Origin of the sequence: Chrysosporum bergii ANA360D (assembly GCF_029891735.1) — a bacterium.
Lineage (GTDB): Bacteria > Cyanobacteriota > Cyanobacteriia > Cyanobacteriales > Nostocaceae > Umezakia > Umezakia bergii.
Genome location: NZ_JANQDH010000076.1, coordinates 57,672 through 115,342 on the forward strand (window position 1 = coordinate 57,672; position 57,671 = coordinate 115,342).

Consider the following 57,671-nt stretch of genomic DNA (forward strand, 5'->3'; position numbering starts at 1 on the left):
TGATTTTGGTGCTGCTCATTCGCCCCAAAGGTTTATTTAAAGGCACGATTTGAACAGCACCACTCCACTTTTAATTATTCAATGATGTGGAAGTAATAAGCTGCGACCAAAAAGTTAACAGCTAATAACAGCAATGCCCAAGCAGTACGAAAAGTGTACGGGGGTTTAGCTCCTGTAGCTGGAACTGGGGAATTTTGAACTCTAGCCATGAGTGTTTCTCCTTCTTTCTCGACTTTTTAAGCAATACCAAACAGGTGTACCAAAAACCCAAATTCTTTAAAAATATTTGTGTCTTCAGGACTGGGGACTGGAAAGTGTTGCTGGGCTTTCACCCCATTTTCTCATTCTTCCTCACCTGCATGGTAGGAACTACGCACCAAAGGTCCAGAACGGACGTGGTTGAATCCCATTTCCCATGCTACGCGGGAGAGTGCATTAAATTCTTCTGGTGTCCAGTATTTTTTCACCGGCAAATGTTCTAAGGAAGGACGCATATACTGGCCGATCGTCAGGCGATCGCATCCCACCCCCCTTAAATCCGCCATAGCTTCTATCACTTCCTCCCTTGTTTCCCCGTGTCCTAGCATTAAGCCAGATTTGGTAGGAATAGCCGCATCAATTTCTTTTACCATAGCCAGCACTTTTAGGGAGCGATCGTACTTTGCCCCCCGTCTGACCGGGCCAGTTAACCGGCGCACCGTCTCTATATTGTGATTAAAACAAGCCGGCTTGGCTTTGATAATTGTAGCTATCCTTTGTCGTTGACCTGATTCCCCAGCACCGACACCACCCCAAAAATCTGGTGTCAGCACTTCAATTTGACTGTCTGGATTTAAGCGGCGAATAGTATCCATAGTTTCAACAAAATGTCCCGCTCCCTGGTCTGGTAAGTCATCACGGGCGACAGAAGTTAGCACTACATAACGCAGTCCTAAAAGCTGCACAGCCTCTGCTACTTTTCGCGGCTCTTCTGAGTCAATTGGCATTGGTGCATGACCTTTATCTACTTGACAAAAAGCACAAGAGCGTGTACACACTGGACCTAATAGTAAAAAAGTTGCGGTTTTTTGTGCATAACACTCCCCTCGGTTGGGGCATCGTCCTTCTTCACAAATTGTGTGAATTTGACGTTGCTTAATAATGCGTTGTACAGTAGAAAGCTCACTAGCTTTGCCAATGGAACGACGTAACCAGCTAGGCATGGCCGTAATTTCCGACTTGATTGGGGCTGGTTGTGGCGAAGTCATAGACATCCAAGCAATATCCAAAAGTACTTTGGGATGAATTTCCACTTGCAGTGAAGCAAGGTTTAATCCCTAAGTATCACCATGACATAAATTTGAATAAATATAAGCACTAGTTTTGTAAACTACTGCCATTTTTGGCATTTATAGCAAAATATACTATCCCCAAACTAACAATAAACTTGTATATAGTGATAACATTATCAAAAAAGTCGCTATTTACACTGAAAATTTCTGTTAGAGCAATCAGTCGTGGCAAGCAACAAAATTCTAGTTATCGATGACACTACCGTTGTCAGGCTAAAAGTACGACAAATGTTGCCTCCCGGCAACTTCGAGGTATTAGAAGCAAAAGACGGTCTGGAAGGATTAAATTTCATCCGCCAGGAAAAACTAAGTTTGATCATGTTGGATTTTCTGCTACCCAAAATGAGTGGCTGGGAAGTTTTTCAGCAACTTCAAGCACAGCCTGAGTTGAGGAAGATTCCCTTGGTGATCATGTCCGGTCGTAAGGAAGAGGTGACGGAAAAACTAACAGAACCTTTTGAATATTTTGAATTTTTGAACAAGCCTTTTGACCAAAAGCAGCTAATAACTGCGATTAAAACAGCCATGGCTAAGGCTAAAAAGCCCCGTCCGGAAACAATTCCATCTGCTGTGGCTCCTAAAACTAAGAGTACTCCGGTAGTGGCTACTAATACCCCTAATAAAACCGTAGTGGCTTCTGCTCATCAGTCAGGTAACTCAGCAGACATAAATGTCCTGAATGAAAAAATTACCAAAATGCAAGCAGAAATTGAGGGCTTAAAGAAACAGTTAGCTCAAGTAGTGACTTTTATTAAACAAAGAGTCAAGTAGTAACACTTATAGCCATCGTGGTCTTTAACAACGAAATGCCCTTGAATCGAAACTAATCATAGGTTAGTCGGCTCAAGGGTGATTGGGTTTTTGTCAAATACCAATATTAGAAAATTTATTAAACCTCAGCCATAAAAATGTCTAATATCCCAAAAACAGATTTAATCTTAATCGTAGATGATACAAATACAAATCTAGAAATTGTCTCCCAGACACTGATTCATTCAGGCTTTGAAGTTGCCACCGCCATTGATGGAGAAATAGCGCTCAAACAGGTTAAAAATAGACTACCTGACTTGATTTTATTAGATATAATGATGCCTAAAATAGACGGTATTGAAACCTGTAAAAAGTTGAAAGAAAATTTACAAACCCGTGATATACCTATAATTTTTATGACAGCTATTTCCGATATATACACTAAAGTTCAATGTTTTAGTTTAGGAGCAGTAGACTATATCACGAAACCTTTTGATCAGGCAGAAATATTAGCTAGAGTTAACACTCATCTACAATTACGGCATCTTACCAAAACCTTAGAACAAAAAGTAGCACAAAGAACAGCAGCACTTTCCCAAGCCCTCAAAGACCTACAAAAATCTCAATTACAACTGGTACAGCAAGAAAAAATGTCTGCTCTGGGTCAATTAGTAGCAGGGATTGCCCACGAAATTAATAATCCAGTGGGCTGCATTTACGGTAATCTGGGTCATACTTCCGCTTATTTCCAAGATATAATCAGGCTGATTAACCTATATCAGCAGTACTATCCTCAACCAGTGACAGAAATTGAAGAGGAAATTGCAGCCATAAACTTAGATTACCTGTGTACTGATTTACCAAAGCTGATTTCCTCCATGAAAGAGAGTGTTCAACGCATTCGCAATATTAGTAATAGTTTACGCACCTTTTCTCGCCAAGATAGCGATGGCAAAGTTTCTTGTAACATTCATGATGGTATTGATAGTACAATCATGATTCTCCAACACCGCTTAAAAGGATCTAATGATCGTCCCGGTATTGAAATAATTAGAGATTACGGTAATTTACCGGAAGTAAAATGTTTTAGCGGGCAGATGAATCAAGTTTTTATGAACTTATTAGCTAATGCAATTGATGCCTTAGAGGAGTCTAATATAGGGCGGAGTTATGAAGAAATTGCTGCTAATCCCAATCAAATAACAATTAAGACTCGGCTAAGTGAAGATTTAAATCATGTCTTGATAGGGATTAAAGACAATGGTGTGGGAATGTCGGCTGATGTCCAAGAGAAAATATTTGAATATTTATTCACCACTAAACCTGTAGGTAAGGGGACTGGTTTAGGATTATCAATTGCTCATCAAATCATTGTCGAAAAACATGGGGGAACTTTAGAAGTCAATTCATTACCTGGTCAAGGTTCTGAGTTGCTCATTACTATTCCCATTGATTAGACGTAATTAGGGCATCAGCAGGGGCGCATTGCGACACGCCCCTACAAGATCAGCAATGAATTAACAAAACTACAATCTACAATTCTTCTGGTTGCTGTGTAGAAACTGCACTTATTTGAGTTGTCCGAACTGTTGCTTGTAGCATTGGGGTATGAGAGATGGAATTATTAGCCAGTGTAAATAGGGGATTGGACAAAATCCCAGCGATGGAAGTGGCAATTAAAGTTACTATTAATCCCACTTGCAAAGGTCTAAATCCAGGCAAATCCCACCGTACCTCTGGATAATTCCGCACCACATCAGACATTTCCTGGGGTTCTTTGACTACCATCATTTTAACTACGCGAATGTAGTAGTAGATGGAAACTACACTGGTAACTAAGCCCAGCAAAACTAACCAGTAAAGTCCAGCTTGCCAACCAGCCCAGAACAAGTAAATCTTCCCAAAAAACCCAGCTAATGGGGGAATACCACCCAAAGAAAGCAGAGACACACTCAAGCCTAATGTTAGGAGTGGGTCTTTTTGATATAAACCAGAGTATTCAGCAATTTGGTCAGTTCCTGTGCGTAAAGAGAACAAAATAATGCAGGTAAACCCACACAGGTTCATAAATAGGTAGACCAAGAGGTAAAATACCATACTGGCATATCCCGCCTCAGTGCCCGCAATCATGCCAATCATCACGAATCCAGCTTGACCAATGGATGAATAAGCTAACATCCGTTTCATGCTGGTTTGTGCCAAGGCGACTACATTACCCAACACCATACTGAGAACGGCAAGGGCAGTAAAAACAAATCTCCATTCGTCAGCAACGAAGGGGAAAACTGTTGTTAGTAAGCGAATGGCTAAAGCAAACCCAGCTGCTTTAGACCCCACGGATAAAAAAGCAATTACCGGGGTGGGAGCGCCCTCATAAACGTCTGGTGTCCACTGGTGAAATGGTACGGCAGAAATTTTAAAGCCGATACCTGCAATCACGAAAATTAGAGCAATTACCAAACCTAAAGATTGACCAACATCAGCTGCGGTAATACCCTTAGCGATGGCAGTTAACTCCGTCTGTCCACCTGAGAGACCATACAGCAGGGAAACGCCATATAAAAATATGGCAGTACTGGAAGCTCCAATCAACAGGTATTTCAGCGCAGCTTCGTTAGATCGGGGGTCACGCTTAGTATAACCTGTGAGTAAGTAAGAGGAAATACTGAGAGTTTCTAGTGATATAAAAATCATTACTAACTCACTAGCACCGGATACAAACATTCCTCCTAGAGTTGCGGTTAGCAAAATAGCAATAAATTCTGCTAAAGCAGTACCACTCTGCTCAATGTAGCGAATTGACATCAAGATAGTTACAGCAGCAGACAAGGCCACAATACCGCGAAAGACAATACTGAGGTCATCACCAACAAAGCTACCACTAAAGGAGATGGGATTAGTCGCGTCCCATTGAAGATAGAGGGCGACAACCGCAGTCAATAAACCGGCGCTGGCCAGATATCCAATCCAGCGTGAAGATGTACGTCCCAAAATCAAATCAACAATCAAAACCCCTAAGAGGGTAACAATTACAATCCCCTCTGGCAAAATCGTTCCCGCATTCAACTGGGATGTAAGATTAGCAAAATCCATGAGATATATAGGTTTTGACGATTAGACATTACGGCTAGCTGAGTTTATTCTATCTATTGTTATTCACCAAAGTGGCATTTACTTGTTCAGGATTGGTAATTGGCGACTAGGCTGATGACCAATCAGCAAAATGTAAGCAGTTTAGTGAATGACCAAACTGCTGATTTTGATATATTTGATATGTTTATTATCTGGACTGGAATAAACTCAAGGCTCAATAGCGCTGTGAGTACCCGCCACCAGATCGGCCACCTTTATTCTCCTTTGGTCTAGCTTTATTAACTTTCAGGGAACGCCCCATCCATTCGGCACCGTCTAGAGCCTCAATGGCTGCTTGTTCTGAGGTTTCTGATTCCATTTCTACGAAACCAAAACCCCGTAGCTTTCCTGTGTCCTTATCTGTTGGCAATTGAACTCGCTTGACACTACCGTAATCCGAAAATACTGCTTTGAGATCATCTTCTGTGACCTGGTAGGATAGGTTACCTACGTAAATTGACATGAAACTCTCCAGAACCCATTGATGCAGAGATGTTTATCCGGAGAGCCGCTTGTAATTATGACTAAAAACAAGAGCCTTACCGCCGAATTTAACTACTCTGGAGATATTTTAACATATCTTTGATCTAGAAACAGATGGAATTGGATCATAAAACCAGAAATCATCTAGTTTTACATCTCCCATCTCGCCTTAACTGAACTTGAATAGCAAATGGAAAAATTACATTAGCTATTAGACAGGGAATTTACTCCCTGGCTCAATGATATAAGGACGCGAAGGAGGAGCCGAAATACAGATATCAACCTACTGTATTCGCCAATTGTACCTTAGATAAGTTAAAGATGGAAATAACTCGCCCTTAACTCTCACAGCGTTACTTCTTCTGTCCTCAAAAACAGCACAGCACTGGAAGTTAAGAGAATTTTAACCATTTTAGGGAGTTTGTGTCAGGATAAAATCACAAGCTATCAGCGTGACGTTATATCTTGACAATACAGCGAAATTAACTCAACTCAACTTTTTAGCTTCCAAGCTACTCTTTTTCTAGAAATTTCCATGTCAACTCTCGTCATCGTCGAATCTCCGACAAAAGCTCGTACCATTCGCGAATACCTGCCAAAAGACTATCGGGTAGAAGCGTCTATGGGTCATGTCCGTGACCTACCCCAATCCTCTAGTGAAATTCCCGCCTCTGTGAAAGGGGAACGGTGGGCGCAGCTGGGGGTAAATGTAGATGCAGACTTTGAACCGGTGTATGTTGTCCCCAAAGACAAAAAGAAAGTTGTTACCCAACTCAAAGATGCCCTCAAAGAAGCAGATGAGTTGATTCTGGCAACTGACGAAGACCGGGAAGGTGAAAGTATTAGTTGGCACTTGCACCAGTTGCTGAAGCCAAAAGTTCCCACTAAGCGGATGGTATTTCACGAAATTACCCAAGAGGCTATCAAAAAAGCTTTAAAAAATTGCCGTAACATTGATGAGCAGTTAGTCCGCGCTCAAGAAACACGGCGAATTTTAGATCGATTAGTTGGCTATACATTGTCACCCCTGCTGTGGAAAAAAATCGCCTGGGGATTATCTGCTGGGCGAGTGCAATCTGTCGCAGTGCGACTTTTGGTCCAAAAGGAACGCCAGCGCCGCGCCTTCCATCAAGGCAGTTACTGGGACTTAAAAGCCAGCCTGGTGCAGGAAAAAACTCCTTTTACAGCCCAATTGACCACAGTGGGAGGAAGCAAAGTAGCCACTGGCAGCGATTTTGATCCAGCCACCGGGCAAATTACCGCTCGTCGCAACGTTTTGTTGCTTAACGAAGAGCAAGCTTTAGCCCTCCAGGAACGCTTAACCGGGAAAACTTGGAATGTCAATAGTATTGATGAACGCTCAGTAACCCGTAAACCCGCACCACCATTTACTACTTCCACACTACAACAAGAATCTAACCGTAAACTGCGTCTCTCAGCCAGAGACACCATGCGGATTGCCCAGAATTTGTATGAGCAAGGGTATATTACCTATATGCGAACAGATTCAGTGCATTTATCTGATCAAGCCGTCACAGCTGCTCGTAGCTGTGTAGAACACCTGTATGGTAAAAACTACCTCAGCCCCCAACCTCGGCAATACACCACCAAATCAAAAGGCGCACAAGAAGCCCACGAAGCCATTCGCCCTGCGGGTAGCACCTTCCGTACTCCCCAAGAAACTGGTTTAAGCGGTCGGGAGCTTGCTGTTTATGATTTGATTTGGAAACGGACGGTTGCTAGTCAAATGGCTGACTGTCGTCAAACCCAAATTACCGTTCAGTTGCAGGTTGAAGATGCGGGCTTTCGTGCTTCTGGTAAGCGCATTGATTTTCCAGGATTCTTGCGGGCTTATGTTGAGGGATCAGACGATCCAGATGCTGCTTTAGAAGATCAGGAAGTAATTTTACCCAGTTTGAAAGTTGGGGATCATCCCAATTGTACTGACTTAGAAGCTGTGGGTCATGAAACCCAGCCACCAGCCAGATACACTGAAGCTACTTTAGTGAAAACCTTAGAAAGTGAAGGTATTGGTCGCCCTAGTACCTACGCTAGTATTATCGGCACAATCATTGACAAGGGTTATGCTCAATTGGTGAGTAATGCCTTGATTCCTACTTTCACCGCTTTCGCGGTCACCAACCTGTTAGAAAATCATTTCCCGGACATCGTAGACCCCAGTTTCACTTCCAAGATGGAACAAACCTTAGATGATATTGCCGCAGGAACAGCTAATTGGTTACCTTATTTGCGGGAATTTTATCTGGGAAACAGTGGTTTAGAAACCTTAGTTAAAGAACAAGAAGGTGAAATTGATGCCAGTCAAGCTAAAACAGTATTACTGGAAAATTTAGAGGCCAAAGTCCGCATTGGCAAGTATGGCCCGTACATTGAAGTGGATAATGATGGCACTGTGGTTACTGCCTCCATTCCTAAAGACCTTACACCATCTGACCTAGACCCGAAACAGGTAGAAGTCCTGCTGCGGCAAAAAACAGTGGGACCAGACCAGGTAGGTCGCCATCCTGAAACTGGTGAACCAATTTATCTCAAAATTGGTACTTACGGACCCTACTTGCAGTTAGGTGACAAAACTGAAGAAAACCCCAAACCCAAACAAACCTCTCTACCCAAAGGTGTTACCCCAGAAAATGTCACCTTAGACATGGCTGTGGGTCTTTTGTCTTTACCCCGCACATTGGGAGCGCATCCGGTGACAGGTAAGAAAATTCAAGCCAGTTTGGGGCGTTTTGGTCCTTACGTGGTTCATGACCAAGGTAAAGAAGGAAAAGACTATCGCTCTCTCAAGGCTGGTGATAATGTACTCACGGTTTCTTTAGAACGAGCATTAGAGTTGTTATCAGAACCGAAAAAAGGACGCGGATCCAGGAGTAGCAATTCCAAGTCGGCGTTGCGGGAATTGGGTATGCACCCGGAAGCAGGTACGCCGGTGAACATTTATGATGGACCCCATGGACCGTATATTAAGCACGGCAAAATTAATGTCAGCATCCCAGAAGGTCAAGCGGTGGAAGATGTCACCCTATCCACGGCGCTAGAATTGTTAGCAAGTAAAGCATCTGCCAAAAAGTCTTCTCGCCAGACCAGGGCGAAAAAAAAATGACCCTACAAGGTTAGTTAAAGTTAAGAATCAAAATTCCTTGACATCTCCCCTGGTTGAAACACAGGGGATTCTAAACTACGGATTTTGCCCAAGTGAGGTACATCATTAGCAAGCAGGATGCTCGCGCTACAAGACGATCATTTACATTTGTATCCCACGTGTTTAATAAATGCTATATCATTAAGCCAAGTCCCATTTTCTAGGTTGGAAATGTGATACTCTAAAAGGTAGGGAGAATTACAATACAAAATTCTAGAAGTAGCTCACTCCCAGAATGGGTTAGCTTATATCAGCCCGTTCTCAAGCTAGCAGTGCAAAAAAAGGGCGATTTTGCGTAGCTGCTATTAAAAATGTTGAGGTAGTATCTCAGGAGCAGTCAGTTCAATGGACTATATAGGTAAAGTGCTAGAAAAGCTGAAGGCGTTGGCACGGAGGCTGATTGAGGGCTTGTTAGGGCCAGAATGCGAGCCGGAAGCGGAACTAATTCCGATTCCTGTAAATGAACGAACACGTCGTCGTTAACCAGACTAAGGAAATTGAACTCGTCTTTACCACTTGTTAGCATTTTAGTGCTGCACGGACCAAACTTAAATTTACTAGGACAGCGAGAACCAGGAATTTATGGTCAGCTGGGTTTGCCTGAAATTAATCGCTTCTTAGAAGAAGAAGGTTTAAAGTTTCAGGCGAAGGTAACTCCCGTGCAGTCAAATCATGAAGGGGTTTTGGTAGATACTATTCACGCCGCTTTAGGAAAACATCAGGGAATTTTGATAAATGCCGGGGCTTACACCCATACGAGTGTAGCTCTGCGGGATGCCATCGCTGGTGTTAACCTCCCTACAGTAGAAGTACATTTGAGCAACATTTACCGCCGGGAAGACTTCCGCCACCATTCTTACATCGCCCCCGTAGCCATCGGACAAATAAGTGGTTTTGGTGTGGAAAGTTATTTACTGGGTTTACAAGCTCTAGTGCATCATTTAAGAAATAAATAGAAATAAATAACTTAATATTTATTTTCTGAAGAATATGCACTATCCACTGATTAATCGGTATAAAGCTACTTTATTAGGGGCGTTGCTGGGTGAGGTTTTAGCCAAGGATGCTGAACAGCAGTATCATGTTTGCTCTGATATCAGCAGTATAGGAGTTCTAGGTACTAAAAGCTTAATCGAACTGGGCAAATTAGATATAAATAATTGGCTAGAGCGTCATCAAAAAAAATATCTTAAAAAATCTCTTCATTTAGATACAACTGATGGTGTGTTGCCAAAAGCTATTATTGCCACATTACCAGTGGCACTTTTTTTTCATGAAAATACAACTAAGCTGCGACAAAACTTGCTGGATGTCTGGCAAATATGGAACTATGACCCAATTATTAGAGATACTACACTCGCAGTAGGATATGCGATCGCCAAATCTTTCACTGAAACACTTACCCCCCAAACACTCATCCCGGAAATTATCACCTTTATCGGCGACACAAACACACTCATACCGCAAAAATTACTACAGGTTAATGATTTGTTAGCTCAAGGATTGGGGTTAGAAACTGCACAAACAGTATTCAGTCCAGAAGACCAGCCTAAGTCAGCTGTTGCTTTGGCGTTTTACTGCTTTCTCAGCACCTTAGAAGATTTTTCCCTGGCGGTTTTGCGGGCTACTCAGTTAAACTGTCCAACTAGCAGTATCATTACTGGTGCTTTATCAGGAGCTTACAACAGCACTGTGGGTATTCCTATCAAATGGCAAGTTTTGTTACGTTTAGACAATTTAGCCGAGTGGGAATCAACAAGTTTGTTCCAGATGCTAGAATTAGCTGATGCACTTGTTGCTGTATGGTCAGGAGTGTATGATCCCACCCTGCATTGCCAGGAAGACCAACAGCCTCAGCTTTGTGTGTTTGCATCTCCTCGGGTTATCCAGTGGCGTTAACTTTATGTTTACAGTTGCATTTGATAGATAAAATACCAATTAATACAGTATTTTTTCATGTGTTTATACTTCTTCCTTTGCCTCCTTGATGTTCTCATCACCTTCACCACCACTGGGGCTTTTTTGAGGATAGTCTTGTTTTGAGTTATCAGAGTAAGCAGCCAAATATCATGAAAAACCAGAGATTTTTTCCTTCTTTTGACAACAGCGAACCGCAAAAACCAAAAAAAGCACTCGGAACAATGGCAAAAACAGCCCGAATTAGACGAGGGATAGATGGGATCTGTCTAGGTTTAGTGCTTGAAAAACGTTCCTCAGTTGTCTTAGCCATAGCTGTGGTATCTCTTACGGGAGTCATGGGACATAAATTATATAATCAACCCCAGTTAGCAGTAGGTACTCCAGCACCAGAAACCATAAAAGCACCCTACACCGCCAGCATAGAAGATAAACAAGAAACAGAAGCTCAACGCCAAGCGGCTAGTAGAAGTTCCGTACCTGTGTTAATGATCGATGTGCAAAAGACGGAAAAAATCAATAAAAATTTACAGCAACTTTTGCAGCGAGGAAATCAAATTCGCACCACTGCTGGAGTTTTTCCTTTTTTTGATCCAACAGTTGTGTCAATGAATACTCAATATTACATCCGCTCCTGTTCTGAGACGGAATGGAAAACACTATTTATCACCTTAGAAAATAATAACCAACAGCCCCCCTTGTTTCCATCATCCACGGGTTCGGCGATTTTAGAATACCCAAATCTGTCTAGTCTCCTCAATCATGGTAATCTAGCCCCTGTTGTTTCTCCTTTAGATGAAAAACCTGTAAATATTTCCCAAAACACTGAATTTACTCAAGCTGTAGCAGAACTAAAAGCTTATCGCGCCACCACCTCAAAACAAAACTTAGATTCACTCCTAGTCCAAATTCCCCAAGTACGCCAAGCATACAGCCAAGCAAAAAGTGAACTAGTACGACAAGATTTGACCAGTGGAAAAAAAGTTTATAGCGAGACTGCCCTGCTGAAATTATCAGATAACGAATGGAAGCAAGCACAACAAGGAATTTCCCAGAGTGCCCAGAGAATATTGTCTCAAGGAATTCCCCCAGGATTACCCGCAAATATTTTAGAAAATGCCGTCAAGCTCACCATACCGGAATTAGTGCCAAAAAATGCTGAACCTTTGGCAACTAAATTGTTGCTAGCAGTGCTGCAACCAAATCTTAAGAAAGATGAAGAACAAACAAAACAAAAAATACAACAAGCATCAGATCAAGTATTACCAGTGATGCAGAAGGTACAGCAAGGAGAGTTGATTGTCACTAAGGGAGAGATAATTACTAGATGGCAGTTTGATGTACTTGAACATTATCAATTAATTCGCCGGGAGAATGATTGGCTAGAATTAACAAAATTAGCAGGTATGGTGACAGTGGCAATTGGCATTTTTGTCTTTGTCGGCAGACACATCAAGTACAAATTGCGCCAGCGCGATTACCTGTTAATTCTGCTGCTGACCTTCAGCACGCCAGGAATACTCGCTCTTGGTGTGCCATATACGACTTGGAGCGCTGTTGGTTTATTGTTGGGTAGTTTCTATGCACCTATTTTAGGGGTGACTGTTGTGGGACTGCTGTTGCTCATTTTACCAATGACTTGGGAAATCAGTATAATTTCTCTTTTGGCTGGTGGATCGGCGGGAATATTAGGCAGTAGTATGGCGCAAAGATTGCGATCGCGGGAAGAATTGGCATTATTGGGTGTGGCTATTGCCGTAACTCAGGGTGGTGTATACCTGCTGATTAAGCTGTTCATCGGTGCTGCATTTGGAGGGGGTTGGTATGCCGTACTGCAAGGAGCCGGCTTATTTGCTGTATCTGGTTTAGCCTGGAGTATTGTGGCTTTGGGCTTAAGTCCTTATTTGGAAAAGGTATTTGATTTAGTTACTCCCATTCGATTAGCTGAACTAGCTAATCCTAATCGCCCTTTATTAAAACGACTGGCCACTGAAACCCCCGGTACATTTCAGCATACTTTGTTAGTGGCCACCCTAGCTGAAGCGGCAGCCAAAAAACTGGGATGTAATGTAGAACTAGTCAGGGCGGGAACCTTATATCACGATATTGGTAAAATGCACGACCCCCAGAGTTTTATTGAAAATCAAATGGGGGGTCCGAATAAGCATGAAACAGAGATTAAAGATCCTTGGAAAAGTGCCGCAATTATTAAAAAGCACGTCACCGAGGGATTAGTCATGGCCCAAAGACACCTGTTACCCACAGCCATTCAAGCTTTTATTCCTGAGCATCAAGGAACTATGTTGATTGCCTATTTTTATCACCAAGCACTGCAAATGGCCCAGGAAGATCCCAGCTTAATAGTAGATGAAGCAGATTTTCGTTATGATGGACCCATTCCCCAATCACGGGAAACCGGAATAGTCATGTTAGCAGACTCTTGTGAAGCAGCGCTGCGATCGCTCAAAGATGCCACCCCGGAACAAGCCTTAACTATGCTTAATAACATTCTCCGCGCTAAATGGCAAGACAATCAAATGGTAGATTCAGGATTGACGCGGAAAGAAATGTCACAAATCAGCCAAATCTTTGTGGAAGTTTGGCAACAATTTCACCACAAGCGCATTGCTTATCCTAAGTTAAAGGTAGGTAGTTGAGTGTCTGGTTTTCCCCTGACTCGTCGTTCTTTCGCACACCAGCCAAAATTAAATTAACCGCCTCTTGAGTGTACTGTTCAATCATTTCTGGACTGAGTAGTTGTAAATCTGGTTGAATATGCTTCAGGTTTTCGTAAGCGTGGAAATAGAAATTACAAATTCCCCCAATTTGCAGAGTCACCAGAAACGGATCGATGGGGCGAAAACAACCCTCCCTCATCCCCCGTTCTAAAATTTTAATAGCGTAGCCAAAATTTTCTTGCCAATTCTCCAACTTAAAATATTTGCCTTGATTTTGGTTCGCTTCTTGAAAGCACAGCATCCCTCCTTGTCGGTGGGCTGCTTCGTAGGCGATTAGCTCCCGAATGACTACCCTCAAAGCTGCATCTGCCGGTAAGTGATCCAGATTTAGCTGTTGAAACCCTTGTGAAATTTCCACTACCAGACGTTGCAGAACAGCTTTGTATAATCCTTCCTTTTTTTGGAAGTAGTAGTAAATCATCGCTGTAGTCACTCCCGCACCTTTAGCAATGGCCTCTGTCCGCGCTCCGTTTAGCCCTTTTTTGGCGAACTCTGCTTCTGCTGCATCGAGAATCTGCTTTTTTGTTGTCTCTGCATCCCGCCCATGCCGAGATTTTCTAGAGGAAGGTTTTGACTGTGTTGAACGACTCACGGCTCACCATCATACTAACGAATGATATCTTAGCTAAAAGTCTTGTTAATTTCTAACACACATGAGCCAGTTTTGGTATTTACACTCAGGCATCACCGAACAACTAAGATTGAGTCAATATCAAAAATACCACCTGGAATAATCCCACAATCAACCCCAACACACCACCTAAAGTTACAATTGCCTGTAATTCATTTTTGACAATTCCCTCAATTGCAGCTTCTAAATCAGCAGGTGAAGTTGATTTCACACGGTCAATAATCACTTGGTCTATTGATAATATGGGAATTACCTGGGCAACAATTTTTTCTAAGTCTTTTTCTAAATATTTTTCTAAAATTTTAGCTAACTCTTCACTGACCACTTCTAGGGAAGAACTGACCACGGGTGAACTGCTGAGACGATTAAGTAGTAATGTGGCCAGATTTTCCCAGTCAATAGAATCGGTTAATCCTTGGAGCAGGTCACCACCACTCACCTGGATGTAATGACGCACACTTTCCCGTATAGTCTTTCGCAACTGGCGCACTGTGCCAATGGGCAAGTTTTGTAATGATAAATCTAGGAAAACTTTTTTCAAGCGGGCGCGCATTTCCAAAACCTGAACTAGTTCATTTAAACGCGCATTAGTAGCATCCTTCTCATCTAAGCAAAAAGTTCTCAACCTGGTGAGAGTATTACGTAAGCCAAATAAATTTGCTACTACCCAATAAGTACCACTAGTTTTTTCTCGAAAGTTCTCATCAATAGTTTGAATAGTGCGATCGGTCAAAAAGTCAATAATTATCTGGCGCAGTACATCTGGGGGTATAACTACATCTAACAACCAATCTGCCAGCCTGGTGGATTGTTCTTCACTCAGTTGTAATTCCAATAATACCTGGTCAAAAACTTGATTGATTTGCGCCTCTAAAAAATCTTCTCGCCTAGCCAAGACTTTCAGCAAACGAGGTAATGATTCTCCCAGCAAGTCGCGCAAAATTCCCGCCACAATCTTGGCGCTTTTTTGGTTTTCATCGACTTTGATTTGTTCAAGCGCCAATTGCAATAACCATAATATCGCCGACTCTACACGTTCTGTTTGTAACAAACGCCGCGCTAGATTTTGCAATTCTCCTGGAGTCAGCAATGACCCCATAATTGTATTAGAAATATTCTCAGCCAGACGTTCCTGGTTGCGAGGAATCAATCCAGGAGTAAAGGGTACTTTTCGCCCAACTATGTAAATTGCTCGGTAGGGACGAAACAACATTTTTATGGCTATATCGTTGGTGAAATAGCCAATAATGCCACCCAGTACCGGGGGTAATAAATAAAACCAGAATTGAGACCAATCCAAAGTAAAAATTAACCAAATTAGTTAAAACTTTTATAGCGTTTTTCGCTGCTTAGTGAGGTACATCATTAACAAGCAGGATGCTTGTGCTACAAGACGATCATTTACATTTGTATCTCACCTGTTTCATAAATGCTATATGAGGAATTAGGGATGAGTTTAATGCAAAACTCTTAACTCATAACTCATTTACTGACTACCAGCACTCCCATCATATCGTTGGCAATGGGGTAGTGTGTAACCCATGTAAAACCAACTTGACGGGCTAACCCCACTTGCTCTTCCCCGGTGGGGAAACGGTCTAAGCTGGGACTGATATAAGCATATTCTTTTTTTAGACCCAACTGCTGGGCTAATGGTACTACTATACTACTCAAATACCATTGTTGAAAAGCGCGCATCTGCTGATTTCTGGGACGGTGAAAATCTAAAATTGCCGCTTTTGCGCCGGGTTTGAGAACACGGTGTAATTCAGCTAGACTGCGGGGAATATCCATAACATTTCTTAAACCATAGCCCATAGTAGCGGCATCGAAGTAGTTAGCATCAAAGGGCAAATCGAGTGCATCAGCTTCTAGCCAAGAAATTGCTGGTTGGGGGTAGTGACTTTGGGCGCGTGCTTGAGCCACTGCTAGTAGCTTGGGGGAGAAATCCACACCATAGACCCTTCCCCTGGTTCCCACACGTCTTGCCAAACGAAAGGCTAAATCACCACTTCCACAACATAAATCCAGGCAAGTATTCCCCGGTTGAGCAGCACTCCATTTGACAGTCATTTCCTTCCATATACTGTGTTGTCCCAGACTCAACCAATTGTTCAACTGGTCATAAACTGGGGCAACACGGTCAAAAATATCGCGAATTTCCTGGTTCATCATAAAGGAGATATAAGCCGGTATCGGCAGGACTTTTGATGATCACCTACAGGGCTGCTGCAAAGCAGATAGCCACCAGTTTTGCTGATAAATGAATTAAGTTCAATTCATCTTCTCGCAAAGAGCAAGGTTGATGCCATTGCAGTGACAAAATCCCTAACATATCATTGCGGTAGATAATGGGAATAACTAAATGTCCTTGCACGCCACTCTCTTGGTAGTGAGTTAAATTAGCTAGTTCCGCATCCCTGGCTATATCTAACGCAAATTGCATTTTGCCACTGGTCATGGCTGCTTTTGTCAGTGGATCTTGTTCTAACCAATTTTCTAGATTACCACTACCATAACAACCTTGAGTAGCCACTAGCTGATTATCCTTAACTAGCTGCAAAATACAGTTATCTGCTGTAAAATTCTCACTAAACGCCTGAGCAATTGGTGTTAAGGTTTCCTCTAAGCTATTAGCCCCTTGAGTTACTTGTACTAAAACAGTCAGCAATGACATTTGGGCATGAGCGCGCCGTAATTCTTCCGTGCGTTGCTTGAGTAAGTCATAAGTTGCTGCTGCTTTTTGTACTACTGCCTTCAGTTCTCCAGGGTCCCAGGGCTTGGTAATATATTTGTAAACTTGCCCGGTGTTAATGGCCTCTACCAAATCTTCGATATCAGTAAACCCTGTGAGGATTATCCTGACGGTATCTGGAAACTGAGGCAAAGTTTTGCTCAAAAACTCAGTTCCCTTCATTTCTGGCATCCGTTGGTCTGAAATGATCACCGCTACTTCGCCTTCTTCTGCCAATACTTTGAGAGCATTTACACCACTCTCGGCTTTGAGAACATGAAATTCCCGGCGAAAGGTGCGATATAGCAAATCCAGATTATCTGGTTCATCGTCAACCACCAGGATTTTCGGTTTTTTCCGTGGGTCTGCTCCTGATGGCTGACGGCCAGTTGTCAAGTTTTCAGCAAGGGGAGTATCCATGAGGTAATTACTATTAGCCATTTGTTATATTCCAGAAATGTAGCGCATCATTCCAGACAACTCTTACACAACCATACAACCGAGCTAAACTCTGTTGCTGTTGGTCTGTGGGGTAAAATCTGTACTGATATCTAGCTTTCATGCTTTGTGCTAACATTCTACCACAACATTTGTAGCGCTATTTTAGGGACACCCGCAATTGTACCACAATCACTGCATTTTTGTGATGTGTAATGTGGGTTAACAGCAACAACAATAATGTGTTCAAGGGTTTTATGGTGACTGATTAAAGACCCATTTTAACTATTGAGTAAAATAATTTACAATATTTAAAGGATGAATACTGGGGGTGCGGGAGTGCAGAATACTGCAAACCCAGGAAACTATATTTCTGGTATTTCAAAATTATTGGCTACAACCAAGCGATGTAAATGATTCAAGGGCAATTTGTAATGTTTGACTAAAATCATGCTGTTATCTGGCTGGAATTTCCCACAATGAAAGAAGCCGGAAATATAAGGAAAGTGATTGTAATTAATCTTGCATAATGGGCTGTTCCGAAAATGTAATTACTAACTATGTATCTAAATATTTACATTCATTGCCAAATTTTTGTATTTTGTGAGACAATCTCGGTAGTTAGTGTCTGAATACTGAACCACTATATCAATTCATTGACGGAGAGGAATATGCGTAACACTAGCAGCAATTTTGACCATAATTTCAAGTATGGATTTTATCTTGCCGGAGGAATAGTTTTTTTAATTGTGGCTATGATGATCCGTCCATTTACGGTTGTTAATGCTGGTGAACGGGGCGTAGTTATGCAATTTGGCAAAGTGCAGGATAAGGTTTTAGGCGAGGGTCTACACTTTATTACGCCAATAGTTACATCAGTTAAAACACTCAATGTTCGCGTTCAGAAAAATACTTTTGAATCTGATGCTGCGTCTAAAGACCTGCAAAAAATAACTACAGAACTAGCAGTTAACTGGCATCTAGATCCAGTACAGGTAAATAAAATTTATCAACAAGTTGGCGATGACGAACTAATTATTAATGGTATTATTACCCCAGCAGTCTCAGAAGTTCTCAAAGCAGCCACGGCTAAAAAAACAGCAGAAGAAGTCATTACCAAAAGGACGGAATTAAAACAAGAAATTGATAGTAATCTCAGAAACCGTTTATCTTCTTATGGCATTATTATAGATGATGTTTCTTTAGTGAATTTTGCTTTTTCTCCAGAGTTTAGTAAATCAATAGAGGCTAAACAAATAGCGGAACAGGAAGCTAAACAAGCAGAATTTATTGCTAAAAAAGCAACTCAAGAGGCTCAAGCAGATATCAACCGCGCTAAAGGTCAGGCGGAAGCGCAAAGATTACAACGGCTAACCTTAACACCAGATTTATTACAAAAACAAGCCATAGAAAAATGGGATGGTCGTTTTCCCGCAGTTATGGGTGGTAATGGCACTTTGCCTTTAATTAACATTAACCCTAGTAGTTTATCTAGTAGCAATCAATCACAATAAGATTATATATTGCACTTAGGAGCCTATTGGCAAGTTTGGCAATTTTTTGTAGCTTTGCGTCTTTGGGCTTTTAGGTGAGCATTTTATTACTTATGCCATCATACGCTCAGATAAAATAAGTAATGAGATGGAAGTGGTCTTCTATATCGAAAAGAATACAGAATATTGCCAAGATTTTTAGGAGGTTGAATACCTAATTGACTAGCTATTTTTGGAAGCTCTTCACGGTTAAACTGAAAATTATCTAAACCTGGCTTGTAATATCGATTAAAAATTACTCCAATTATAGAGTTGTATATTCCTTCTTTGCTCTTTATAACTTCTCTTTTAGGACTTATTTCGATGTTAAATTTGATTTTCTGGCTCTCGGCTCTATAATGTGCGGACTCACCTGAAAGTATTTAGCGGCTTGTTTCATATCAAAAGTTAGTAAACTATCATCTCCTAAAGGTTTGATGTTTGTGGGTTTATTGAATTTTATATTTAAAGATTTCATAATTTCCCCAGCTACTGCTTTAGCCAACAAAGGAGGAACAGAATTACCTATTTGTCTAAATCCATGCCATTTTGTCACATGGAATCGAAACCAGTCAGGATAAGAGTGTAAACGGGCTGCTTCACGTACAGTAATACACCTGGGTATGAAAGGATGTATAGGTCTAGGGGAAGTAAAAGCTCCTCGATTACTGGGAGTTCCTGCTCTCAACGTATTACAAATTCCTTGAGGATCAAGTTTATGAAAGCGGCTAATTTTTTCTATCTTACCATGAGGTGTAGCTGTAAATCTAGTCATAGATGCTAAATTATGCTTTGTTCTTAAACTCGATGTCAGGATTCTGGAATCATACTGACGTTGATATGAATAGTCATTATCTGTAGAACTAAGCCCACGCAGTAAGCGACCATAAATACTAGGCTTACCAAAATCTGCAACCACCCAATCACGTTGATATAATTCGTCATATTTTTCTATTTCCGGTAAGTCTTGCAGTGCATCCCAAACGGTGGGAGTTAAGCTCAGTTGTGTAGTTAAGTTGTGTTGATTTTGTGTGTCTGGGTAGTTGGGTAATTCTAAATCATGACGACAACCGACAATAAATAACCTTTCCCGATGTTGTGGTACTCCAAAATGAGCAGAATTTAAAACTTGATATTTTTCTCTGACTTTGTAACCATTGGTGACAAATTCACTAATAATTTTACCAATAAATTCTTGGTGTTTTCCAGCCGTCATTCCTTTAACATTTTCCATCACAAAAAATTTGGGCTGTAGTTCTAATACTAATCTAATATAATGAAATACCAGAGAGTTCCTCGGATCTGCCAAAGAACGTTTACCTATTAATGAAAATCCTTGACATGGTGGACCACCAAACACCACATCAATTTCCCCCTGGCCAATAGATGAATTTTGTCTGATGTCTTTACCGGTTATTTCTTCAACTGGCTGACATAAAACACTCCAAAAGGGAAAATTAAACTTGTGTGTTGCACAGTGGATGGGGTCTAGTTCCACAGATGCAAGTACATCAAAGCCAGCTTGTTCAAAACCGAGGGTCATTCCACCAGCACCGGCGAATAAATCCACTGCTATGGGTCTGTTGTGATGATGGTTCTCTAGATTAGCCATGAGACCTCTGGCCTGGGAATTAAACTTTTAAACTTTATTCTCAACTGTCCCCAGCAACATTTGCAAAATTTCTTCAGCCACGCGATCGCACACACCCACATCTCCCAAAAGTTGCCGCATTACAGTATAATCTGCTAGAGTTTCCTGGCGACGTTGAGGATTAAGCAATAATTCTAAAGATGCTTGGACAATATTCTCGGTTGTGGCTTGTTCTTGTAATAATTCTGGTACAATCTGCCTCATCACCATTAAATTAACTGGTGAAGCAAAAGGTATGGAACCTTTGAGAATTCTCCGAGCAATCCAAACAGTAACCGGGTTAAGGCGATAAACCACAACCTGGGGTACATTTAACAAAGCCAGTTCCAAATTTACCGTACCAGATTTAGTGATAGCAAAATCAGCAGCTGCAAACACCTCTTTTTGTTGACCAGATACAACAGTGGCCTGTAGGTTATAACTGGCAATTGCATCTAAAATCTTTTGTCTGTAAGCTTCTAGAGATAGGGGAATCCAAAAATGCACTTCTGGTAATTGAGCTTGAATAATTTGAGCAGCTGCAAAAATCACTGGTAAAAGATACTTTAACTCTTGACGACGAGAAGCAGGGAGCAGAGCGATCGCCTTTTGTTCTGGTAAAATTTGCAATTTAGCCCGGGCTTCAGCGCGACTAGGTGCATTTTGCATCCGGTCAACCAAGGGATGACCCACCCAGCTAACATCTGCCCCATGCTGGCGAAAATAACGAGCTTCTTCCGGGAAAATAGCTAAAAGCTTATCAGTAAAATCCACAATCCTCGATGTATTACGCATACTGATTGACCAGACCCACTCTTGGGGAGCGATGTAATAAACCACAGGTACTTGTGGTAAGTGCTTTTTCATATAAGTACCAATGCCTAAATTTGGTCCCATATAATCAATCAGCACCACCAAATCAGGGGGATTTTTTTGCAAAAAAGCGATCGCCCGGCGTTGCACTTGCAGAGTAGGGAGAATGTAGGGTATAGATTCTATCAGCCCCATAGAGCCAATACCACTAGTTTTACCCAAAATAGTAGCTCCAGCAGCCGCCATTTTTTCCCCACCCAGCGCCACAATTTCTAATTGCAAACCCGCAGCCGCAGCCCGCTGGTTAATTGCCTTAATCACCAATGAGCCTTGTAAATCCCCAGATACCTCACCCGTGCTGATAAATATCCGCATTTCCTCATTCGTAAAAATTGAATTTAAAAACCCAGAAAATTTTAACCACCATTGTAGTGCGGGCATCTTACCCGCTACATAATTACATATGTGAAATTGTCTATATACTTAACATTCCACCCAAAAGTTAAGTTTAACACTCATCACCCGTGCTGGCTTTTCCTTTTCCTGGAATTAAGCCACGTCTACCCGGCATTTGAGAAAGGATCAGAAAACGGCGCAGGTATTGCAAGTGTTCAGTATCTCCCAGATTTTCCAGTTCTTGCATAGCCTCCTGAAAGGTAAAACCAGACCGATAGAGAATCCGGAAAGCCTTTTTGAGAACTTGCAAGTCGCTTGGACTCATTCCAGAACGTTTGAGTCCCACTAGGTTAAGAGTTCTGACCCGGGCTGGATTTCCTTCTACTAACATATAAGGAGGGACATCCCGGTCAATACGTGCCATTCCCCCGACCATTGCGTGCTGACCAATGCGTACAAATTGATGTACTCCCAACACTCCGCCTAACCTAGCCCGTGACTCGATATGCACATGACCCGCCAAAGCGACTGAGTTAGGAATAATTACATGGTCTTCAATCACGCAGTTATGAGCCACGTGTACATAAGCCATCAATAAATTATTGTTACCAATCACGGTAGCTTTACCAGCACCAGTAGCCCGGTTGATAGTGACATACTCACGAATTAAGTTATTATCACCAATTTTCACCCAGGATGGTTCTCCCACAAACTTGAGATCCTGGGGTTCCATACCTACGGCGGCCCCAGGGAAAATTTGATTTCGCGCCCCAATTTCACAAGGACCTTCTAGCACCACGTGAGCGCCAATAATTGTTTCTATGCCGACTTTGACATTAGCTCCAATTACAGCATAAGCACCCACTTGTACTGTGGGGTGGAGTTCCGATTGTGGATGAATTACAGCAGTTGGATGAATAAGCGTCTTCAAGGGTAAATCTCCAGAACTTTGTTTAAGTACTGAGTATGTAAATATTCAGTTGCCGAAGGTTTCGAGCAAAGCAATTTATGTGTGAGGGCGAATAAAATTGAGATTTCTGTGGGTATAAGTTAAGAGTAAATCACGGCTTTACCCAACAGCACCACAGCAAATAGTTAGTTAATCAGAGAAAACATCAATTCGCCTTCAGCTGCCAGTTGACTCTCAACCTCAGCCCGGGCTTGTACTTTAACAAAACGACGTTGTTTAATCCGCAACAGTTCCACAGTTATAACTAGCTGATCTCCTGGTACAACTTGGCGACGGAAGCGCACTTTATCAATACCAGCAAAAACAAAAAGTCCATTTTCAAACCCTGGTTGTTGTTTAATCACAATACCCCCCACCTGTGCCATAGCTTCAACAATTAGCACTCCTGGCATCAGTGGCTGTTCTGGGAAATGTCCTTGAAACTGGGGTTCATTTACCGTGATATTTTTAATTCCTACAGCCAGTTTTCCTGGTACATAGTCAATTATTTTATCTACAAGTAAAAATGGGTAACGGTGAGGGAGTAATTTCAGAATTTCCGCGGCAGAAAATGTAGTTTTAACTTCATTAGTCTGTTCTGGCGTAGGTGCATTGACATTAATATCGGTACTATTCACTTCACTGACGATCGCCATTAGCTGTATATTGTTCTAAAAGTTTCCTAGCCAGTTTAATGTGTAAATTATGGCTGGCTTTATATGCTAAGAAATGAGCTTGGGGAAAAGTCCCCAATAAACTCAAATCTCCCACTAAGTCTAATATTTTATGACGAACTGGTTCATTTTCAAATCTTAGTGGTGGATTTAGCCAACCTTCAGACCCACAAACCAGGGCATTATCTAAGCTACCACCTTTAATTAACCCTGTTTTTTGTAAGTGTTCAATTTGATGTAATAACCCAAAAGTACGAGCAGGAGCGATTTCTTCAGCAAAGTTGCCGGATAATGACCAACTATGCCATTGGTTACCGATGGCTGACAGTGCAAAATCAATCTCGTAACTAAAACGGGTTGTTGAGGAGGGAACGGCGCAAACAAAAGCATCATTGTCATAGATCGAGATTGGCTCTTTGACTACTAAAGCAACTGGCTTGCTGATTGGTTGTGATACTAAGCCAACTTCAGCAATGCTATCTGTCCACACCTTTGCTGAACCATCTAATAGTGGTATTTCTGAGCCATCAATTTCAATGCGGGCATTATCGACACCCATACCCGCAAGGGCTGCCAGTAAATGCTCAACTGTGCGAATAAACACTTCACCATTGCCCAATTGAGTGGACAGAACAGTTTGATTAACTGCGGCAAGTTGGGCGGGAATGATTGGTAAATCTGGCAAATCCACCCGCACAAAGTAACGCCCACTACCGACATCAGTAGGTAATATTCGTACATTGGTAATTACACCACTATGTAGTCCCACTCCCGCTTGGGTAATTTCTGCTGCTATAGTGTGTTGTTCCATAGGGGAAAAATTATCTTTTCACAAGAGTATATTTTTAGTTTTGTATGACCACTTAAAACCTTTCACCAATGCCGAAATTGATGCGACTATCGCCGTTGTCGTTAATGCCGTAGTCAATACGAATGGGTCCCAAAGGGGATTGTACACGTATACCCAGCCCATAGCCATAGCCACTACCGTTTTTGTTCAGCACTTCCGCAGCCGTGGTTGTGGTTCCTAGGTCACTACCCACATCAAAGAACAGTGCCCCACTGACTACCGAGAAAACCGGGAAACGATACTCAACAGATGCTTGTAGGTAACTGCGTCCAGTGGTTAAAGCCCCTTCTTCGTAACCCCGAACAGAGTTGCTACCCCCAAGGGTAAAGGCTTCATAAGGAGGTAAGTCCCCAAGAACTGTACCACCTTGGATATTTAAGGCTAGAGTCTGCGACCCTGGGGCGAAGTTAGTCAACTTCACGGGTAAGTATTGGCTGTAGCTACCGCGCAACCTAGTCAAGAAAACATTACCAAGTCCTAATGGTAAAGATTGATCCACGCCCAACCGCAAGAAAGAACCACGGGTTGGCTGCAAGGGGTTGTTACGGAGGTCGCGCTGCAACCCCAGTTGTAATAGCATTAAGTCATCCTCGCCTTCCTCTGATAAACTTAGTTTCACCGGTGGTCCTGCTATTCCATTTTGGAATACAGCCCCTTGTGGTCTGACATTACCATCAGCATCACGGGTGGAAACTCTTTGATACTGTAGTCCTGCTGAAGCAGTCCATTCTGATCTTTTATAGGGGTTGGCAGACAATGGGCGGGTAAAACTCACACCACCACCAAGGCGGAGAACACGGGGGCGATCGCCATCGGTTGCCCCTGGTTTAAATGTCCTAATATCATTATCTTCCCCATCAAATATCAATGAAATGGAACTGCGACGCAGTAAATTCGCTGTATAAGAAGTTCTGTATAGATCACCTGCAATCCAGGGATCTGTAAACCGCAGATCAAACAGCAGTTCCCGTTGTCCTAGCTGTATTTCTGCCCCCAGGTTTTGGTTTCTTCCCCCTAGATTTTGCTGCTGATAACTCACAGTGCCGAATAATCCACTGGCAGAGCTAAACCCAGCCCCGGCAGCAATAGAACCCGTGCTACGTTCGGTGACATTTACCACCACATCCACCTTAGTGGGATCTGTACCAGGGTCAAGGGCTACATTAACATCTTCAAATATTCCTAGTCCAAATACCCTCTGTAAGTCTCTTTGTACTATCTCGCGGTTAAATATATCCCCAGGGCTTAATTCTAATTCCCGCTTAATGATGTATTCCTGTGTCCGCCCTTTTATTGGTTCTCCTGTCTCGTCTGTTTCCCGACCTTCGCGATCGCGGAACCTCACCTTAATATTTTCTACCACCCCTTCGGACACTTGCAGGGTAACAACCCCAGTTTCCGAAATTTGCGGCGAGCCAATCACATTTGCTAGTACATAACCTTTTTGTTGATATTTTTCAATTAACTGCTTGATACTCCCTTGCAATTCCCGCAGGTTGAGTATTTGACCATATTGCTCACCAAACACTTCATCCACAGCACCGGGAGGAAGTACAGAGGGAATATCGCTTCCCGGATTAGCTTGCACTTCTACTTTAGTGAGTACGGGGTTAGGTTGGACAACAAAGTTCACCCGCACCCCCAAGGGTGTATCTTCTGGCACTGCCTGAACATTAGCAAAAAAGCCAGTAGCAAAGATAGCACTAATATCTGCTTGCAGTTGAGAGCGGGTTGTTGTCCGACCTGGTTGAGTGCGAATGACTCTGTAAACCTGGTTTTCCAGTTCCGGTGTTAGTTGTCCTTTTTCTGGTTTTACAACTACTTCTGATACCAGTACCCGACGTTCTTGAGCATCTGGTGTGGGGGTGGGGGGGCTGGAATTTTCCTGACTGACAATAGTTTCAGGTGTTGGTGACGGGGGTGTTTGTGCTACCGCGTTCGGACTTTGAGTCAGTAAATTGGCAAGTTTAATGTTTTTATTTTCTGCCTGCTGATTAATCTCAGGTGTGACAACTTCTGCTGTTTGTTCTGAAATATTAACTGTTTGAGCATTTGCACTGAGCGATCCGCCCACTGGCGCTGCAATTGCTACAGCCGCTACCCATACGGGAGTTAAACGCATTTTATTTAAATTCCTCTTCACATCCACACACCATTCTGACAATGATACTCCTATGGCTATTTACTTTCATAGTCACAAAGCATCAGTCACAATCAATTGAGTTGAGACCAATTTAAGTTTTACCATTAACTGCTTGTAGCACTCGTTGTAAAACTTCCTGGTAAGCATTTTCTACATTCCCCAGATCCCGGCGGAAACGGTCTTTATCCATTACCCGTCGGTCAGGATCTGCTTCTGCTGTATCCCACAACCGACAAGTATCCGGGCTGATTTCATCTGCCAAGATGATCTGCTGTTGCGAGTCCAAGCCAAACTCTAGTTTGAAGTCTACCAGGGTAATGCCGCATTGTTGCCAAAAGCCACGCAGAAACTCATTGACTTGTAATGCCAGATGATTAATTGTATCTACTTGTTCCGGTGTTGCTAGTTCTAACAGAAATAAGCGATCGCGTGTTAACAATGGGTCTCCCAATTGGTCATTTTTGTAATAAAGTTCCACTAAAGGTTGTTTCAGCACAGTACCCAGGGGTAAGCCTGTTTGCTGACACAAACTACCAGCAGCAATATTTCTCACCACTACTTCCACTGGCACAATCTTGACAGCCTTGATTCGCATTTGATGGGGCTGGGGAGTATCAATATAGTGTGTTTTGATACCGATTTTTTCTAACTGCTGAAATAAATGGCTAGAAATGCTACAGTTAATTTTACCTTTGTTGATAATACTGCCCCGTTTCTGGGCATTAAAAGCAGTGGCATCGTCTTTAAAATCAGCTAATAAGACTTGTGGGTTGTCCGTTCTATAGATAATTTTAGCTTTGCCTTCGTAAACTTGGGAATAAACAGACATAATATGAGCTAAGTTTTGAGGCGGTGGACAGTTTTCGCCCTTTCAGGCTTAACTATTTTATCTTTAGTTGTTCGATATCCGCTATTGGGGCGGTGAGTTGGCTATGGTTTGTTGGCTGATATCAAGTATCTATGCCCTCAAAGGATGAGGGCACGGAGGGGTTAGGGAGCAATGATTTCACAAAATCCCGTTGCTCCCCAGTTAGGTTAGCTAAATTTTCTGAGTTGCCATTTGTTCAGAGGAAACCCAGCCACAATGGAAACCAAAGGGTACACGTTGAGGGAGCATAATCCGGTCCACAGGTTCGGATGTGATGCTTTGGGCATTTAAAACCGCTAGTTCTGATTTATTAGTAAATGTATCGTGAATATAAGTCAGAACCCAACCATCATCCTCAACGGTCGCCCCTGGACGGGGAACAAATACCGCTTCACCGCCAAAACGACCCCGTCCCAAGAAATAGCTTTCACTCGTGCCTGTTTTTAAGTCATATTTTTTCACGCCATCAAGCAGAGGTTTGGGACTGGCGTAAAGTGCGCCCTGTCCAGCGTAGATGTAACGCATTTTGCGCCCAACCAACTGATCATTAATTCGCGGAAATTCTGTAACTTGATCGTCAAGCAACTCTTCGGTGATAGCTCCTGTTTTGAGATGAATGCGCCAACGACACATTTTGGCGATTTCATTTTCAGAACTGTTACCTTTGTCACTATCGTCGGGAATTAAGAGATTAGTTGAAGGCATCCGCAAGCCCAGGAGAACTATCTCTTCTCCTTCTTCGTAGGCATTGACCGTATGATAAACCATGCAAGTTGGCACTTCAAACCAGCGTAGAGTGTTGTTATCTCCATGGCGTAGCATAATGCCAATACGACTTTTACGTGTGCGGTCAAAAGCTAGGGGAATTCCACCTTTGATCATTTGTCCTGGCTTGAAGGTTAGGGGCATATCTAAGAAAATTGAGTAATTTTCCGTGATTGCAAAATCATGCATCATTACAGGAGCAGGTAAATCAATTGGGACAATGCGGGTAATTTCCCCTGCTGCTGTGACTACGCCATAGGATAGGTAAGGTGGAGCAATGGGAGAAAAGCCGAAAAACATCATTTCTCCGGTGACAGCATCTATTTTGGGATGAGCCGTAAAAGCACAGGTGAGTTGATTGTTAAAGGTGTGAGCTCCAACGGTTTCTAAGTCGGGGACCCGAATATGATGGGGTACTCCTGCTTCACACAAGACTAAAAGTTTCCCAGCGTGCCAAATCACAGATGTGTTGGCAGGATTTTTAATCATGATGTCGTAAGGAGAGTCAAATCGAGGTAGGTTGAGTAAACCCGGCCAAATTGCTTTGCCCTGTTGTTTTTCAACTTTTAGGGTTTCGGTCTCAACGTAGCGGTTAAGGTAGCTCGCTTTACCATTTTTGATGTTGACCCCATGTAACATACCATCACCATCAAACCAGTGATATAGTCCAATGGGCGGGAAAAGGGGATTAGGGGAAATGCGTAAAAACATCCCCGATAATTCTTGGGGAAGTTGACCAATTACGGGTAAATCATCGGCGGTAATTTCTTCTTTGACAGGGGCAAAGTTGTCTTGTAAAAACAATCTGCTTAAGGTTTTTTGAATTTCTTTGATTTCTGGAGGTTCAATGTTATCAATCAGCTGGCTTATGACACGGTAGGGTGTATCTGAGTAAGTACCTTTTTTTTGCACTCCGTCGCTACTTGGGGTTTTCACTGTGGTCAATTTGGCGATGAATTGCGGATCGAGGAAAGTGCTTGCTAGTCTTTGTTTGAGAGTGAGTTGGCGAGCTTCTCTTTTGGGTATACTGGTTAAAATTTCTGTTTCGACACCTTCTACTACTGAATCAAGGGTAATTAGTGTTTCCAGTGATTTACATAGTTCCTCATAATCTTCATCACTGGGATTTGTCCCCAAATATGCTTGTAAGTCATCGTACGCTTCCTGAGAGTGGACTGGTTCACCTGCTAATAAAGGTTTGATGTCTGGATCCTCTGCTAGTCCTTTTTGATTGGCTACTTGCTGCAAATACAGTTTTTCTCCTGGTTCTAGCACTCCATCTAACCAAGCAACACCATAGAGAACTTTTAACAATTGTTTATCATCTTTGATTTGAGCAACAAAAGCTGATTTGGGAATCCCTATATCAAAGTTTTCATGACGCTTGGCTCGATGACGGATGTTTTTCTGTCCGTTATATAAGGTATTGATGCGATCGCCTGTTTTGATAACAATATATAAATCAGGTTAGCCTTCAAATATTCCTTTGAAGTCTTTTTCGGTGTAATTTATTTCAAATTTGCCTTCGCCATCTGTGATTGTTTCCCCTAAATTATCATCCTTAAGTACATCCTTATCAAAGGCTTGAACAACCAGATTAGGGATTCCCAAACCAGTTTCACACTCATAAACCTTGCCAGTAATTTTATATTGCATTGAAACTCTCCTTAGTCAACTGATGAAACGTTGCTTTGAACCACGTTAGAAGGCTAATAGTTCAGAGGGTGAAGTTAAAAGCCTAATTAGAACGAAAACGTGGCTGTGATAACACAGGTTTACAGTATATGCCTTATGTGGATCAGTGTAAAGTGTGCTGTTACAATAATGACATAAATACTAAAATACTGATTGGAAAAAATACGCAAAGTATGACTGTTAATTTTAGCGGCAACATGGACACAGATAGCATCAACTTTGTTCCTGAGTAAACGCTCCAAATTATGTCCGGTTTTGTACGTCATTAAATTTAGTAAACCCTCAAACGCTTTTGGCTGTGTTGAACAGGTGATACAGCAAGGAGAAATGACGCAGAGTGCTGCTTGGCAGCGATCGCGTACTGGAAAAAGGTTATAGTTTTGTATAAGCTCTGGTAGACTTTGATCCAAGAAGCCGCGAAAAGGGAAACATAGGTTAAAAAGTCTTTCCTATGTACCTTTGAGCTTATTTACCTTTTCCGGTGTAACTAACAATAAGACAGGAAAAGGCAATTTATCTTGCATCTGGAACTGGGAAAATTGATTTTGGGGAAATGCTTCAAAGAGTAAAAATATTTAGTAAAGAAAAGGAGAAAATTAATGAATAAAGATGATTTTTTCTATCCTCGCGGACGCTACTATGGTCATGTCAAGCCTGAAAACTTGGTTTTTAATGCCAACTTGCAGGAATTTGCTCAACGTATCAGTTACATCTGTAATTTAGAAACAGGTGGAAAGTTAAGCCCAGAAGAAGCTTATGAACAAATCAAAGTTTTGTGGAAACAATTGAAAAAAACGAAAAAACAACTGGGAATTGGTGAGAGTCCCTTTAAAAATGATGATGAGGACAGTAATTCTTGAGAAATCACCAGTAGCAGGTTTGCTTGACATTATCACCTACATACCACCCCAAAACTGCGGGGTGGTATCTTTTAGGTAAGAGTTTGGTCATCTAGCTATAATATAGCCGCATTAACTACTTAGATACCATGGGCTGTAACACCTTTTGATAATAATCTTGTAACTGAGAAGTTGCCGCAGACCATCCCCACTTTTCTGCTTCTCTGCGGGCATTTTGACGGATAACTTCTCGTTCTTGCTTTTGTTCCAACAACCGGACAGTAGCATCTATAGCATCTTGAATATCTGCCCTCGGTTCAAAAAGATAACCATTAACACCATCGGTGACAATATCAGGAATTCCCCCAGAACGGGCTGCCACCACTGGACAGCCAGCGGCCATTGCTTCTAATAAAACTAAGCCCAGTGTTTCTGTTCGAGAAGGAAAAATAAAAGCATCAGCACTGGCGAAGGCGGAACCTAACTCTTTTCCTGTGAGGTAGCCCACAAAATGAGTGTGAGTGTCTGCAAAATATTTTTCTAGTTCTTGGCGGTGGGGTCCATCACCCACCAGTGCTAATCGGGCATCAGGAATTGCTTTTAGGATCGGCTTAATGCGCTCAATTTCTTTTTCCGCCGAAAGACGACCAACATACAACAGCAAAGGACTTTCTGGGTGATTTTGGGATAGACGCGATCGCATCTCCACACTAGCCAAATCAGGATGAAATAATTCTGTATCTACACCCCTTTGCCATACACTCACCCGTTCAATACCATGTCCTGTTAGTTCTTCCATCATCACTGTAGAAGTGCAAAGATTTAAAGCCGCTTGATTATGAGCGCTTTTGAGCAATTCCCACAGAAACCCTTCTAGCATTCCCAAACCGTAATGCTGGAGATACTGAGGTAAGTGGGTATGATAAGACGCTACCAGTGGTATTTTTAGCATCTTACTATAAAAAATTCCCCCTAATCCCAACACTGCTGGATTCACCACATGAATAATATCTGGCTGAAATTCCTCTAAAGCATAACCAATGGCAGGACGGGGTAAAGCCATTTTCAACTCTGGATACAATGGCAAAGGAAAGCCACTAACTCCGTAAACTTTAGCTCCTTTATGTTCAGTAATACCGCCGTCAGGGGCAAACACTAGCACTTTGTCACCATTGCGCTGTAAATGGTCAACAGTGTGACGCAATCGCGTTACTATGCCATCAATTTTCGGGAGAAAGGTTTCAGTGAATAGGGCTATTCTCATAAAAAAATATACAACCAGATATAGATGTGGGCAAGATGCCCACGAAACAAAATCATGTGTTTTTAGCACATGATATAACAGTTGCTACCAGGCTAAAGCCTAACCTCTGTGCCAAGAAACTTTGGGCATAATTTGCTGGTTATCAACTCGTTTCTTATACTTGACAGCAAAGTTTAACAAAGAATCAAGTAAGGAATCAGAGAGATAATGGGGCTGTAGCCCTAAATCCAGCAGTTTAGTATTTTTGGCGTTGAAGTAATGTTCTTCTTTTTCCACCCTGGGGTTATCCAGATGATTGATTTCCACATTTAGTCCTAGAGCATTACCGGCTTTTTTCACCATTAATGCCAGATCACCAATGCTGAATAACTCAGTGAATTGGTTGAACACCCGGAATTCCCCCGGCTGGGCTGGGTTGGCGATCGCTAATTCTATACATCGCACTGTGTCCCGAATATCCAAAAAGCCACGAGTTTGTCCACCCTTACCATAAACTGTGAGAGGGTGAGCGATGGCCGCTTGAATACAGAAACGATTCAACGCTGTACCAAACACCCCATCATAATCAAGGCGATTAATTAACATTTCGTCCATCCCCGTTTCTTCGGTGAGAACGCCATAAACTATCCCTTGATTTAAGTCTGTAGCCCGCAGTCCCCAAATCCGGCAAGCAAAGTGGATGTTGTGACTATCATGTACTTTGCTCAGATGGTACATTGAACCAGGCTGCTTGGGATAGGGTAGAGTATCTTTCCGCCCGTTGTGTTCAATTGTGATGTACCCCTCTTCTATATCTATGTTGGGTGTTCCATACTCGCCCATAGTTCCCAGTTTCACCATGTGGCAATCTGGGAAATCTTCTCGCATAGCGTAGAGCAAATTTAATGTGCCCACTACGTTATTCACCTGGGTGAGGACTGCGTGTTCTCTGTCGATCATGGAAAAAGGCGCAGATCGTTGTTCACCAAAATGCACTAGGGCGTTTGGCTCAAATTGGTGTAGAACTTGCTTGAGGAACTCGTAATTAGTGATATCGCCAATAAATAGGTCGATAGATTTACCCGTCAAATCTTTCCATCGCTGGAGGCGTTGGTGAATTGGCGCGATGGGGGTCAGAGTTGCGATACCCAATTCATTATCCCAGTGCCGTCTCACCAAACTATCTAAAATTCCTACTTCATAACCTCGGTTGGAAAGGTAAAGTGCAGTTGCCCAACCGCAGTAACCATCACCACCAATAACCAGGACTTTCATCTTAACCAGTTTTTACTCGCTGATAGCTAAATCTACCAGGTTTTAGTACCTGTTAACCATGATTCTTTGTAAAAAGCAATAACTCTTAGCTGCGAAATCGGCAATATAACTATGCTTAAGGCGGATCAACACCCTTAAACCTCTCTGGCATATTTGATTAATGTAAATAAATGTAACAAAATTGCCGTTAAAACGCTTTAACGTCTTGACAAGTGAGAAAGTAACCGATAGAGTAATATACATACCCGGGTACAGCCGTTAAAGAGTTATATGCAAACTAAGCAAAAGGTTACTTTATATCTGTCGCCAGAACTTCACAAGAAACTCAAGATTCGTTCAGTGATTGATTCTGAACCAATGTCAGATCTAGCGGAACGGGCCCTGGGCTTCTACCTAGCTAACTCAGAACTAGTTGAAGAAGTTGAAGCTTCCGCCTATGGACGAACCCACAGGATTTACTCCTGTCCAAACTGTGAAAGTTCATTAGTGTTACGAGATGGAGAATTGATTGCCATGAGCAGTCAACCAGGAGTGATCCCAGAGCATCTAACCATTGATGAGATGGAAAAAGATCAAACTCATCCCCAGGGTGAGGAAGAATTGGTTCCTTGCTAGGTAAGAATAGTGAATGAAGAGTTCATAATTCCATTGCCGCAACCAACAAACGATGTCTTTACTGTATAAGGTCTCAAGCAGGTCGATTGTATGAAAGAAGAGCTCAATATCCTAATTCAAGCTCAATATCCTCTAATCTACCTGGTGACCTCCGAGGAAGAACGGGCGGAGCAGGCAATTTCCACAATCGCCCAATTAATCAAGCCCCAACGCCGCGTATACGTCTGGACAGTAACTCACGGCATCGTGGAATATGGGCAACCCCGGAACGTCACCCAACACAATACTGTATCTCCGGAAGCCGCCATTGAGTGGATTATCCGACAGAGAGAACCTGGTATATTTATTCTTAAAGATTTACATCCCTTTATTGATGCGCCTGCAACAACAAGGTCGCTGCGTGATGCGATCGCTAGTTTCAAAGGAATGCAGAAAAACATTATATTGATGTCACCCCTGCAACAAGTTCCCATTGAATTAGAAAAAGAAGTTGTAGTTATTGACTTTAAATTGCCAGATATGGTAGAGCTAAACAAAGTTTTAACTCACCACTTAGAGCAAAATAGAGGCAGACGGATCACAACCGAGGCGCGAGAAAAGCTTCTCAGAGCAGCGTTAGGTTTAACCAAGGACGAATCTGAGAAAGTATACCGTAAGGCACAAGTAACTAGGGGCCGCCTCACGGAAGAAGAAGTAGAGATAGTTCTATCTGAGAAAAAGCAACTCATTCGCCGCAATGGTATTTTAGAATACATCGAAGAAGATGAAACCATTGATGCTGTGGGTGGCTTAGAAGAACTAAAAAGGTGGCTAAAACAGCGCTCTAACGCCTTTACAGAAAGGGCGAGAGAGTATGGTTTGCCCCAGCCCAAAGGAATGTTAATTTTAGGTGTTCCTGGTTGCGGTAAGTCATTAATTGCCAAAACCACCTCCAGATTATGGAGCTTGCCATTATTGCGCCTAGACATGGGGCGAGTATATGACGGCTCCATGGTAGGACGAAGTGAAGCCAATCTACGTAACGCCCTCAAAACAGCAGAATCTATCTCTCCAGCCATTCTGTTCATAGACGAATTAGATAAATCCTTTGCCGGTAGCTCTGGTTCATCTGATTCTGATGGTGGTACTTCAAGTAGAATCTTTGGTTCTTTTCTCACATGGATGCAAGAGAAAAAATCTCCAGTATTTGTCATGGCAACTGCTAACCGAGTAGAACGGTTACCTGGAGAATTCTTGAGGAAAGGACGTTTTGACGAAATTTTCTTTGTGGATCTGCCCACAACCGAAGAACGCCAGGATATATACAAAATTCACCTCACTAAGCGTCGTGAAGATATTTCCCGATTCGATCTAGAGCAATTAGCCAAAATGTCCGACGGCTTCTCTGGGGCAGAAATTGAACAAGCGCTCGTGGCGGCTATGTATGAAGCCTTCGCCCAAGACCGCGAGTTCACACAATTAGATATTATTGCTGCGCTAAAAGCAACACTGCCGTTGTCTCGAACGATGCAAGAACAAGTAACAGCCCTAAGAGATTGGGCTAGACAACGCGCCAGACCCGCCGCAGCCTCTGTCGCTGAATATCAGCGCATGGAGTTCTAAAAGCTTTCCCCTGCTCACACCAGGGGCAAAGGCTAGCCCAAAAAGCTAGCAGTTACCGTAAAAAAACCGTTGTCTTTTTTCTCAATCTTCTCACTGGAGGAAACCCAAATGTCTCATTTTAGCACCCTGCGTACCAAAATCACCGATGCTGAAATCCTCAAGTCTTCTTTGCGCGACCTCGGTATTACCGTGAAGACTGAAGCTGATGTTCGTGGTTACAATGGCCAGCGCGTTCGTTCCGACATCGTAGCTGTTTTGGAAGGTGAATATGATTTAGGTTGGTCTCGCAATAGCGACGGTTCCTTCGACCTCATCGCTGACCTGTGGGGCGTTGCTAAAAAGCACAACCAAACCGAGTTGATCAACTCCATCAACCAAAAATACGCTGTTAACAAAACCTTGTCCGAAGTAAAACAGCGCGGTCTGCAAAACGCCAATGTCAAGTTGGTACTGCAATAAGAATTTCTCAGCGCGTTCCCAAAACTGAACGGGTTAACCACATCATTAGCGGTTAGCCCGCTTTTTTATGGGCTGTTTTGCCCCAGGCATGACACCCAAAAAGTTTATTATAATTACGGGACTGTCTATATCAAAATCATGACCACTTATGAAAATATTTACCATTGGCTTTACCCAGAAAAAAATTGAATATATCCATCTTCTAGATTTAGCCCCCACTAAAGATATTCTCGAAGAATATAAAAAAAAGCAAATCGACTGGGCAACATATGAAAAGAGGTTCAATCAACTCATTACAGAGAGAATGTAGCAGAGGTGGAGCAGAATTTAGGATGGAGATAATTTACATTCTCAAATCAACATAAATTTTGATAAATTAGACTAATATAGCTAAATAATAGTTAATACCTGCCGATGAATCCCTACACCATATTTAATCAGACCAAACGTCAGCGCGTTAGTGATGGTATGACGCGATCGCTGCTAGAAAACTGCGAGACTGTCTCCCATATCCTCATATTAGTCTGGCCACAACTAGGGGATTTTGATAGCCTTGAATATGCGTGGTGGTTACGGCGAGAAGCTGACAAATTAGCAGCGCAAAAACTCGCTATTCGTGCGGTGGGAATTGGTAACTTAGCCGCTGGGAAAAAATTCTGTGCATATACAGGATTTCCCCCTCAAAACTTATTTGTTGAACCTCATGCAGAACTACATCGCCAACTCAATCTTTATCCTGGTTTAAAGTTTTCTCTACCTGGACTTTCTCAGTCTCAAAAAGCCTGGCTAAATCTACTATTAATGTGTGCCGGTATTGGTAGTCCCGGAACTCTTGCAGAAGTTTTGCGGGGATACACAGGCGATCGCCAAGCCCCCCAACTAATTGGGGATGATGAAATGATTGAGAATACTCCTCTACCTACTTTTAAAGGCTCATTTTTTCGACTAGCCGGCGGTAATGGCTTTCAACGTCCCTTTGAGTTAGCCACTCTAAGGCTAGGTAATATGGTAGAAGTTCTCAAAAATTGGCATACCTATGTACCATTGTCTGCTTACTTAACCCAGCGTGGTGGAACTTTTCTCTTTGATACAACAGGACAACTACTTTATCAACATCTAGATCCAGGAATTCTCGGCTTTGCTGCTAACATGAGCCAACCACTATCATTTTTATCTCTAATTGAAAAAGATGTATCTACCCCAACACATAATTATTAATTTTTAGTTTCCAATTTTGCATCTGGCATTGACTCAAGCTGGTGTGTAAATTTAATATTTTCCATTGCTCCAGGACCATTATAGTAATGTGTTCTTCTCTCTCTACAAAAGCTATCAAGTGAATCACAATTTTAAGGGTGGTTTTGTAACCACCCTATTTTCCCCTCATATTTAGAATTTACTTGCAACACCCTTACTGGGTATTATATTACTCTGAGATATTAGCTAAAGTATCAACTTGAGATGAAGCCAAAGTTGGTGCTGTGAAAATACGTGAGTACACACTTACTGGTTGCTGACGAGCCACAACTGGTAAAACTTGACGTGCATGGGCAGCTAGTTGGACTGTCTTGACATCATAGGTCTGGGTAATCAACTTGGGATATAAACCAATACCAATGATAGGAACTATTAAACAAGCGGTGATAAACAATTCCCGGGGTTTAATATCAGAAATTACAGCATCTAGATGTAATTCTTTGCTTTGCTGACCGTAGAACACTTGGCGCAGCATTGACAGTAAGTAAATGGGAGTTAAAATTACCCCAACAGCTGACAACAGGACAACTACAACTTTGAAACTCGAACTGTAAACATCACTGGAAGCGATACCGAGAAATACCATCAACTCACCCACAAAGCCACTCATTCCAGGTAAAGCCAGAGAAGCCATGGAACCAATAGTGAATACTGCAAAGGTTCTGGGCATTACTTTAGCCATACCGCCCATTTTGTCCATCATCAAGGTGTGGGTACGTTCATAAGTAACACCAGATAAGAAGAACAAGCTAGCAGCAATTAAACCGTGAGAAACCATTTGTAGTACAGCACCGCTAATACCAATTTCTGTATAAGAGGCAATACCGATTAATACAAAACCCATGTGGGCAATTGAAGAGTAAGCCAAGCGGCGTTTCAGATTTGTTTGGGCAAAGGCACAGCAAGCACCGTAAACAATGTTCACTACACCTAAAACTGCTAACACTGGGGCAAAGTAAACATGGGCATTAGGTAACATTTCCACGTTCATGCGGATGAGTGCATAACCACCCATTTTTAACAACACACCAGCCAAAATCATTGAACCAGGTGCAGACGCTTCACCGTGGGCATCAGGTAACCAAGTATGTAGGGGGAATATGGGCAACTTGACACCGAAGGCTATCAAGAAACCTGCATAAGTTAACAATTCAAAGGCTTTGGGGTATTGCTTCATTCCCAGAGTTGCTATGTCAAAGGTGACAGTATCTCCTGAAAATGCCATTGCCAACCCAGCTACTAAGATAAATATTGATGCTGCTGCTGTGTAGAGAATAAATTTAGTAGCTGCATAACGACGCTTGGGTCCTCCCCAAATGGAAATAAGCAGGTACACAGGTACTAACTCGATTTCCCACATTAAGAAGAACAACAGCAAATCTTGGGCCACAAATACCCCAATTTGGGCGCTGTACATCGCCAACATCAAACCATAAAACAATCGCGGCTTGTTTGTGACCTTCCAAGCCGCGAAGATTGCTAGGGTATTGATTATGCCTGTTAACAAGACTAGGGGCATGGATAAACCATCAACACCCACGGACCAATTTAAAGCTAACTGGGGAATCCAAGTATATTTCTCTACGAGTTGCAGTGTGGAGTTTTGCCAGTCGTAGCTATACCAAAAGGCGGAAATCATCAATGCGAAATCGGCGATCGCAACTCCCAGAGCATACCAGCGAACGGTTTTGCCTTCTTTATCTGGGATTAAGGGTATGGCTATGGCAGCCACCAGGGGCAATGAAATTATAGCCGATAACCAAGGAAACTCAATAGCATTCATTATTTCTGGTAGGTTAATCAGTTGACCTTTTTGCGTTTGATTTCATTATATTAAGGATTTTATAGTTTTGTAAACGTTATTTATCCCTAATATATCTGCTTTTTGAGTCAGTGACTAAGCACAAATACTCACTGACTCCTTTGCCAACAATTGTAATTGTAAATTTTTGCAACGTCAACCAAAAATAAAAAAGTGGCTCAAGCCACCCATTTAAGTCTTTGTATAGCGAATTTTGCCCAAATATAGAATCCCTTTGCATTTACGCCGGGGATTGTCAAACAATCCGATTTACAATCGTCCAAACCTCGCCATCTGAGCGAACGTGGGGAACTGAGATAGTCTTAAACCCAGTAATAAAAGGTTTGTAGTACACTTGCCAATACATGGGACTCAAATAATCAGCACAAGATTTGAGTTGGCGGATTTCTGTAGCTAGTTCCTTTGCCAGTTGATTAATGCGTTGGGCATGAACTTGAGCCACTTGTCTGGCTGCTTCTAACTCCTGCTCTGGGGTGAGTTGTGGTGATTGATTTTGCCAATGTTCTAACTCTGCTTGTTTTTGTTGTAGCTGTGCTTCCAAAGCTGCGATCGCATCGTCTATACCTTTGATTTCTACCGATAATTGGGGATTTTCTCGGGCTTGGCGGCGAAAAGCTTCCACCATTGCTGAAGGTGAATCACCTTGGTGAGACAAGACATTCTTTATTACTGCTTGGAGGCTAACCCGTTCTTGCTGGAGATCGTGAATTTGTGCTTTCAGGTTGGTGATTTCTGTATGAATTTGGTTGCTCATTGCAGTTTATCTTTGGTAGGTTACACCTTGGTTATCCAGAGACAGCGATCGCACAACTGCCATAATACCTGCTGACTGCCAAGCTGATAACATTGCCTCTTGTACAGCTTGGGATTGCAATTGATTTACTAAAGCTAACAGTGTTGGGCCAGCACCACTAATTACCATGCCATAAGCACCAGCACCAAGGGCCGCTGCATTGACAGCATCATAACCAGGAATTAAAGCCTGACGATATGGCTGATGTAACTTATCTTGTAAAGCGGTTCTTAACCACTGTTCCTGCCCAGTTTGCAAACCCCGCAACAATAACCCCAGATGTGCTGTATTAAAAATTGCATCACTACGAGTCACTTGGGGGGGTAGAACTTGCCGGGCTTCACTCGTGGATAGCTCAAAATCAGGAATAGCCACCACAGGTATAATATCCCCATACCAAGGAACATCGCAAATTTCCCAGCTATCGCCACTACTAGCAGCTAGACGACATCCCCCCAAGAGGGCAGGTACTACATTATCAGGATGTCCCTCCATTGCGATCGCTAATTTCATCACCTCCAACACACTCAAGGGCGCATCGGCTAATTGATTAGCGCCCACTAACCCCCCGACAATGGCTGTAGCTGAACTACCCAAACCCCTGGCCAAGGGTACACCAAGGTCAATTTCCATTTTTACTGATGGGGGTTTTTGTCCTATATATTGATAGAACTTAACAAACGCCTGATAAAGCAGATTATTCTCATCGGTCTGCACCCCTTCAGCTTCTTTACCCGTGACAGAAATAATTAATCCACCTTCTGCTAAAGGAGTGAATTTGAACTTGTTGTACAGCGTTAAAGCCGCACCGATGCAGTCAAAACCCGGACCTAAGTTAGCAGTTGTGGCGGGAACGGTAACAGTGATACTAGAAATAACAGACATCCGCAAATACTCACCAATCAATCCACTAGCATCTCATGAATAGGGATTGATTCGCTCAAAATTATGCTTTACATAACTTAATATATGAGTAAGGGTTCACTAGCCAGTTCACATACTTAACGCCCGTGGTTAACAAAATACTCAGGTTAACCATTACAGTGATTTTTTTATAGGGTGAGCCATACTCACCCTATTGTCGGTTAGAAGTTCTCGAAGTTAGCGATCGCATTCTTCATTTTATTCACCACTTCATCAACAGGTATCGCTCCCAACTCTCCCGCCGCACGGGTACGGATACTCAAGCTATTAGATTCAACCTCTTGCGCTCCCACAACCGCCATTACAGGTACTTTTTGTTTTTCTGCATTGCGGATAAGTTTACCCAAGCGATCGCCACTAGTATCCACTTCTGCACGGATACCCGCAGCCAGCATTTTCGCTGCAACTTGTTTACTAAAATCTAGTTGTGCTTCACCTACTGGTAACAATCGAGCTTGCACCGGTGCTAACCATAGAGGAAAATCCCCAGCATACTGTTCAATTAAAATACCAATCAACCGTTCTAGAGAACCAAAGGGCGCACGGTGAATCATCACAGGACGTTTACGGGAACCATCTTCAGCCACATATTCCAAATCAAAACGTTCTGGTAAATTGTAATCTACCTGAACTGTTCCCAATTGCCATTCTCGTTCCAAAGCATCACTAAAGATAAAATCTAGTTTTGGTCCATAAAACGCTGCTTCCCCAATTCCCTCAAAGTATTCCATTCCCAAATGTTCCACCGCCCGGCGAATTGCGCCTTCTGCCTTATCCCAAACTTCATTGGAACCAATATATTTATCACTAGTGGGGTCGCGGAAACTAAGTCTAGCTTTAAAATTCTTCAGTTGTAAACTGTTAAACACCGACAAAATCAAATCTACCACATTGATAAATTCACTGTCTAACTGTTCAGGAGTAACAAACAAGTGGGAATCATCCACAGTAAAACCGCGCACTCTGGTTAAACCGCCTAACTCTCCTGACTGTTCATAGCGGTAAACAGTACCAAACTCTGCCAACCTGATAGGTAATTCCCGGTATGACCGTAATTCACTCTTGTATATTTGGATATGGAAGGGGCAATTCATCGGCTTGAGGACAAAACCCTGTTCCTGCGCCACTGCTTCTGCATCTTCCCCCATCAGGGGAAACATATCTTCCTTATATTTTTGCCAGTGTCCAGAAGTTTTAAATAAATCCACTCTAGCAATATGCGGTGTCACCACAGGTAAATAACCGCGTTTGAGTTGTTCACCCTTGAGGAAATCTTCTAACGTACTCCGTAATAAAGTACCTTTGGGTGTCCACAGAGGTAAACCCGGCCCCACCTGTTCAGAAAATATAAATAATCCCAGTTCCTTACCTAGTTTGCGATGGTCTCTTCGCAGCGCCTCTTCTTTGCGCCGCTTATATTCAGCCAAGTGTTCTGGGCTTTCCCAAGCAGTAGCATAGATGCGTTGTAACTGGGCTTTAGTTTCATCCCCACGCCAATAAGCCCCAGCCACACTTTCTAATTCAATGGCTTTGGGGTTTAATTCGCTGGTGTTTTCCACATGGGGACCCGCGCATAAATCCCACCATTCATCGCCGAGATGGTAAATTGTAATTGGTTCTTCCTTGATATCTGCCAGGATTTCTAACTTGTAAGATTCCCGAATTGCTAAAATGCGTTTTTCGGCTTCCTCCCGGCTGACTTCTTCCCGACTTACGGGTAATTTGCGATTAATAATTTTTACCATCTCTTTCTTGATGGACTTCAAATCATTTTCGCTAAATGGTTCCGGACTATCGAAGTCGTAGTAAAAACCGTTTTCAATCCAAGGACCAATGGTAACTTGCGCTTTGGGAAACAGCTTTTGTACAGCCATAGCCATTACATGAGAAGCTGTGTGGCGAATCCTCTTTAGTTTCTCTGATTCGCTGGTACGGGGTAAATAAATTTTTTCAGGTTGTTCTGATTGACTAACAGATGATTTTGGCGACATTGGTTGCTGAACCATGAGCAAAGTGATTGCAAAATGATAATTTTAGTAGTTGAAGCTCTCAAAAATCTACCCAAGGAATAGTCGAAACTCAAAAAGTTGATTTTATTGGCTTTTCACCGATTTTACATCTTTATTTTATCTAGTAAGCTATTAAGCAGCTAAATCCGATAATCTGCATTTCATCAGTAAAGGTAGTTCAGGCATACTATGGGTACGCCACGCAAGCTATCCACTAGGCTCACTACAAGTCTTCTCGGCTACAATTATACAAATTAAAGCTGGTTTAAATACAACAAGTTTGCTGACGTTGATTACTGCCAGTTTGACTTTAAATAATCTTTTATCATCAAGCCCAGCCCATCAAGACTAAATAATCACCACAGGCTGTTATCACATTTTTTTTGTTTTGTCAACCTTAGATAGACTTTTGGTTATTATTACTATAACTTATTTTATCGCCACTACTACAGATTTTTCCACAATCCATCTGAGGACAGACTAGCAGAAAATGTTAATTTTTGTAAAAAACGTTAATATTAATAGGGAAGCTAGAAATATACTTTTTACTTATGCGAGACTCAAATTTACCAGGGGCTGAGATGCTGAAAACAGTGTTAGAACCTCTACTGGAGGATTTTAATTACTGGTTTGGGCGATCGCGTGAATTGTTAGAAACCGAGCAACTCTCATTCATGAGTCAAGAAGAGCAATCTGACCTACTGTTACGACTCAAGCAAGCACAAGAGGAGCTAAACGCGGCTAAGATGCTGTTTAGCGCTACCGATGGACAAGTGGGAATTGACATGAACACCCTCATACCTTGGCATCGACTAGTAACAGAATGCTGGAGTGTATCAATGCGATCGCGTCAAGCACGAGAAATGTAAAGAGTCGGCTGGTGGCTCTCACCAGGCTGATCAGCAGAACAGAAAAACAATATACAAGTTGCATTGAAGATACAAGAAACTTAATATTATTTTTATTAAAAAATAATGTATCCCATGCTACTTTAGATTCAATAAGGATTAACAAATTTTTCCATAAAAACATGATGCACCCAGCGTGCGTTGTTTATAACCCCTCGTCCCATTTGACAACATGGGCGAAACAAAACCTTACCCAAAAAAGTTTTAAAATTTGCCGTTCTTGGAGGAAAACCCAATGTTACACCTGCTTTACATTTTCGCCTTTACAATTCTTGCTTTCATAGCCGTTGCTAACTTAATCCGCAACTTGATTATGTTTAGTGTTGATCGAGAGCGGGTTTATCCACCTAAAAACTCATCAACCGCTAATCAAGGCTATCTTTCTCCCAGAAAACAATTTATTCCCCATCCAGAGTTATTAGATAACGCCGGTAATCTAATTAAAGAACCTCTGTTGGTCATGCGTTCAGTGAATGTAGAAGATGCTCGTCAACAGTTAGATGCTTTGTATGAATCTTCTCCAGGACAAAAAACCGACCGTCAAGAAGAAAGTTAAGTTTTTCTGGTTTACCAGAAAAACTGTAGCGTTGGGGGTTGAGCATTGCTGAACCCCTATGTTTAATTTCTATAATAACAAGCCCATCCGTCAAAAATTTGCAGATATTTAAGGAAACCAGTTCTCATTTAACTCAATTTTCTTGAGTGTTGGTGGGAAAATAGGGATAAAATAACAACAAACCCCAGATTTGCATCTATGCGTCAATGTCTTAATCCCCACCGTCTCCTCCCCAACCCCGACTATTGCCAGTTTTGCCAGCAGTGCAGTGGTAAACTACTCCTGCGGGAAACATATGCGCGTCAATATTAGGACAAGGGGGATTTGGTCGCACATTCCTAGCCATTGATGAAGATAAACCATCAAAACCCTACTGTGTAATTAAAAAATTTCTTCCCCAAGCCCAAGGGACAAACAGCAGTTCCCCGGTGTCATGCTCATAGTATCCAATTTGAGGACTAAAGTCCTCACTAAGAACATTTGATATGATTATGAAAAAAACTCCCATCACCAATGACTAACATTAATGAACGGGCTGATTTTGATAGCCCCTGGAAAGAAATCCTAGAAGCCTATTTTCCCCAAGCTATACAGTTCTTTTTCCCAGAAACAGCTGCATTAATTGACTGGGAACGCCCCTATGAATTTCTAAATAAAGAATTTCAACAAATTAGTCGTGAAGCTGAACAGGGTAAACGATATGCTGACCAATTAGTCAAAGTTTGGCAAAGGTCAGGACAAGAATTATGGTTATTAATTCATGTAGAAATTCAAGGACAAAAGGAAGAAAACTTTGGTAAGCGGATGTTTACCTACAATTTTCGCATTTTTGACCGATTTGATCAACCAGCCATTAGCCTAGCTATTCTCTGTGACACCCATCGGGACTGGCGACCCAATGGTTATAGTTACAATTACCCGGATACGAGCTTAAACTTTAAATTTCGCAGTGTAAAACTTTTAGACTACGCAGACAATTGGCAAGAGTTAGAAAATAGTAACAATCCCTTTGCTACAGTGGTGATGGCGCATTTAAAAACCCAACAAACGCGCTCAACCCCCGCGGAGCGTAAAAGCTGGAAATTTCAGTTAATTCGCAGGTTATACGATTTAGGGTTACAAGAGCAAGATATTCGTAACCTGTATAGATTTATTGATTGGGTTATGATTTTACCAGAAGCATTGGAAAAACAGTTTTGGGAAGAGTATAAACAATTTGAGCAGGAGCGGACTATGAGATACGTGACCACCGGGGAGCGCATAGGCTATGAGCGCGGGAAGGAAGAAGGAAGACAAGAAGGAAGACAAGAAGGCGAACAGGCAGTTATTCTAAAATTACTTAGAAGAAGACTGGGTGAATTATCGCCAGTAACACAACAGCGCATCCAGTCACTGTCTGCAAGTCAGTTGGAAACCCTGGGGGAAACTTTATTAGATTTCACCACTATGGCAGATTTACTTAATTGGTTGCAAGCTCAGTAGTTGGTAGTAGGGACTCCAGTCCCTCGGTATTAAAATAATCTGGCTAGAAGCCAGTGCTACTGATACAGTCCACGTAACACAAGCATCTTGCTTGTTATAATTTAGAATTTAGAACTAGGACTTACGCATTGACAAAAAACATGATGTATGATCTCTAGATCATGCGATTGCCTACGGTACTGGCGAAGCCAATCGCTATTAAGATTAGGAAAAATATGCTCACGTACAACTAAAGTAAACAGATTCCGTTGTATTTCATACCAATTGCTAATTATTTTTTCAGAGCGCATAAACTCCAACTTAACAAAAGCTTGAAGTGAACAAAAGATGTAAGTCTTAATTGCATGAGTATCTCTAACCATGAACCGACAAATTCCACATACTTGTTTTATGGCTCGATGAAAGGTTTCAATCCGCCAATGAGTATCATGAATTGTGATAAATTCATTCCTGTAACTGTTATGTGGTAAGGCTTATAGCCTCTAATATTATTATCCCATATTTATGTCAGCTTGTTGTAGTAATTATGTACATATTACACAAAGTTTCTGTAAGTATTATGTTGACGTGGGTTAAATTTGGGTTAATGTAGGTTTTAAAGAGTTTGGGTTAAACCCATGAATTCCCTCTAAGTCTTATACAGTGTATATGGCTCAGGTCGGATTTGAACCAACGACCCCAGGCTTATGAGTCCCGTGCTCTAACCAACTGAGCTACTGAGCCTTGTTTTTTTTCATTCTTTATTACCATAGCACACAAATTTGTTTATGGCTAGTCCCTGGACATATTAATTTTTGATTTTTTTCCCTATATCCATCTGCACGGCGAACAATTCTAATATGGCTTGAGCCTGTGCTTTTTTGACGATTGCTTTATGCTCCATTACCAACACTCTTGCATCACCTCCTTTTTATTGCCTGTACTGTAGTTTAATGTATTAGTGCAAGCGAATTAGTTGAAGAATGGGGAAGGCGATTACAATCACCAAGGGCTAACCCCCATGTCTGAAGCCATTAGCTCTGCTCGCCGTTGATATTTCGGTCAACTTAGGACAAGCTCTACTTCTGGGGCGGATACTGCTTTAACGCCTGTTGTAAATATTGTCCGGTGTAAGAACGGGGATTATTTGCCACATCCTCCGGAGTACCCACCCCAATGATTTCTCCCCCTCGATCCCCTCCTTCAGGACCCAAGTCAATCACCCAATCAGCGCAACGAATCACATCTAAATTGTGTTCAATGACTAAAATTGAATTACCCTTATCTACCAATCTTTGCAGCACATCCAACAATTTATGTACATCATAAAAAGATAACCCTGTAGTTGGTTCATCAATTAAATAAAGAGTCTTACCAGTAGCACGTCGGGATAGTTCAGTTGCTAATTTTACCCGTTGCGCTTCCCCACCAGATAAAGTAGTGGCGGGTTGTCCTAGTTTCATATAACCCAAACCCACATCATATAAAGTTTGTAAACGGTTCACCGCTTTGGGAATGTTTTGGCAAAATTCTAAACTTTCCTCCACAGTCATATTCAGCACATCTGCAATTGACTTATCTTTGTATTTCACCTGCAAAGTTTCCCGGTTATATCTTGCACCTTTGCAGACTTCGCACTGGACATAAACATTAGGAAGAAAGTTCATTTCAATCACATTCACACCCTGACCACCGCAAGCTTCACAACGTCCACCCTTAACATTGAAGGAAAATTGTCCGGGTTTATATCCCCTGGCCTTAGCCTCTACCGTTTGGGAAAATACATCGCGAATCGCATCAAAAACACCTGTATAAGTTGCAGGATTAGACCTTGGTGTCCGTCCTATGGGTGATTGGTCGATAACAATGGCCTTATCCACCGCGTTTAACCCTTGAATTTCCTGTAAATCTTTCGGTAAAGGAACTCTCTTAGTTAAATGATGTTGTAATGATGGGTAAAGTAACTCATTAATTAAGGTAGATTTACCAGAACCAGAAACACCGGTAACAGCAACAAGTTTTCCTAAAGGAATTTCTGCATCAATATTTTTTAAATTGTGGCGATGAGCATTTTTAATCACTAAACTGCGCCCATTTCCCGGTCGGCGTTCCTGTGGTGTGGTAATTACCTTTCTTCCCGATAAATAAGCCCCTGTTAAGGAATCTTCTGCTGCTAGTAAAGTGTCTAAGTCACCTTGAGTAACAATATTACCACCGTGAATTCCTGCACCAGGTCCAATATCAACAATATAATTGGCAGCACGGATAGTTTCTTCGTCATGCTCAACTACAATTAAAGTGTTACCTAAATCCCGTAATTTAGTTAAAGTTTTCAGCAACTTGGTATTATCTCGTTGATGTAAACCAATACTCGGTTCATCTAATACATACAATACCCCAGTTAAACCCGAACCAATCTGGGTTGCTAACCGAATACGTTGGGCTTCCCCACCAGAAAGAGTCATGGCCGAACGGTCGAGGGTGAGATAATCTAAACCAACATCTAACAAAAATTGCAATCTAGCTTTAATTTCCCTTAAAACTAAATCAGCAATCTGCATTTGCCGGTCTGTTAATTTTAACTGATCAATTCTGTGCCGACAATCCCGAATGGAAACCCCAGTTAAATCTAAAATTCCATATTGTCCCAACCGTACCCCTAAAGCCTGGGGTTTTAAACGTTTCCCCCCACAAACCTCACAAGGCTGATCAATTATATATTCTTCTAACTTTTGCTTAATTAAGTCTGAACCATTGTCATATTGACGCTGTAAAGTGGGAATCACACCGTGAAAATTCCTGATTTTTCCTTGTATACTGCTTTCTTGCTGCTCGCCATAAAGTATGGTTTGCTGTTGTGTCACCGTCAATTGGTTCCACTTAGCTTGTAGTTCAAACCCAGTGACCTGTCCCACAGCATAAAGTAATTCTAGATAATATGAGTTATCTTTTTCTGACCAAGGGGCGATGGCAGCGTAAATTGGTGCTTCTGGGTCAGGTATAATCAAATCCGGGGCAAATCTTTTTAAAGTGCCAATTCCATGACAATGGGGACAAGCGCCATAAGGGGAATTAAAGGAAAACAAACGCGGCGATAATTCGTCCATTACCGCACCGTGGACTGGACAAGCAAAGTTTTCTGAAAATACTAATTCTTGTTCTTGGTCTTCACCCCTATCCGAGGACAAACCAACAATAATGTTAGCAATACCACCAGATTGTTTAAGACACGTAGAGAGAGAATCCACTAAACGCTCTTGGATACCAGGCTTTTTAACTAAGCGGTCAATCACAACCTCTATAGTATGAGTAATATTTCTATCTAACTCAATGGAGTCAGACAGTTCCTGCACCTCTCCATCAATCCGCACACGCACGAAACCTTGGGAAGCAAGACTTGATAACAACTTACGGTGAGTACCTTTTTTACCCCGGACCACAGGCGCAAGAATTTGGAACCGAGTACGGTCTGGTAAGTCTAAAATGCGATCGCACATTTGATCGATAGTTTGGGGTGCAATGGAGCGATCGCAGATGGGACAATGGGGTTCACCGGCGCGAGCAAACAAAAGCCGTAGATAATCGTAAATTTCTGTCACCGTCCCCACCGTAGAACGGGGATTATGGGAAGTAGACTTTTGATCAATGGAAATAGCGGGACTTAAGCCGTCGATAGCTTCCACATCCGGCTTATCCAGTTGACCTAGGAATTGGCGGGCGTAGGCGCTGAGGGACTCCACGTAACGCCGTTGACCTTCGGCAAAAATGGTGTCAAAAGCCAAAGAAGACTTACCCGAGCCGGAAACACCAGTAAATACAATCAAGCGATCGCGCGGTAATTCCAAGTCAATATTTTTCAGATTGTGCTGCCTAGCACCCCTAATCCGAATAGTATTCTGGCTATGGTGGTGAGAGTGGGGGAGATGTGCATTTAACAACGGGGCTGGCTGATGATCTGACATATCGGCTTGGTGATAGTAAGAGGCGGTATGCAACAGTTTTTAATAATACTATTTTTACTTTGGTATTGTCTCCAGTAGTGATTACTTGACAATATATTTTCTATTGTATCCTGAGTCCCTGACAACCACCGAAAAAAAGCACCAATAAAAGTTTTTATTTGCCACGGACTGACTGATTGCTTTTAATACCATTTAACCCCAAACAGATATTTTTATTTTTCTCAAGACGAATAATTAATGTTACTAAATATCACCACAAAAAACTGTGTTTTTCCCCAAAGTAAAAATAAAAACCCTCTCCCGCAATATTAAACTTTCTGGACTGAACAACAACATTGCTATACTCATAAAATTTCCGGGTTTATTGCTAAGTAAATGTACTAATAAACTAACTAATTTTCATCTGTTATTCCGGTTGTAGCCAAAATTTATTGAAGAACATAACTAAGAGAGTGGAACACAATAAAACGGAAATAGTCAGTAACATTAGCCAAGTACATCTCTAGGCTACTGTTTCCTCTCTCTAACATGATTTATAAAAAAAGGCAACATTTCTATTATGAAGAATCAGACAATTTACTGCTATGTACTCAAACAATATCTTCACGAAATCTACATAAAATTAGTAGGTTTATTGTTTACCAGAATATTATTATCAGGTGGATTAATATTAACGATAATTCCAGCAGTTCAAGCCCAAAACATCCGCATTACACCGAGTGTCACAGGCGGAGAATTTACAAACATTATTCAAGGTTTAAATGCAACTGCAATTGGAGCAGGAGCAAGTGCTGAAAGTATTAACTCAATAGCCATAGGCACTGATAGCATCATCAGTACAGATGCTTCAGCTATTGGTGTCATAGCCATTGGTGAAAGTGCATCTGCCCAAGGTGTTTTAATTCCCGGTGCCATGGCAATTGGGGCACAAGCCTCTGTCACATCAGCAGCAGCAATAGCATTGGGGAATAATGCCACAGCCGGTGGTGAAAATGCCATTGCCACGGGTAACGCAGCCTTAGCCAACGCTAAAAATACCATTGCCATTGGTAACGCAGCCCAAGCCACAGGAATTTCCGCTTCTGCTTATGGAGACACAGCCACAGCCAGTGGTACTAACTCCACAGCCACCGGTAAAGATGCCACCGCATCAGGTATTAATGCCACAGCTACAGGCAACAGAGCCACAGCCCGCGGTGAAAATGCGGTGGCCACAGGTAACGCAGCCTTAGCCAACGCTAAAAATACCATTGCCATTGGTAACGCAGCCCAAGCCACAGGAATTTCCGCCTCTGCTTATGGAGATACGGCTATTGCCAGTGGTACTAACTCCACAGCCATTGGTAAAGATGCCACCGCTAGTGGTGACAATTCCATTGCCACAGGCACTAATGCTCAAGCCCTAGGAGAAAACGCCATTGCCAACGGCATCAACAGCATAGCAAATGGTACTAATGCCACAGCTACTGGTGCTGGTGCTACTGCCATTGGCAACAATGCCACAGCCACCGGTGCTGGTGCTAGAGCCGAGGGGGTATTTGCCACAGCTACTGGTGCTGGTACAGTTGCTATTGGTGACAATTCCCTGGCTCTAGGCAGAACTGTTAGTGTTAGCGGTAACAATGCCTCTGCATACGGTAACAACGCCTCCGCCATGCAAGACAATGCCTCTGCATACGGTAACAACGCTTCTGCTGGTGGAATGAATTCCACAGCCATTGGTTCAAATACAGTTGCTTCTGGTTCTGTGTCCACAGCCATTGGTTCAGGAGCCATCGCCACAGGTCCTCATCAAATCACCTTTGGTACCCCCGCCAGCTACTACACACTACCGGGGTTAGCTTCTTCAGGAGAATTTGTCGGCACTGCTAACCAAACTGGAGAAACACGTATTGTCACAGTAGACCAATCCGGCAATCTTGGCACTGCTCCAGTTTCCTTTAATTCTGCAACAGTTGACCAACTTGAACAAGGATTAGTTTCCTTGGGACAGCAAATGGAATCTGTAGGCGCTCTCGCTGCTGCCTTATCATCTATTCCCAACACGGTGGCATTAGACAGTAATGGTGGCTGTGGTGTGGGGGCTGGAATTTATGGTAGTTCTTGGGCGGGCGCTCTTGGTTGTGTAACTCGCATCACCCAAGCTATCACCTTCAATGCAGCAGCTTCCATTACATCTGCTGCCGCTTCTTCCAGCTATAGCAGCATTTCTAGTGTGATGGGTCGTTTAGGTTTCTTCTTCCAATTTTAACTGTAATCTCAATATTACAGGCAAGTGCAGTACAGATACATCAGTGCTTAAGGTGTTGTAGTGCGGGCATCTTGCCCGCTACCCTAGCCCTGTGTGAGCAATTATTCGCCAGACTCGACATAACCCATAAGTGTTGAACAATATGAAATTAAATGCGATCGCCTGTTTTACCCTCTCACTTTCTACTCTAGTCCTGACCTCCTTACCAACTCTGGCTCAAACCAATGCCAAACCCTTAACCGATTGGTCACAGTTTGCCAACACCGAGAAAGAATTTATGCAAGGGTGTATGGGACAAAAAAAATTATCACCAGTGGAGAAAAGAATTAAGCAAAACTTTTGCCAATGTGCTTTTAATGCTTATAAAACTCGCTATACTCCCCAAATATTTACTCAGATTAATGCTTTAGCTCTGCAAACAGGAGAGAACGGACCCCGCTTAGTTAACTTGATGATGAAGCCAGAAATAGATCGCTGTTCCACCCTTCATAATTACCGTCCTTAAAGTTCATGCCTTTTTTCAGTCGTTATCACCATCATCGCTGGTTGGCATTAGGGTTATTCTTGGGTGTAGGGATCTTGTGGACAACCTTGTCTAAGAATCTTCAAGCTCAGGTATCCCCTAACATTCAACCACCTATTAATCCTACCCTGAGTGCAGAAGAGAATTTTCGCCAGGGTAATTTAACTCGCGCCATTCAACAATGGAGTCATCATATTAACAGTGGTAGCAATGTAGTTACAGCTTTATTTAATCGCTCCCAAGCTTATATTTTACTCAAGCAGTACGACTTTGCTGTACAAGACTTAAATCAATTAATTCAACTGCAAGGAAAAAATACCCCACCTCATGTTTTTGTGGTGCGGGGAATTGCATTGAGCGAACTTCAGCAACTACCAGAAGCAATTCAAAGCTTTAATCAAGCGGAAAAACTACAGCCTTCCCCCTTAGTTTACAACAATCGAGCTTTGGCTTACCAACGAGCCGGACAACTCCCCCTAGCTTTAGCAGATTTAACTAAATCAATACAATTAGCTCCCACATCTGTCAATCGCTTAAATTTAGCCAACTTACGGGTTCAACTTGGTCAGTTTCAGGAAGTGGTTGAGGAAATGAATCAACTGTTAGTCACAGAAAAATCTTTTTTTCCTGCCTATTTAACTCGTGGTATCGCCTACTATCATCTCCATCAATATCAAACAGCCATCCGTGATTTTTTGTTTAGTCTGAAAATCTTTCCCCACCAACCAGAAGCATACTATTATGTGGGTTTATCATTTGCTCAGTTGAATCGCCAACGAGATGCTGCGGAAAATCTCATTCGTGCCGCTGAACTGTATCTTCAAAACAACCAAGGTAATCAGTATCGCCAAGTTCTCGAAAAAATGAATGAACTTAACCTGCAATAATCTTAACTTTATAAGAACATCATAATTATAGCATTTATTAAACAGGTATCGTCTTGTAGCGCGAGCATCCTGCTTGCTAATGTTGAAGAATGGGGAAGGCGATTGAAATCGCCAACGGCTAACCCCCATATCTGAAGCCAGTAGCTCTGCTCGCCGTTGATATTTCCGTCAGCCCTACTTAGTGATGAAAGAAGCACTACCCTCTATTTTTAGTTTTTGCAAAAAAATATTACATTAAAGTTAAATAAACCTAAAAAAAATTTCAGTGGAATCATAAATTTGTTACCCTTTCATGAAAGATAACAGGCAGTACTCAATTACTCACTGGCGATTGAGTAACGGCAGATAATTATGTCTATTTTTTCAGTAGCAAGCTAAAAAATTTGTCTTCAGTAAGATGGATTATTTAGCAAAAACCACTAAAGTTGCATACTGAAGAATTGATTAAAATATTTTCATGGAGTAGGATATGACTTTAGCAAATTCCAGACAAACCAAGCCTTTAACAGATGAAGAACTAGATAAAATCAATGCTTACTGGCGTGCGGCTAATTATCTTTCTGTTGGGCAAATATATCTATTCGATAATCCACTATTACGAGAACCTTTAAAGCCGGAACACGTTAAACCCAGATTATTAGGACATTGGGGAACAACACCAGGGCTGAACTTTATATATGTTCACCTCAACCGAGTAATTAAAAAGTACGACCTGAACACAATTTACATTACCGGGCCTGGTCATGGCGGACCTGGGCTGGTGGCTAATACTTACCTAGAAGGTACTTATAGCGAATACTATCCTAATATTTCTGAAGATGTTGAGGGAATGAAGAAACTTTTTAAACAGTTTTCTTTCCCCGGTGGAATTCCTAGCCATGTTGCACCAGAAACTCCTGGTTCTATTCATGAAGGCGGAGAACTCGGTTATGCCCTTGTTCATGCCTATGGTGCTGCTTTTGACAACCCTAATTTAATTGTTGCTGCTGTTGTGGGTGATGGTGAAGCAGAAACAGGGGCTTTAGCTACTAGCTGGCATTCTAACAAGTTTCTCAATCCTGTACATGATGGCGCAGTCCTTCCTATATTGCACCTGAACGGCTATAAAATTGCTAATCCTACCTTATTAGCAAGGTTGAGTTATGAAGAATTAGAGAATTTATTTGTGGGTTATGGTTATAAGCCATACTTTGTAGAAGGTAGCGATCCGGCTGATGTTCACCAACAAATGGCGGGGATTTTAGATACCGTCGTTGCAGAAATTCACAGCATCCAAAGAGAAGCCCGTGTACATGGTTTTACCAAGCGTCCCCAGTGGCCGATGATTATTCTCAAAACTCCCAAAGGCTGGACAGGTCCCAAGGATGTAGACGGTAAAAAAACAGAGGACTTCTGGCGATCGCATCAAGTACCTTTTGGTAACGTAGCTAACAACCCAGAACACCTAAAACTACTAGAAGAGTGGATGAAGAGTTACAAACCAGAAGAACTCTTCGATACCAATGGAAAACTGATACCGGAACTAGCAGAACTAGCGCCCAAAGGCAATCGACGCATGGGGGACAATCCCCACACCAACGGCGGGGTTTTACTGCGGGATCTAAAAATGCCCGATTTCCAGGACTATGCCATTAATATTACCCGCCCAGGTACGAATTATGGGGAAGCCACCAAAGTTATGGGGCAGTTTTTACGGGATGTAATGAAACTGAACTTAGAAAGTAACAACTTCCGCATCTTCGGACCAGACGAAACTGCATCAAATCGCCTCAGTGCAGTGCTAGAGGTGACAGACCGGGCTTGGGTGGCGGACATTCTACCAGAAGATGAAAACCTATCTCCCAACGGTCGAGTAATGGAAGTCTTGAGTGAAACCAACTGTCAAGGTTGGTTAGAAGGCTATCTATTAACAGGTCGCCACGGGTTTTTCTCTTGTTATGAGGCATTTATCCACATTATTGATTCCATGTTCAACCAGCACGCCAAATGGTTGAAAACCACTCGTCATATTCCTTGGCGGCGACCGATTGCTTCTCTCAACTATTTATTAACTTCCCACGTCTGGCGACAAGACCACAACGGTTTTTCTCACCAAGATCCTGGTTTTATTGACCATGTAATGAATAAAAAAGCCGAGATCATCCGGGTATATCTCCCCCCCGATGCCAATACTTTGTTATCTGTGACAGACCATTGCTTGAGAAGTCGCCACTATGTTAATGTCATTGTTGCTGGTAAGCAGCCATCATTACAATATTTAGACATGGATGCTGCCATCAAGCACTGCACTAAAGGTTTGAGTATTTGGGAATGGGCTAGCAATGACAAAGGTAGTGAACCAGATGTAGTCATGGCCTGTGCTGGAGATGTACCTACATTGGAAACTTTAGCAGCTGTAGACATTCTGCGCCAGCACTTCCCGGAATTAAAAGTGCGAGTGGTTAATGTGGTCAATTTAATGAAGCTACAGCCACAAACTGAACACCCCCATGGTTTAACGGCTAAAGAGTTTGATACAATCTTTACCACCGACAAACCTATTATCTTTGCCTTTCATGGTTATCCCTGGTTAATTCATCGTTTGACTTATCGTCACACCAACCATAAAAACTTACACGTGCGGGGTTATAAAGAAGAAGGAACCACCACCACCCCCTTTGATATGGTTGTTCTCAATGACCTTGACCGCTTTCACTTGGTTATGGACGTAATTGATCGGGTTCCACAATTAGGTTATAAAGCAGCTTATGTAAAGCAAATGTTAGAAGATAAGCTAATTGAACACAAGCACTACATTCAGGAATACGGGGAAGATATGCCGGAAATTCGCAATTGGAAGTGGCCTTATTAAGTTGGGCTAACACCAATACAGAATTTGGTTTACACCCTCCCACTAGGAAAAGTCTGGGAGGGCGTGAACATTAACATTTAGATTTAGATTAAACAATGGACGTACCCCGGCTCGAACGGGGGACCTCTACGATGTCAACGTAGCGCTCTAACCAACTGAGCTATACGTCCTTAACCACAGCATGACTAAACATAACATATATTTCACAGCAAAGCAAATATTAATTTTTATAACAAAATTCAGGAATAATTTTTATTGCCCATCAGGTTTTTCCCGCTTGTCTCATATCATATCTGAACTAATTTATACACATACCAGAGGAAGATGTCAGTCATCAATAGTGGGTTTAAATTAATTCTGGTGTGTCGAATAACTGCTTTCTATGGAGGTTTAGCATTGTGCTAAACCTTTTTTATCTAAAAAATGGGTTGAAAACCCCGTCGTTCTACGACGGCTTTTCTTGATTCTGGATATATGTGAACTGTCAAGAATCACCGACCTTCAAGGTCGGTGAGTATGTCAAGGTTGTTGATTTGTAGACTACCTATGGGAAGATGAATACTGTAATCAAAATATTTAAATTAACTTAATAGATTCTACTTCTACACGGGCTTGGCAAACAACCAAGCCTTTTTTAGATATAAATTAATTGATAAAAATCCGCTTTCATTACTGAAATTACTCCTAGAAGCAGGAAACAGTAAAAAATGAATAACAATGTACGGAGTTTTGTTAAAAAATCAAATAGGATTCCTATATAACTAACCCATAGATAGATGGAAATGAGTAGAAATATACTTAAAATTACCTGGTATGGTAAACTCTTGGTGTATATAGGCTTGACTTGAGGTCAAGCCTATTTTATTGAATCGAGATGAGTGGTTTATGGCTAACTATCACATTAAAAAAAAATTGTAAACATCTGAGAGACAGATGCAATTATATTTAGTTAGATATATATAAGATGTATATGGTAAACACCTGGTATACATTCAAGGCTTGGCTTCTGGTCAAGCCTTTTTCATAATTTTAATACATGATTGCAATAATAATAACCAAAGGAAGATTAGATTTTAAAATTAGTATTATTAATTACTATATACTTCTTACAATTTGGTTGATTACCAGACTTTTTTTTGATAAGTAACTGATTGATTTATTACCACTTTTTATGATATTTGCACACATCCTTTAGGAGGATGAACTAAAGGGGTAGAAATATTAAATTAATATTGGTGTAGTAAATGCTTGGTATACATAGGGGCTTGGTTTTGCCAAGCCTTTTTTCTTGGCAAATTATGGTAAATTTATATAATATTTATGGAGAGACCAAAGGGAAAAATACCCCTACAGCCATCAAAATCAGGATTAACCTCAAAATTTGCTCTGGCTGAGTTAGCTTTCCACGCTGCAATTTGGCAGATATAAGCTTGGTCTTGATAATTATCAAGAAAGCAAGCTGAAAACCCTTGAGGAACAGGTGCGTAGCGCCGTATTCCCTATCCTAGGTTTTTCAGAAAAGCTGAACAAGCTGTCAATTAATTCCCTACCGTAAATCTATGACACTTAAACTCACAGTTCCTAACATGGCTTGTTCTGCTTGTGCTAAGAATATTACCAATGCAGTTAAAACAGTTGATGCTGATGCTATTATTCAGGCTGACCCACAAACCAAGTTTGTCAGCATAGAAACTCAAGCCTCAGAAACAGCAATTAAAGATGCTTTGGCTGCTGCTGGTTATCCGGTTGCTTAAAACTGATGTCAAGCTGCATCTTGCAGCGCATTTCACATGGCTGAGGTA

General features: G+C 42.0%; 49 protein-coding genes, 2 tRNA genes and 3 pseudogenes (1 of these 54 only partly in view). 24 read left to right on the forward strand and 30 right to left on the reverse strand.

Annotation, left to right across the window (positions count from 1 at the left end; translation table 11 throughout):
- Positions 1 to 53: the 3' end of a branched-chain amino acid ABC transporter permease gene (locus tag NWP17_RS11420; RefSeq protein ID WP_280655032.1), read on the forward strand. 814 nt of this gene lie to the left of the window's left edge; only the last 53 of its 867 coding nucleotides appear in the window; its start codon lies off the left edge, out of view; it ends in the stop codon at positions 51 to 53.
- A gap of 21 nt (positions 54 to 74) precedes the next feature.
- Here the strand turns inward: NWP17_RS11420 and psaX are convergent, their stop codons facing one another.
- Positions 75 to 209, reverse strand: coding sequence for a photosystem I protein PsaX (psaX, locus tag NWP17_RS11425; protein ID WP_280655033.1), 135 nt, complete (start codon positions 207 to 209; stop codon positions 75 to 77).
- Between the two features lie 132 nt (positions 210 to 341).
- Positions 342 to 1,247, reverse strand: coding sequence for a lipoyl synthase (gene lipA / locus NWP17_RS11430; RefSeq protein ID WP_280655083.1), 906 nt, complete (start codon positions 1,245 to 1,247; stop codon positions 342 to 344).
- A gap of 249 nt (positions 1,248 to 1,496) precedes the next feature.
- On the opposite strand from lipA, the gene NWP17_RS11435 reads away from it, so the two are divergent.
- A complete protein-coding gene (locus tag NWP17_RS11435; RefSeq protein WP_280655034.1) occupies positions 1,497 to 2,102 on the forward strand; it encodes a response regulator in 606 nt (201 codons plus the stop codon).
- A 137-nt stretch (positions 2,103 to 2,239) separates the two neighbouring features.
- Positions 2,240 to 3,538, forward strand: coding sequence for a hybrid sensor histidine kinase/response regulator (locus NWP17_RS11440; RefSeq protein WP_280655035.1), 1,299 nt, complete (start codon positions 2,240 to 2,242; stop codon positions 3,536 to 3,538).
- 76 nt (positions 3,539 to 3,614) lie between these two features.
- Here NWP17_RS11440 and NWP17_RS11445 read toward each other — a convergent pair whose 3' ends face one another.
- Positions 3,615 to 5,174 carry an NAD(P)H-quinone oxidoreductase subunit N gene (locus tag NWP17_RS11445; protein ID WP_280655036.1) on the reverse strand — a complete coding sequence of 520 codons (1,560 nt, stop codon included), beginning with the start codon at positions 5,172 to 5,174 and terminating at the stop codon, positions 3,615 to 3,617.
- A 214-nt stretch (positions 5,175 to 5,388) separates the two neighbouring features.
- Positions 5,389 to 5,676 (reverse strand): RNA recognition motif domain-containing protein, encoded by a 288-nt coding sequence (locus NWP17_RS11450; RefSeq protein WP_280655037.1) that lies wholly within the window; start codon positions 5,674 to 5,676, stop codon positions 5,389 to 5,391.
- A 555-nt stretch (positions 5,677 to 6,231) separates the two neighbouring features.
- Between NWP17_RS11450 and topA the strand changes: the two genes are divergently transcribed.
- From topA to NWP17_RS11475, 5 genes are all read left to right on the forward strand, one after another.
- Complete coding sequence (gene topA / locus NWP17_RS11455; RefSeq protein ID WP_280655038.1) at positions 6,232 to 8,820, forward strand: type I DNA topoisomerase; 2,589 nt, start codon at positions 6,232 to 6,234, stop codon at positions 8,818 to 8,820.
- Between the two features lie 384 nt (positions 8,821 to 9,204).
- Positions 9,205 to 9,342, forward strand: a complete 138-nt coding sequence (locus NWP17_RS11460) for a hypothetical protein (RefSeq protein WP_280655039.1) — start codon at positions 9,205 to 9,207, stop codon at positions 9,340 to 9,342.
- Between the two features lie 14 nt (positions 9,343 to 9,356).
- Positions 9,357 to 9,815, forward strand: a complete 459-nt coding sequence (gene aroQ, locus NWP17_RS11465) for a type II 3-dehydroquinate dehydratase (RefSeq protein WP_280655040.1) — start codon at positions 9,357 to 9,359, stop codon at positions 9,813 to 9,815.
- A 34-nt stretch (positions 9,816 to 9,849) separates the two neighbouring features.
- Entirely contained in the window at positions 9,850 to 10,758 is a 909-nt protein-coding gene (locus tag NWP17_RS11470) for an ADP-ribosylglycohydrolase family protein (RefSeq protein WP_280655041.1), read from the forward strand.
- 242 nt (positions 10,759 to 11,000) lie between these two features.
- The gene (locus NWP17_RS11475; RefSeq protein ID WP_280655042.1) at positions 11,001 to 13,433 is read left to right on the forward strand and encodes an HDIG domain-containing metalloprotein; all 2,433 of its coding nucleotides are present in this window, start codon (positions 11,001 to 11,003) and stop codon (positions 13,431 to 13,433) included.
- Here NWP17_RS11475 and NWP17_RS11480 read toward each other — a convergent pair.
- The 6 genes from NWP17_RS11480 to NWP17_RS17610 all read right to left on the reverse strand — a co-directional run bounded on the left by NWP17_RS11480 (position 13,411) and on the right by NWP17_RS17610 (position 17,586).
- Entirely contained in the window at positions 13,411 to 14,106 is a 696-nt protein-coding gene (locus tag NWP17_RS11480; protein ID WP_280655043.1) for a TetR/AcrR family transcriptional regulator, read from the reverse strand. The genes NWP17_RS11475 and NWP17_RS11480 overlap by 23 nt on opposite strands.
- 103 nt (positions 14,107 to 14,209) lie before the next feature.
- Positions 14,210 to 15,445, reverse strand: a complete 1,236-nt coding sequence (locus NWP17_RS11485) for a DUF445 domain-containing protein (protein ID WP_280655044.1) — start codon at positions 15,443 to 15,445, stop codon at positions 14,210 to 14,212.
- Between the two features lie 182 nt (positions 15,446 to 15,627).
- Positions 15,628 to 16,317: a bifunctional demethylmenaquinone methyltransferase/2-methoxy-6-polyprenyl-1,4-benzoquinol methylase UbiE gene (gene ubiE / locus NWP17_RS11490; protein WP_280655084.1), complete on the reverse strand. Its 690-nt coding sequence runs from the start codon at positions 16,315 to 16,317 to the stop codon at positions 15,628 to 15,630.
- A 46-nt stretch (positions 16,318 to 16,363) separates the two neighbouring features.
- Positions 16,364 to 17,299 carry a response regulator gene (locus tag NWP17_RS11495; RefSeq protein WP_425332660.1) on the reverse strand — a complete coding sequence of 312 codons (936 nt, stop codon included), beginning with the start codon at positions 17,297 to 17,299 and terminating at the stop codon, positions 16,364 to 16,366.
- A gap of 13 nt (positions 17,300 to 17,312) precedes the next feature.
- The gene (locus tag NWP17_RS11500; protein WP_342394006.1) at positions 17,313 to 17,456 is read right to left on the reverse strand and encodes a helix-turn-helix domain-containing protein; all 144 of its coding nucleotides are present in this window, start codon (positions 17,454 to 17,456) and stop codon (positions 17,313 to 17,315) included.
- Between the two features lies 1 nt (position 17,457).
- A complete protein-coding gene (locus tag NWP17_RS17610; RefSeq protein WP_425332661.1) occupies positions 17,458 to 17,586 on the reverse strand; it encodes a zinc ribbon domain-containing protein in 129 nt (42 codons plus the stop codon).
- A gap of 402 nt (positions 17,587 to 17,988) precedes the next feature.
- On the opposite strand from NWP17_RS17610, the gene NWP17_RS11505 reads away from it, so the two are divergent.
- Positions 17,989 to 18,831, forward strand: coding sequence for a prohibitin family protein (locus NWP17_RS11505; RefSeq protein ID WP_280655047.1), 843 nt, complete (start codon positions 17,989 to 17,991; stop codon positions 18,829 to 18,831).
- A 334-nt stretch (positions 18,832 to 19,165) separates the two neighbouring features.
- Here the strand turns inward: NWP17_RS11505 and NWP17_RS11510 are convergent, their stop codons facing one another.
- The 10 genes and pseudogenes from NWP17_RS11510 to NWP17_RS17615 all read right to left on the reverse strand — a co-directional run.
- Positions 19,166 to 20,461 (reverse strand): DNA cytosine methyltransferase, encoded by a 1,296-nt coding sequence (locus NWP17_RS11510; RefSeq protein ID WP_280655048.1) that lies wholly within the window; start codon positions 20,459 to 20,461, stop codon positions 19,166 to 19,168.
- Between the two features lie 27 nt (positions 20,462 to 20,488).
- Entirely contained in the window at positions 20,489 to 21,667 is a 1,179-nt protein-coding gene (gene lpxB, locus NWP17_RS11515; protein ID WP_280655085.1) for a lipid-A-disaccharide synthase, read from the reverse strand.
- A gap of 133 nt (positions 21,668 to 21,800) precedes the next feature.
- The gene (lpxA, locus tag NWP17_RS11520) at positions 21,801 to 22,619 is read right to left on the reverse strand and encodes an acyl-ACP--UDP-N-acetylglucosamine O-acyltransferase (protein ID WP_280655049.1); all 819 of its coding nucleotides are present in this window, start codon (positions 22,617 to 22,619) and stop codon (positions 21,801 to 21,803) included.
- A gap of 164 nt (positions 22,620 to 22,783) precedes the next feature.
- Positions 22,784 to 23,293, reverse strand: coding sequence for a 3-hydroxyacyl-ACP dehydratase FabZ (gene fabZ / locus NWP17_RS11525; protein ID WP_280655050.1), 510 nt, complete (start codon positions 23,291 to 23,293; stop codon positions 22,784 to 22,786).
- Complete coding sequence (gene lpxC, locus NWP17_RS11530; RefSeq protein WP_280655051.1) at positions 23,277 to 24,122, reverse strand: UDP-3-O-acyl-N-acetylglucosamine deacetylase; 846 nt, start codon at positions 24,120 to 24,122, stop codon at positions 23,277 to 23,279. Before lpxC ends, fabZ begins: the two co-directional genes overlap by 17 nt.
- Before the next feature lie 52 nt (positions 24,123 to 24,174).
- Complete coding sequence (locus tag NWP17_RS11535; RefSeq protein ID WP_280655052.1) at positions 24,175 to 26,283, reverse strand: BamA/TamA family outer membrane protein; 2,109 nt, start codon at positions 26,281 to 26,283, stop codon at positions 24,175 to 24,177.
- 112 nt (positions 26,284 to 26,395) lie between these two features.
- Entirely contained in the window at positions 26,396 to 27,133 is a 738-nt protein-coding gene (gene purC, locus NWP17_RS11540; RefSeq protein WP_280655053.1) for a phosphoribosylaminoimidazolesuccinocarboxamide synthase, read from the reverse strand.
- A 210-nt stretch (positions 27,134 to 27,343) separates the two neighbouring features.
- Positions 27,344 to 29,251, reverse strand: a complete 1,908-nt coding sequence (locus NWP17_RS11545; RefSeq protein ID WP_342394007.1) for a carotenoid oxygenase family protein — start codon at positions 29,249 to 29,251, stop codon at positions 27,344 to 27,346.
- 153 nt (positions 29,252 to 29,404) lie between these two features.
- Positions 29,405 to 29,593: a hypothetical protein gene (locus NWP17_RS11550; RefSeq protein WP_280655054.1), complete on the reverse strand. Its 189-nt coding sequence runs from the start codon at positions 29,591 to 29,593 to the stop codon at positions 29,405 to 29,407.
- A gap of 119 nt (positions 29,594 to 29,712) precedes the next feature.
- Positions 29,713 to 29,931 (reverse strand): annotated as a pseudogene (locus NWP17_RS17615) (hypothetical protein); the annotation flags it as partial.
- Between the two features lie 300 nt (positions 29,932 to 30,231).
- Between NWP17_RS17615 and NWP17_RS11560 the strand changes: the two are divergent.
- Positions 30,232 to 30,492, forward strand: a complete 261-nt coding sequence (locus NWP17_RS11560; protein WP_280655056.1) for a DUF7219 family protein — start codon at positions 30,232 to 30,234, stop codon at positions 30,490 to 30,492.
- A 115-nt stretch (positions 30,493 to 30,607) separates the two neighbouring features.
- Here NWP17_RS11560 and NWP17_RS11565 read toward each other — a convergent pair whose 3' ends face one another.
- Positions 30,608 to 31,735, reverse strand: a complete 1,128-nt coding sequence (locus NWP17_RS11565) for a glycosyltransferase family 4 protein (protein ID WP_280655057.1) — start codon at positions 31,733 to 31,735, stop codon at positions 30,608 to 30,610.
- A gap of 99 nt (positions 31,736 to 31,834) precedes the next feature.
- Positions 31,835 to 32,989, reverse strand: coding sequence for an NAD-dependent epimerase/dehydratase family protein (locus NWP17_RS11570; RefSeq protein ID WP_280655058.1), 1,155 nt, complete (start codon positions 32,987 to 32,989; stop codon positions 31,835 to 31,837).
- A 270-nt stretch (positions 32,990 to 33,259) separates the two neighbouring features.
- Here NWP17_RS11570 and NWP17_RS11575 point away from each other — a divergent pair, with 270 nt between their 5' ends.
- The 5 genes from NWP17_RS11575 (at position 33,260) to NWP17_RS11595 (ending at position 36,883) form a co-directional block, all read left to right on the forward strand.
- Positions 33,260 to 33,604 carry a slr0373 family blue light stress response protein gene (locus NWP17_RS11575; RefSeq protein ID WP_280655059.1) on the forward strand — a complete coding sequence of 115 codons (345 nt, stop codon included), beginning with the start codon at positions 33,260 to 33,262 and terminating at the stop codon, positions 33,602 to 33,604.
- Positions 33,605 to 33,694: 90 nt separating this feature from the next.
- Positions 33,695 to 35,206: a stress-responsive protein Ycf46 gene (gene ycf46 / locus NWP17_RS11580; RefSeq protein WP_280655060.1), complete on the forward strand. Its 1,512-nt coding sequence runs from the start codon at positions 33,695 to 33,697 to the stop codon at positions 35,204 to 35,206.
- Between the two features lie 108 nt (positions 35,207 to 35,314).
- On the forward strand, positions 35,315 to 35,665 hold the full coding sequence (locus NWP17_RS11585; protein ID WP_200989473.1) for a DUF1257 domain-containing protein: 351 nt from the start codon (positions 35,315 to 35,317) through the stop codon (positions 35,663 to 35,665).
- 148 nt (positions 35,666 to 35,813) lie between these two features.
- The gene (locus tag NWP17_RS11590) at positions 35,814 to 35,975 is read left to right on the forward strand and encodes a DUF488 family protein (protein ID WP_280655061.1); all 162 of its coding nucleotides are present in this window, start codon (positions 35,814 to 35,816) and stop codon (positions 35,973 to 35,975) included.
- A 104-nt stretch (positions 35,976 to 36,079) separates the two neighbouring features.
- Complete coding sequence (locus NWP17_RS11595) at positions 36,080 to 36,883, forward strand: peroxiredoxin-like family protein (protein WP_280655062.1); 804 nt, start codon at positions 36,080 to 36,082, stop codon at positions 36,881 to 36,883.
- A 208-nt stretch (positions 36,884 to 37,091) separates the two neighbouring features.
- Here NWP17_RS11595 and NWP17_RS11600 read toward each other — a convergent pair whose 3' ends face one another.
- From NWP17_RS11600 to thrS, 4 genes are all read right to left on the reverse strand, one after another.
- Positions 37,092 to 38,705 (reverse strand): NAD(P)H-quinone oxidoreductase subunit 4, encoded by a 1,614-nt coding sequence (locus NWP17_RS11600; RefSeq protein ID WP_280655063.1) that lies wholly within the window; start codon positions 38,703 to 38,705, stop codon positions 37,092 to 37,094.
- A 274-nt stretch (positions 38,706 to 38,979) separates the two neighbouring features.
- Positions 38,980 to 39,498 (reverse strand): hypothetical protein, encoded by a 519-nt coding sequence (locus tag NWP17_RS11605; protein WP_280655064.1) that lies wholly within the window; start codon positions 39,496 to 39,498, stop codon positions 38,980 to 38,982.
- 6 nt (positions 39,499 to 39,504) lie between these two features.
- Positions 39,505 to 40,422 carry a homoserine kinase gene (thrB, locus tag NWP17_RS11610; RefSeq protein ID WP_280655065.1) on the reverse strand — a complete coding sequence of 306 codons (918 nt, stop codon included), beginning with the start codon at positions 40,420 to 40,422 and terminating at the stop codon, positions 39,505 to 39,507.
- 200 nt (positions 40,423 to 40,622) lie between these two features.
- Positions 40,623 to 42,467 carry a threonine--tRNA ligase gene (thrS, locus tag NWP17_RS11615; RefSeq protein ID WP_280655066.1) on the reverse strand — a complete coding sequence of 615 codons (1,845 nt, stop codon included), beginning with the start codon at positions 42,465 to 42,467 and terminating at the stop codon, positions 40,623 to 40,625.
- 554 nt (positions 42,468 to 43,021) lie between these two features.
- On the opposite strand from thrS, the gene NWP17_RS11620 reads away from it, so the two are divergent.
- The 4 genes and pseudogenes from NWP17_RS11620 to NWP17_RS11635 all read left to right on the forward strand — a co-directional run bounded on the left by NWP17_RS11620 (position 43,022) and on the right by NWP17_RS11635 (position 45,416).
- Positions 43,022 to 43,339, forward strand: coding sequence for a DUF2605 domain-containing protein (locus NWP17_RS11620; RefSeq protein ID WP_280655067.1), 318 nt, complete (start codon positions 43,022 to 43,024; stop codon positions 43,337 to 43,339).
- Between the two features lie 274 nt (positions 43,340 to 43,613).
- On the forward strand, positions 43,614 to 43,934 hold the full coding sequence (locus tag NWP17_RS11625) for a DUF2973 domain-containing protein (RefSeq protein ID WP_280655068.1): 321 nt from the start codon (positions 43,614 to 43,616) through the stop codon (positions 43,932 to 43,934).
- Positions 43,935 to 44,132: 198 nt separating this feature from the next.
- A pseudogene (locus NWP17_RS11630) lies at positions 44,133 to 44,353 on the forward strand (protein kinase); the annotation flags it as partial.
- A gap of 94 nt (positions 44,354 to 44,447) precedes the next feature.
- Positions 44,448 to 45,416 (forward strand): DUF4351 domain-containing protein, encoded by a 969-nt coding sequence (locus NWP17_RS11635; protein WP_280655069.1) that lies wholly within the window; start codon positions 44,448 to 44,450, stop codon positions 45,414 to 45,416.
- A 200-nt stretch (positions 45,417 to 45,616) separates the two neighbouring features.
- On the opposite strand, the pseudogene NWP17_RS11640 reads toward NWP17_RS11635, so the two are convergent.
- From NWP17_RS11640 to uvrA, 3 genes and pseudogenes are all read right to left on the reverse strand, one after another.
- Positions 45,617 to 45,868, reverse strand: a pseudogene (locus NWP17_RS11640) (IS701 family transposase); the annotation flags it as partial.
- Between the two features lie 197 nt (positions 45,869 to 46,065).
- Positions 46,066 to 46,139: transfer RNA gene (locus NWP17_RS11645), tRNA-Met, on the reverse strand.
- Between the two features lie 335 nt (positions 46,140 to 46,474).
- Positions 46,475 to 49,357, reverse strand: coding sequence for an excinuclease ABC subunit UvrA (uvrA, locus tag NWP17_RS11650; protein WP_280655070.1), 2,883 nt, complete (start codon positions 49,355 to 49,357; stop codon positions 46,475 to 46,477).
- Positions 49,358 to 49,916: 559 nt separating this feature from the next.
- Here uvrA and NWP17_RS11655 point away from each other — a divergent pair.
- The 4 genes from NWP17_RS11655 (at position 49,917) to NWP17_RS11670 (ending at position 55,869) form a co-directional block, all read left to right on the forward strand.
- Positions 49,917 to 51,608 carry a YadA-like family protein gene (locus NWP17_RS11655; protein WP_280655071.1) on the forward strand — a complete coding sequence of 564 codons (1,692 nt, stop codon included), beginning with the start codon at positions 49,917 to 49,919 and terminating at the stop codon, positions 51,606 to 51,608.
- 133 nt (positions 51,609 to 51,741) lie between these two features.
- On the forward strand, positions 51,742 to 52,113 hold the full coding sequence (locus NWP17_RS11660) for a hypothetical protein (RefSeq protein ID WP_280655072.1): 372 nt from the start codon (positions 51,742 to 51,744) through the stop codon (positions 52,111 to 52,113).
- 5 nt (positions 52,114 to 52,118) lie between these two features.
- Complete coding sequence (locus NWP17_RS11665) at positions 52,119 to 53,018, forward strand: tetratricopeptide repeat protein (RefSeq protein ID WP_280655073.1); 900 nt, start codon at positions 52,119 to 52,121, stop codon at positions 53,016 to 53,018.
- Between the two features lie 469 nt (positions 53,019 to 53,487).
- Positions 53,488 to 55,869: a phosphoketolase family protein gene (locus NWP17_RS11670; protein ID WP_280655074.1), complete on the forward strand. Its 2,382-nt coding sequence runs from the start codon at positions 53,488 to 53,490 to the stop codon at positions 55,867 to 55,869.
- Between the two features lie 96 nt (positions 55,870 to 55,965).
- Here the strand turns inward: NWP17_RS11670 and NWP17_RS11675 are convergent.
- Positions 55,966 to 56,039 (reverse strand) — tRNA-Val (locus tag NWP17_RS11675).
- A gap of 1,389 nt (positions 56,040 to 57,428) precedes the next feature.
- On the opposite strand from NWP17_RS11675, the gene NWP17_RS11680 reads away from it, so the two are divergent.
- The gene (locus tag NWP17_RS11680; RefSeq protein ID WP_280655075.1) at positions 57,429 to 57,623 is read left to right on the forward strand and encodes a heavy-metal-associated domain-containing protein; all 195 of its coding nucleotides are present in this window, start codon (positions 57,429 to 57,431) and stop codon (positions 57,621 to 57,623) included.
- Positions 57,624 to 57,671 lie beyond the last annotated feature (48 nt).

Bases quoted from the DNA above. Each gene is read 5' to 3' on its own strand.
- psaX (WP_280655033.1), bottom strand. From the start codon at position 209: ATGGCTAGAGTTCAAAATTCCCCAGTTCCAGCTACAGGAGCTAAACCC.
- lipA (WP_280655083.1), bottom strand. From the start codon at position 1,247: ATGACTTCGCCACAACCAGCCCCAATCAAGTCGGAAATTACGGCCATG.
- NWP17_RS11440 (WP_280655035.1), top strand. From the start codon at position 2,240: ATGTCTAATATCCCAAAAACAGATTTAATCTTAATCGTAGATGATACA.
- NWP17_RS11445 (WP_280655036.1), bottom strand. From the start codon at position 5,174: ATGGATTTTGCTAATCTTACATCCCAGTTGAATGCGGGAACGATTTTG.
- NWP17_RS11450 (WP_280655037.1), bottom strand. From the start codon at position 5,676: ATGTCAATTTACGTAGGTAACCTATCCTACCAGGTCACAGAAGATGAT.
- topA (WP_280655038.1), top strand. From the start codon at position 6,232: ATGTCAACTCTCGTCATCGTCGAATCTCCGACAAAAGCTCGTACCATT.
- NWP17_RS11460 (WP_280655039.1), top strand. From the start codon at position 9,205: ATGGACTATATAGGTAAAGTGCTAGAAAAGCTGAAGGCGTTGGCACGG.
- NWP17_RS11470 (WP_280655041.1), top strand. From the start codon at position 9,850: ATGCACTATCCACTGATTAATCGGTATAAAGCTACTTTATTAGGGGCG.
- NWP17_RS11475 (WP_280655042.1), top strand. From the start codon at position 11,001: ATGGCAAAAACAGCCCGAATTAGACGAGGGATAGATGGGATCTGTCTA.
- ubiE (WP_280655084.1), bottom strand. From the start codon at position 16,317: ATGAACCAGGAAATTCGCGATATTTTTGACCGTGTTGCCCCAGTTTAT.
- NWP17_RS11495 (WP_425332660.1), bottom strand. From the start codon at position 17,299: ATGGATACTCCCCTTGCTGAAAACTTGACAACTGGCCGTCAGCCATCA.
- NWP17_RS11500 (WP_342394006.1), bottom strand. From the start codon at position 17,456: ATGTTAGCACAAAGCATGAAAGCTAGATATCAGTACAGATTTTACCCC.
- NWP17_RS11505 (WP_280655047.1), top strand. From the start codon at position 17,989: ATGCGTAACACTAGCAGCAATTTTGACCATAATTTCAAGTATGGATTT.
- NWP17_RS11510 (WP_280655048.1), bottom strand. From the start codon at position 20,461: ATGGCTAATCTAGAGAACCATCATCACAACAGACCCATAGCAGTGGAT.
- lpxB (WP_280655085.1), bottom strand. From the start codon at position 21,667: ATGCGGATATTTATCAGCACGGGTGAGGTATCTGGGGATTTACAAGGC.
- fabZ (WP_280655050.1), bottom strand. From the start codon at position 23,293: ATGGCGATCGTCAGTGAAGTGAATAGTACCGATATTAATGTCAATGCA.
- lpxC (WP_280655051.1), bottom strand. From the start codon at position 24,122: ATGGAACAACACACTATAGCAGCAGAAATTACCCAAGCGGGAGTGGGA.
- NWP17_RS11535 (WP_280655052.1), bottom strand. From the start codon at position 26,283: ATGCGTTTAACTCCCGTATGGGTAGCGGCTGTAGCAATTGCAGCGCCA.
- purC (WP_280655053.1), bottom strand. From the start codon at position 27,133: ATGTCTGTTTATTCCCAAGTTTACGAAGGCAAAGCTAAAATTATCTAT.
- NWP17_RS11550 (WP_280655054.1), bottom strand. From the start codon at position 29,593: ATGCAATATAAAATTACTGGCAAGGTTTATGAGTGTGAAACTGGTTTG.
- NWP17_RS11560 (WP_280655056.1), top strand. From the start codon at position 30,232: ATGAATAAAGATGATTTTTTCTATCCTCGCGGACGCTACTATGGTCAT.
- NWP17_RS11565 (WP_280655057.1), bottom strand. From the start codon at position 31,735: ATGAGAATAGCCCTATTCACTGAAACCTTTCTCCCGAAAATTGATGGC.
- NWP17_RS11570 (WP_280655058.1), bottom strand. From the start codon at position 32,989: ATGAAAGTCCTGGTTATTGGTGGTGATGGTTACTGCGGTTGGGCAACT.
- NWP17_RS11575 (WP_280655059.1), top strand. From the start codon at position 33,260: ATGCAAACTAAGCAAAAGGTTACTTTATATCTGTCGCCAGAACTTCAC.
- ycf46 (WP_280655060.1), top strand. From the start codon at position 33,695: ATGAAAGAAGAGCTCAATATCCTAATTCAAGCTCAATATCCTCTAATC.
- NWP17_RS11585 (WP_200989473.1), top strand. From the start codon at position 35,315: ATGTCTCATTTTAGCACCCTGCGTACCAAAATCACCGATGCTGAAATC.
- NWP17_RS11590 (WP_280655061.1), top strand. From the start codon at position 35,814: ATGAAAATATTTACCATTGGCTTTACCCAGAAAAAAATTGAATATATC.
- NWP17_RS11595 (WP_280655062.1), top strand. From the start codon at position 36,080: ATGAATCCCTACACCATATTTAATCAGACCAAACGTCAGCGCGTTAGT.
- NWP17_RS11600 (WP_280655063.1), bottom strand. From the start codon at position 38,705: ATGAATGCTATTGAGTTTCCTTGGTTATCGGCTATAATTTCATTGCCC.
- NWP17_RS11605 (WP_280655064.1), bottom strand. From the start codon at position 39,498: ATGAGCAACCAAATTCATACAGAAATCACCAACCTGAAAGCACAAATT.
- thrB (WP_280655065.1), bottom strand. From the start codon at position 40,422: ATGTCTGTTATTTCTAGTATCACTGTTACCGTTCCCGCCACAACTGCT.
- thrS (WP_280655066.1), bottom strand. From the start codon at position 42,467: ATGGTTCAGCAACCAATGTCGCCAAAATCATCTGTTAGTCAATCAGAA.
- NWP17_RS11620 (WP_280655067.1), top strand. From the start codon at position 43,022: ATGCGAGACTCAAATTTACCAGGGGCTGAGATGCTGAAAACAGTGTTA.
- NWP17_RS11625 (WP_280655068.1), top strand. From the start codon at position 43,614: ATGTTACACCTGCTTTACATTTTCGCCTTTACAATTCTTGCTTTCATA.
- NWP17_RS11635 (WP_280655069.1), top strand. From the start codon at position 44,448: ATGACTAACATTAATGAACGGGCTGATTTTGATAGCCCCTGGAAAGAA.
- uvrA (WP_280655070.1), bottom strand. From the start codon at position 49,357: ATGTCAGATCATCAGCCAGCCCCGTTGTTAAATGCACATCTCCCCCAC.
- NWP17_RS11655 (WP_280655071.1), top strand. From the start codon at position 49,917: ATGAAGAATCAGACAATTTACTGCTATGTACTCAAACAATATCTTCAC.
- NWP17_RS11665 (WP_280655073.1), top strand. From the start codon at position 52,119: ATGCCTTTTTTCAGTCGTTATCACCATCATCGCTGGTTGGCATTAGGG.
- NWP17_RS11670 (WP_280655074.1), top strand. From the start codon at position 53,488: ATGACTTTAGCAAATTCCAGACAAACCAAGCCTTTAACAGATGAAGAA.
- NWP17_RS11680 (WP_280655075.1), top strand. From the start codon at position 57,429: ATGACACTTAAACTCACAGTTCCTAACATGGCTTGTTCTGCTTGTGCT.